Raw genomic sequence first — 42,655 nt, forward strand, 5'->3', positions numbered from 1 at the left:
ATTTAATTATTCCAGTTTATGACCCTCAAGGAACGGGAATTGTTGCGGCAGATCCTTGCCTACCTCGTGTTGTGGGAGAAACAGACCGACAAACTTATTGTTTACCATTTGGTGCTTGTCTTAATCCGGATGGAACCATTAATTCAAATAAAGAAAACCCGAGCGGGTTTCAAACAAAAACTGGTAGTAACTGTCCAGCTGGAGTCTCTGAATGTAATACAAATGTCATTGGTGCAGGTATTCGTAATATCACATTTGTTCCAAAAAGAGATGAACCTCCTGTGACTAATAGTTGTGGCAAATTACAGCTGTCTGGAAACGAGAACGGAACAGGTGAGTGGCAGTGTACAAGTCATTTACTTCCTGTGCGCTGGTATGAGCGCTATCGCTAGAAGGAACAGCTTATGAATAAATACTCTATTCTACGGTTCAATCAGGGGGTTACCTTGATTGAGCTTATGGTCGTGATTGTTATCGTTGCTATTTTTGCTTCAATTGCTATCCCTTCATATCAAAGTTATAGCCGTAGAGCTACTGCATCTGCGGTTAAAAGTGAAATTTTGAAATTAGCTGAACAATTAGAACAGCATAAATCAAGAAATTTTACTTATAGGGGTTTTACCACAACCTCTATAACCCTACCTCGCGGGGGATATACGATTCAGATTACTGATGATACGACCACAGGTAATTTATTAACAAATTCTGCTGCTAATGGTCAAACATGGGTAATTAGAGCAACCACAACAGATTCGAGAAATTTTAATTTTATTGCTAAAAATTCAGGTATACGTTGTCAAAGTTTAACAGTTACAGCCGTTGATAATGATTGTGGTGGAACGACTACTTGTAATACATGTGAAGCGAACAGTGAGGTTTGGCAGTGAAGAATGGTTTTTCTTTAATTGAAATTATGGTCGTGGTAGCAATAGTTGCAATTTTAGCGGCTATAGCCACCCCTTCATATTTACAATATTTGCGTAAAGGACATCGTACTGCTGTTCAATCCGAAATGATGAATATTGCGCAGACATTAGAATCTCAAAAAATAGTAAATAACCGTTATCCTTCGGATGCGACCATACAGTCGATTTATGGTTCTAATGTGAGTCCTATACAAGGTCAGGCTCTATATAAGTTAGCTTTTGCAACTCTAAATGATTCAACTTGGGTACTTACTGCAACACCTATTTCTACTAGCTTACAAGCAGGTGATGGAATTATTTGTTTAAATGACCAAGGGCAAAAATTTTGGGCAAAAGGTGCCACAGTTTGTGCATTATCTGCTTCATCGAGTTGGACCGAGTAATTTAAATTCAAAACTGCGGATAACTCAAAATTTAATCTTTCTTTCAGGGTGAAAATCACGTAGAATATCGCCCTCTATGAAAGGGGTTTGAAGTGTTGCCGATGGTCGGTGCAGGGATAATCCGTAAGAATTATAAGGCTTTTATCATGGTTGTTATTCGTTTAGCACGTGGCGGCGCAAAAAAACGTCCATTCTATCAAATCGTTGTGACTGATAGCCGCAATGCACGTGATGGTCGTTTCATCGAGCGTATCGGTTTCTTTAACCCAACTGCACAAGGTCAAGCAGAAAAACTTCGTTTAGACGCAGACCGTTTTGCTCACTGGGTTTCTCAAGGTGCTCAACCTTCTGAACGTGTTGCTTCTTTGGCTGCTCAAGCTAAAAAAGCTACTGCATAATTATTGTAGTAGGTAGCCCATGACACCAACACAGAATGTTCCCGAAGATCGTATTCAGATTGGACAGTTACGTTCAGCTTATGGATTAAATGGGTGGCTCTGGGTGTATTCCAATACAGAACCCATGAGCAATATGTTTGACTACTTGCCTTGGTACATCGAGACCAAGGCCGGTTGGCAAATCGTTGATGTAAAACGTTGGAAACCACATGGCAAAGGCCTGGTTGTTGCTCTAAAAGGTGTGAGTGATCGCACAGGAGCAGAAAGCTTGGTTGGCGCTAATATCTGGATTGCTAAATCTCAACTGCCGAAAGCAGATGTAGATGAGTACTACTGGTCAGATTTGAAAGGCTTAACAGTGTTAGGTCTTGATGACGACGAACAGGAAGTGAACTTGGGGCAAATTCATGAGTTGTTTGAAACTGGAGCCAATGATGTGATGGTTGTACGCGCTACACCAGACAGCATTGATTCAGAAGAACGCATGATCCCGTGGCATAAAGATGTGGTGCAACGCGTTGATCTTGAAGCTGGTCGCATTTACGTCAATTGGGGCGTAGATTATTAATCCTTTTTATAGGATTAACGCAGCAGGAAAATAGAGGAGTCTGCGGTGTTTTTTGCAGTCATTACGCTTTTTCCTGAAATGTTTGAAGCGATTACAGCCTACGGGATTAGCGGGCGCGCAGCAAAACGTGACATAGTACAAGTCACTTGTATTAATCCACGTGATTTTGCTGAAGGGAATTACCGAAGAGTGGATGAACGTCCATTTGGTGGTGGCCCTGGTATGGTGATGATGGCGGAGCCTTTGGCAAAAGCAATTAACCATGCCAAACAACTTGCTTCGCAAGCAGGATGTGTTCATGTACCTGTGGTGTATATGTCTCCACAAGGCAAAACTTTAAATGAACAGGCAGTACAGCAGTTTGTCGATTATGATGGCTTAATTGTATTGTGTGGGCGTTATGAAGGCGTCGATGAGCGTTTGATCCAGCATTATGTTGATCAGGAATGGTCAATTGGAGATTACGTCTTATCTGGTGGTGAACTACCTGCCATGGTGTTGCTTGATAGTATTATTCGCCGTTTGCCGAATGTAATGTCAGATGAGCAATCAGCGATACAGGATTCTTTTGTAGATGGTCTTTTGGATTGTCCGCAATACACTAAGCCAGACCAGTTTGAAGGGTTAGAGGTTCCTGAAATTTTAAAGTCGGGACATCATGCCAATATTGAGAAATGGCGTTTTTTGCAGCGTTATCAACGAACTTTAGAGCGTCGACCTGAGTTGATTGAACAGGTTACGTTGACTAAGCAGCAAAAAAAATGGCTGTCAGATGAACAAGGGTAAGCACATCCCCTGTGTTTTTCTGAGCAAAAGATGAGAAGCTTTGCTTCGAATTAAAGCATAAGTCTATTTTTTATAGATTTATGTGTACTTAAGGCTCTTTACGGTTGTCGTAAAGGGAAAGTTAAACGGGTTGATATGCGCTTTAGCCTCTATCCCCAGCGGAAACTCAGGCCTCTTCTGACTCCGCACATATTGGAGATTCCCACAATGAGTGGTAAACATCCTTTAGTTCAAGCTATTGAAAATTCACAGTTAAAAACTGACCTTCCTGAATTTGCTCCTGGTGACACAGTAGTTGTTCAAGTTAAAGTAAAAGAAGGTGACCGTGAACGTCTTCAGGCATTTGAAGGTGTTGTAATCGCTAAGAAAAACCGTGGTTTGAACTCTGCGTTCACAGTACGTAAAATTTCTAGCGGTGTTGGTGTTGAGCGTGTATTCCAAACTCACTCACCAGTTGTTGCTAAAATCGAAGTGAAACGTCGTGGTGACGTTCGTCGTGCTAAACTTTACTACCTCCGTGACTTGTCTGGTAAAGCTGCACGTATTCGTGAAAAATTACCAGCTCGTAAAGCGTAAGCTTATAGCGAGTAAAAAATGCGCCTTTTGGCGCATTTTTTTGTTTTAAAGCTTATAATCCTTGAAGTTTTAAACGGTTAGCATGTTGACGGTAAACCGAGACAGGGTCTGCTGCAAAAATAGAACGTATTCCCATGACCTGATTGACTTCATCTAAATGATTCCAGTTATAGTCGTCACGAATAGTTTTACCAAATTTGGCACTGCATCGAGACACAAGCCCATCATTATCCCCAAATGGGTCAATCACTAGACTACTTCCTGTCAATGCCATGTCAAATGGATCTAATGGATTTGTGAGTGCTTTATTACCAGAGAATGAATACATATAGATTCCTTTCTCTTGATAAGCACCTTCACCACAAGACGTGGTAGGAACACCCATTGGAAATTGAGAATTAAAGTGTGCAGAGCCTTGAGTCGATAAACTGTGGGCACCTGCTAAGGAGTCATGCGGATAACTATTTGGGTCTAGACCTCCTGCCCAAGTAATTGCTGCGGAAAACCAGTTTACTAATGTTGCCAGTCCGGATAGAGGAGTACCCTCAACATTCAGGATGACATCTGCCATTGGCGATCCTTTGTGAGGTGCACCAATAGTAGTAAGCGAAGCGACTTTTTCAGGCATGATCCCAGCGACATAGCGAATTGTTGGTCCCCCGTGGCTATGTCCGATCAAGTTGACTTTAGGCTTTCCAGTAATGGCAATAATTTCTTCTACTTGTTGGGCAAGTTGTTCTCCACGAACTTCAGTTGAATTAAACGGAGAAACTCTTGTTGCCCAGACATTTCCTCCGTTACGTGCAAGATCAGGAAGAATCTGATACCAGTAGTCCAGACCAAGCGTATCTGTTCCAACTCGATTAAAACCCGCCATACCATGGTTAAAAACCAATGGATATTTGGTTTGTGCATAAGTTGAATAGACGAATGAGCTTTTGACTTGCTCTGCATTTGTGGCATGGGTTGCTGAAACACTCAGTCCTGAGAGTATTGCAGCACAGAAAAATATTAAGTTCCTTTTCATTTTTTACTCAATATTTTTATTTTGTATGAGAAGCAGCTTCTACTGCTGGATAAGGTTTGGCTCACTTTGAAATAGAAAAGCCTAGTAGTTAAAGGGTAGTTCACCTCCTTGGTCATGGACTGTTTCAAAAGTTCTAAGACGAAGCTGTTCTTGCGATGAGCTAAATTGTTGTTGGCGTAGTTGTTGAATAGCTTGTTTTTTAGCGCTGTCACTCATATTGCTATGTAGGACTTCATCACGTTGATTTAAGTAGCCAGTTACTCGCTGTTGCCACGCATTACGCTGTATATCTAAAGTTTCTAATCGTTGAGTTGCTTCGGCTCCAACAAGTGCTGTACGCATTTGCCGAAGTTCCTCTGCTGAACCATTGCGAGCTTTAATTTGTTTGGTCAGTGTGTGTAAATCATCAAGCTTTGAAAGTTCTTGTAGGTTTTCTTGCCAGTCTTCTGGTAATTGTTCAAAGCGCTCTTTGAGTTTTTTAGCTTTTTCAATTTCGCTTAAAGATGAATCTTCTAAAATCTTCATGCGATCTAATGTGTAGTTCTGATAAATGTCTTCTGTTGAAAATAACCCTTCAATTTCAGAGGCAGAGAAGAAACGTTTTCTTATATCTTGAATTGAACTGAAGATCTTTTGAAAATAATTTTGATCTTGTTGTTTAGATTGAGGCGGTTGAATTTGTGCAAGCTGCTCACGGTATTTTAAATAACGCGTCCACAAATCAATAATCTGTGAGCGGGCTGGTTCTAAATACTGATCTTGTATAAATTTCTCAAAATGAGTTTTAACTTGTTGTAAATTGCTCTCGCCATACTGCGTAATAAAATATTCAAAGCAGTCACGGGTTTGGCTATTCACAACTAAATGCTGTGAACTATTAATTTTTAATTGGCAGTTAACTTGAGTATCTTGCTGACTTTTACTCAAATAAGTATTTTCGTTTAATGGTGAATTTAAAGTAGATTGTGAAGTAGCTACCAACCTAGCTTCATCCTGATTTGGCTGAGGTGAAGTATTTTCCGAGTCTGGGCTTAGCCAATACACACATGCGATGAGGCTCAAAATAAAAAATCCGAGCACACACCACCATATCTTTTTCTGCATCCTTTGCATAAAGATATCTTCCTTAAGTTTTCATTTGTTGTTTTTTTACTCGATCATTAATGTGCCATAAAATAAGTGAAAAGGCACCTAAATATTATGAAAATATCTTGCTGAATTTGCTAACATGTCGGCACTTTTCTCTAGCTTTGTGTTCCAGTAAAAATGACGACAAAAAATCAAAAAATTTCTCGTCGCCATATCAGTGGTGTATTTCTTTTAAATAAACCATTAGGGCTAAGTTCTAACGCTGCTTTGCAAAAAGTGCGTTGGCTTTACCGTGCCCAAAAGGCGGGTCATACTGGTGCATTAGATCCATTAGCAACCGGTTTACTTCCTATTTGTTTAGGAGAGGCCACTAAATTCTCACATTACTTGCTGGACTCGACAAAGCGTTATCAAACTACTGTTCGATTAGGCCAAACTACAACAACAGGCGATGTTGAAGGCGATATTTTACAAGAACGTCCTATCCCGGTTCTTAGCAAAGAGCTTATTGAGCAAACTTTAGAAAAGTTTAGGGGCGATATTCAACAAGTTCCACCGATGTACTCGGCATTAAAAAAAGAAGGTAAGCCACTATATGAGCTGGCCAGAAAGGGTATAGAGATTGAGCGCGAGGCACGCCCGGTTACGATTTATGCCTTAGAACTTATTGAATTTAATGAAAATAGTATCACTTTAGATGTAACTTGTTCTAAAGGAACATATATTCGTGTGTTAGGTGAAGATATTGGTGAGGCACTTGGTTGTGGTGGTCATTTAACGATGCTTCACCGTATTCAAACTGGACATTTTGAACTCATCCCAAGTTATACCATTGAATATTTGGAAAGCTTAACGGAAGAGCAAAGAGAAGCTTTGCTACTGCCCGTATATGCTCCAATTGACCATTTCTTAAAAATTCAGGTTCCCGAAGGACGGGAAAAATATTTTTGTAACGGTCTAGAAAGCAATATTGATCATTCTGCAGAAGCAGAAGTGTTGGTTTTTTCGGGTGAACGCTGTCTAGGTTTAGCTGAAATTACCGATAAAAAACGGTTGGTACCTAAACGTATCTTAAATTTGTAGTAGATGTAGAGTATAAAACATGGGCATGGAATGGGATGTTATCCTTAGTTTGATCTTTTTTGCGTTTACTGCGGGAGCAATTGATGCTGCTGTTGGTGGCGGCGGACTCATCCAGATTCCCGGGATCATGAGCACTTTTCCTAACATGTCGACTGCTACGGTGATTGGTACCAATAAAGTCTCATCCATTTTTGGTACGGCATCGGCGGCTTATACATTTGCTAAAAAAGTAAAGTTGCAATGGAAGCTTTTAGCCGTTATTGCCATTTGTGCCTTGATTAGTTCTTTCGCCGGCGCGGCTTGTTTGTCGCTTATCCCTCAATCGGTATTGCGTCCTTTCGTTTTCGTAATGTTGATTGTGATTGCGATTTATACCCTAGTTAAAAAGAACTTCGGGCAAGTCCATACCGAGCAAAAAATTACCACGAAAATGCTCGTTTTAGCTGGTATTGGTAGTCTGGCGATTGGCTTTTATGATGGTATTTTCGGGCCGGGTACTGGTAGTTTCTTTATCTTTTTCTTCATTCGTTTTTTACAAGTCGATTTTTTACATGCTTCGGCGTTGTCAAAAATCGGTAATTTTATGACTAATTTAGCTGCGCTGAGTTTCCTCATCCCAACTGGTCACGCTATTTTACATATTGGTTTAATGATGGCAGCGGCTAACGTGCTAGGTTCTATTGTTGGGGTGCGTACTGCGCTTAAATACGGTAGTGGTTTTGTACGTATTATCTTTTTAATTTTGGTGAGTATCCTGATTTGCCGTTTGGGATATCAAATGTTTGTTACAGGTTAAATAAGATAAAAAGTATGAACTGTCCTGAGGAGTGGTTCATACTTTTATGTATCTTTTAAAATTAGAAATATAAAAAACATTACAGAAACTTACTAGAAAGAAAACTGTGTAAAAAATAGTCTCATTTTAAGCTACTTAAATAATATAAATTTTGCCGTACGATAAACCTTGAAATAAAAAAGATTTTTTAACTAAAAATGAGGAAGAGAATGAATATTTTCGAAGCATTAAGAGAAAGCCACGAAAATCAACGCAACCTTTCTGAACAATTAATCCAGACACATGGTTTAACCGAAGAACGAAAAGAATTATTTGATGCATTAAAAAACGAACTTTATGCTCACTCAGTTGCCGAAGACCGTTATTTATATATCCCTTTAATGTTTGATGATGTCGGTTTGGATATTACGAGACATGCTTTATCTGAACATCATGAAATGGATGAATTGGTCGAGCAACTCGAAAAAACGGATATGAGTAGCCCAAGTTGGTTGGCAACCGCTAAACAGTTGAGCGAAAAAGTCCATCACCACTTAAAAGAAGAAGAGCATAAGTTTTTTCAGCAAGCCGGTAAAATTCTTAAAGACAGTGAAAAAGAAACGCTAGGCAATAAATATTTAAAGGAATATAAAAAGTATAAAAAACAGCAATAAGCTACACCTATGATGCTGTTTTACTTCTTAAAGTAACCCCAATTGACGCTAGCATTACGCAAGCTAAAGCCACCCATTGCAGCATGCTGATTTCTTCGTGAAGTAATAAGAAACCTGTTAATGCTGCCAATGCTGGCGCTAAACTTGTTAGGGTGCCATAAGTTAATTTATTAAGTTGTTTGAGTGCCATTAGGTCGAGTGCATAGGGAATAGCAGTCGCTAAAACTGCAATAAGTAAGGCTTTACCCCAGTACTGTGTATCAAGTAATGCTGGGCCATTATACCAAATAGCAATTGGTAATAAGGCGAGGGCAGATACGGTAATCCCTATGGTTAAGGCATGCATTCCTATATTTTGAGTTACAACTTTTTGACCAAAATAAATATAGAATGCCCAACAAAGCCCTGCGCCTAAAGCACAGGCTGCACCTACGTAAGAAAAGTGGTGTTGAGTTGGATCTTGCCAAGGTACCATGAGTGCAATACCCAGCATGGCAAAAGCTACCCAGATATATTCGCTCTTTTGTTTGATAGAAACTAGGGCTAGGCCTAATGGACCAATAAATTCTAGACCTACCGCAATCCCTTGGGGCAATTTTCCAAGAGAGGTGTAAAATAAGATATTCATTAACCCTAATGATGCGCAGTACATTAATAAATCACGCCATTTTAAATAAGGTAAGCGAGACCAGATTTTCCAAGAACGGAACATAACGGCAACAATCACTGCTGCAAAACATAGTCTTAAAATAGTAACGGTAAGCGGATCTAAAGCCGCAATAAGTTGCTTGGCAAATGAAGCGCTGATTTGATACGAAACCATCGACAAAATCATATATAGCACAGCAATAATTGGAAGATTTTGCATGGAAGTACCTTAACGCTTCATTTGATATGTAAAAAATAAGGGTGATTAATTATAGCCAATACTGGGTTTCAACTCGCAGGTTTTGCAGAATTAACTTACTGTTTTTTCACGTTGTTGTCGGGCTCTTTGGGTGGTTATGGTACAACCCACAGAAGCAGTAATAATAGTGGCAAGTGCCAACCATTGATTCCATAACAGGTATTCACCTAAGAAGATAAAACCGGAAAGTGCAGCAACAGCTGGCTCTAGGCTCATCAATGTTCCAAAACTTAAAGGTGTTAAATTGCGTAGAGCTAACATTTCTAAAGAGAATGGAAGTGCACTGGCTAAAACGGCGAGACCAATAAAATAAAAAAAGTATGGTGGTTCTATAACTTGCCCAATCGAGCCTGAGAAAAAAGTAATGGGTAAAAGTATACAAGCACCTACAGTCATGCCCAAACAAACTGTATGGTTACCTGAGATACCAGAAGGCTTTTGCCCTGCAATAATATATAGGGCCCAACAAGCACCCGCACTCATCGCAAATAGGACTCCAATCCAGTCCAAGCTATGTGCTTGGTTAAAAGGAAATAATAAAATGAGACCAATAATTGCGAAAGTGACCCAGACAAAATCATATTTTTGCTTAGCATGGTAAAGGGCCACACTGAGTGGACCAATAAATTCAAATGCAACCGCAATACCAATGGGTAAACGTTCAAGCGATAAATAGAAAAGGGCATTCATGCCAGCAAGAGCAAAGCCATAACTTAAAATAGCTTTCCATCGGACCTGACTAAAATTAATTTTCCAGATCTGAAAAAGGAAAGCCAAAATAAATGCCCCGATACATAAACGCATTGCAGAAACAGTCAGTACAGGAAAGTTCTGAAACAGGACTTTAGCTAAGGATGCGCTACTTTGGACACTTAACATGGCAAGAATAAGAAAGCCCAAAGCATGAAGCTGGGATTTCTGGCTTGGACTGGACATTTTATTATTTGATCAATTGGTATACTTTTCACATGATAATGTAAATACCTATAAAAAAGCCACAGACAATGCTGTGGCTTTTAAATTTACAGTCTGTATTAGAACAATACGCGTACGCGAATTGTGCCTTCAACTTCATGCAACATATCTAAAGCTTCTTGAGAAGCAGAAGCATCTACGTCCATTACAAGGTAACCGATGTCGCCTTTAGTCATAAGTGACTGACCAGAAATGTTGATGCCTTGTTCAGCAAACAAGTTGTTGATTTTAGACAATACACCCGGTACGTTTTTGTGGATGTGTAGTAAACGGTGTTGACCCGCTGTCAATGGCAACGCGATTTCTGGGAAGTTTACCGCAGAAAGTGTCATACCCTTATCAGAGTAAGCAACAAATTTCTCTGCTACTTCTAAACCGATATTTGCTTGAGCTTCCATTGTTGAACCACCAACGTGAGGAGTCAAGATCACGTTGTCTAAACCACGAAGTGGAGACTGGAATTCTTCACCATTTGCTTTTGGTTCTTTCGGGAATACGTCAACTGCCGCACCTGCAAGGTGACCAGATTTGATTGCATCAGCTAAATCTTCGATTACTACGCATGTACCACGTGCAGCATTTAAGAAGATCGCGCCTTCTTTCATTTTTGCAAATTGTTCTTTAGTGAAGAAGTTACGTGTAGACGGAACATCCGGTACATGCAAAGTCACAACATCAGCAGTTGCTAAAAGTTCATCTAAAGAACCAACTTGGCGAGCATTACCCATTGGTAATTTAGTTACTGCATCATAATAAATGACATGCATACCCATACTTTCAGCAAGGACTGAAAGTTGAGAACCGATGGAACCGTAACCCACAATACCTAAAGTTTTGCCACGAGTTTCAAAAGAACCCACAGCAGATTTGTCCCAACCACCACGATGACAAGCCGCTGACTTTTCAGGAACACGGCGAAGAAGAAGAATAGTTTCAGCAAGTACGAGCTCTGCAACCGAACGCGTATTTGAATACGGTGCGTTAAATACAGGAATACCACGTGCCATCGCTGCTTTAAGATCTACTTGGTTTGTTCCGATACAGAAACAACCTACTGCGATCAATTTATTTGCAGCTTCGAAAACTTCTTCAGTCAATTGGGTACGCGAACGAATACCAATAAAGTGAGCATCTTTAATTGCTTCTTTAAGCGCTTCGCCTTCAAGAGCAGTTTTGCGATAGTCAATGTTGGTATAACCCGCAGCGTTTAAAGTATCGACTGCGTTTTGGTGAACGCCTTCTAACAAAAGGAAACGGATTTTATCTTTAGGTAGTGAAAGATGTTGGCTCATTACGGCTCCGCTACAAAGGCCAAATTTGGTGGCGGTATAATAACATACTGGGCAGCGCTATAGATATTTCGTTTATACCATCGCCTTATGGCAATTTTATCTATGTCTAATCACTTCCATTTATGGCTTGTCGAGCGTTACAAAATATGCTTGGCCTACGTTGAGGCCCAAATTTTCCTTTAAGGCCTTATAAAAAGTGTTTTATTGGTGTTAAACATGTTTTGTAGTGACAGTATCTCTATTCTGAACTTTATCGCTTGTGCTGTTACATGTAGAATATAGGAGTTCCTTGAACATTATGGCTTTGCTCAGGTGAAAACCTAGAGAAATATGAGGTCATAGTCCCACCACAGTTTACTTCTTGCTAGGTCTGCAAACGATGAATGCTCCAGTCGCTTTAACACCTGAGTTACTCACCCAATTAACAGCAATCGTCGGTGAAAACCGTATTAAAACCGATGCTGATAGTCTCGAAAACTGGGGTAAAGATCATACCAAGCATTTTAATCCGAACCCATCGGTCATCGTTTTTCCATCAACGACTGAACAAGTTCAGGAAGTTGTGAAGCTTGCAAACCAGTTTAATATCGCAATTACACCGTCAGGTGGACGTACAGGACTTTCTGCTGGTGCTGTAGCAACCAATGGTGAAATTGTCATTAGCATGGACAAAATGAACCAGATTCTTGAGTTCTTCCCGGCAGACCGTATGGTTCGTGTACAAGCTGGTGTTGTGACTGAGCAATTGCAAAATTATGCAGAAGAGCAGGGTATGTATTATCCGGTTGACTTTGCGTCAGCGGGTTCTAGTCAGATTGGCGGTAATATCGGTACCAACGCTGGTGGTATTAAAGTCATTAAATATGGCATGACGCGTAACTGGGTACTCGGTTTAACTGTAGTGACGGGTAAGGGCGACATTTTACGTTTAAACAAAGGCATGATTAAAAATGCAACTGGTTATGCATTACAGCATTTGTTTATTGGTGGTGAAGGTACATTAGGTTTAGTGACTGAAGCAGAAATTAAACTTGAGCGTCAACCACAAAACCTACAAGTTTTAGTTTTAGGTGTGCCTGATTTTGATGCAGTAATGCCTGTGTTACATGCTTTCCAAAAAGATATCGACTTAACTGCATTTGAGTTCTTTGGTGAGCTTGCAATGCAAAAAGTACTCGACCGTGGTCATGTTCAACGTCCATTTGAAACTCAATGTCCATTCTATGTATTGCTTGAGTTTGAAGCGCCATACGAACCGATTATCGACAAAGCAATGGAGATTTTCGAGCACTGTATGGAACAAGGTTGGGTACTTGATGGTGTAATGAGCCAGAGCCTTGATCAAGTAGAGAGCTTGTGGCGTTTACGCGAAGATATTTCTGAATCAATCGCGCCGTTTATTCCATATAAAAACGATATTTCAGTATTAATTACTCACGTACCTGCATTTATTCGTGAGATTGATGCGATTGTTCAAGAAAACTATCCTGACTTTGAAATTTGCTGGTTCGGCCATATCGGCGACGGTAACTTACACTTAAATATTTTAAAACCTGAAAACTTGACCAAAGATGAGTTCTTTGCGAAGTGTCAAGTTGTGAATAAATATGTGTTTGATACCGTTAAAAAATACGATGGTTCAATCTCTGCCGAGCATGGCGTAGGTATGACGAAAAAGCCATATTTGGAATATTCGCGCTCAGCTGAAGAAATCGAATATATGAAAGCTTTGAAAAAAGTATTTGACCCGAAAGGTATTATGAATCCGGGTAAATTATTCGATCTTTAATTAGATCTATTTTGTAGAACTACATAGTTTCTACAGAGTAACCGACAAAGGCATAGCATCATAAAGCTATGCCTTTTGTTTTTTGGTGATGAAAATGCAACGTTTATTTTTAATTTCTGCACTCTGTGCTGGACTTATGACGGGTTGTGCAACTACAAGTAAATTAATTCCTTTTGTGGGCTCAGAAACCCCAATGCAACAAGTACTTAAAACGCAACCCGAGATTGTAAAAGAGCATAACAATACTTCAGTTCAGCAGGTATTTAACCGAGTAGAATCCCCAACTGTTTCTCGCATTACTGTTATACAAACCGGTTTAATGGATGACTCTGTCTCAGCAATTCGGACGGAATATTTATTTAAATTGGTTGATGAAAAGTGGCAATTGCAAAATAAGCAAAAGAGCTACCAATGTGCAAGAGGAAAAGGTTCTAAAGGTTTCCAGACGCAGCTTTGTTCTTAAGCATAAAAAAGACGATAAATATATCGTCTTTTTTTATTTCTTAAATTATACGCCACTTTCTAACATTTTAATTTTGACGTCAACTACATCATCTTTGACTGCTTCATGATGCGCTTGCATATGAGGTGTAGCTAAGTGTGCTTCAAGATGAGCCACACTTTCCCATTTTTCTAACATCACAATAATGTCAGGGTCTTTGTTTTGGAAGCTTGCATTTGAAATGTGGTCAACCAAAGGTTCATAACCATGACAACCATCTTCGGCTAAAACAGTTGGAATGATTTTTTGAAATGCATTCAATACGTTTTGGCGGTGTTGTCCACCCGATTGAGTACGAATTTCCGCGATAATAGTAAGCATGGTTTTCTCCGGGTTAGGCTGCTGCAAATAGTGTGTTCAAATGTGCTTTGTATGCTTCCACATAACTATCTACATCAGGCATTTTAATTACATCATTTACAATAAATGTTGGTAGGGTGCTCATACCTAAGAACTGATTTGCTTTATGAAATGGTAAATAAACACCATCTACACCCACGCCATGGAAAAACTGATCCGCATCGTCAAATGCTTCCATTGGCGCATTCCAAGTAAGCGACAACATATATTTTTTGTCATGAATTAAACCACCTGAACCATATTTTTTTGAGGCATCAGAGCGGCTACGACCATCGTTTGCATAAAGAGAACCATGACCTGTCGTAAATACATCGTCAATATATTTTTTTACGGTCCACGGTGCACCCATCCACCAGCCCGGCATTTGATAAATCACGACATCTGCCCATAAATATTTTTCTACTTCGGCTTCAGCATTGTAGTCACTATCTGCACGAGTGACTTGAACTTCGTGGCCGAGTTCAGTGAGGTGATTCGTCGCTAGTGTCGTGAGTGTGTCATTTAATTCACCATTTGAGTGGGCAAATTGTTTGGCACCATTAATGACTAAAATATTGCTCATGGGAGTTACTCTAATTCAATTCTTAAACTTGAGCGATACTTTAGAGAACTTACTCTTAAAGAAAAATGTAGTAATTGGAAAAATATTATTGATTAAAAATCATTAATCTTGGTTTGATACCTTATACTGGTTTCTTCATTTTAATGGCAAATACTTTACAAAGTTGAACGGAAAAAATTATTTGTAGCCTTTAGCATCAAGGTGAAGTTGTGGTGGAGTTGAGTATGAAAAAGATTGGTTTACTCATGATGTGTAATTTGTTGATTCTGAGTGCTTGTACACCAAATACAAATCCACCTACACCTCAAGCGAACAGTCCGATACAAGCTGTTTTACTCGATCAACCTAATCTTTTAAATAATGCCAGTAATTTAAGTATTTCACAGCAAATGAATGCCTTAGAAGATCCTTCTAATGCTCAAGTCACTATTTTGCAGACAGAGCCTAGTGAAGATGCTGTTTCGAAAACACGTACTGAGTATTTATTAAAAAAAGATCAGACTGTTTGGAAAATCGTGAATAAAAAACAAAGTTATCAATGTACAAAAGGCGAGGAAACAGCAGACTTTCAAGTTAATCCTTGTCCTTAAAGCTGAATTTCTATTGAATATGTGGATAACTTTAGGGTTATTCACAATATAAAAATGAGTTCGTCATCATTAAAATATAGAATTTAAAATTGTTGGAATTGTCCGATTGATGATCAATTTGAAAAGTGATATTGTGTCATCCGGCAATTATGCCAGATGGTAAAAATTACCGAATCTCACGTCATACATTTTTTCTCGTTTTAGACACCTTGTGAATACGGTGTTTCACATTCTAAACATGCACTCTCACGGCATATAACAACTTAACTAAAGATTGACTGACCATACTGTCATCGTCATGACTACATTATTTATTTCAATATGTAGTTGCTGAGACATAGTGGCCGCTATTTTGAAGTGTACAAACTCATGAAAAATATTCAAACGACAGCGTTGAACCGTACAACGTTGATGTTTCCTTTAGCTTTAGTGCTATTTGAATTTGCGGTTTATATTGGTAATGACCTGATTCAGCCAGCCATGTTGGCAATTACTGAAGATTTCGGTGTAAGTGCAACTTGGGCGCCGTCTTCAATGTCATTTTATTTATTAGGTGGTGCATCTGTTGCATGGTTACTAGGACCTTTATCAGATCGATTAGGCCGTAAAAAAGTACTTTTGTCTGGTGTTTTATTTTTTGCCTTGTGCTGTTTTTTAATTTTATTAACGCGACAAATTGAACACTTTCTGACATTACGTTTTTTACAAGGTATTGGGTTAAGCGTAATTTCAGCAGTGGGATATGCCGCAATTCAGGAAAATTTTGCCGAGCGTGATGCGATTAAAGTCATGGCACTTATGGCAAATATCTCATTGCTTGCGCCTTTGCTAGGACCTGTACTTGGAGCTTTCTTAATTGATTATGTTTCATGGCACTGGGGTTTCGTGGCAATTGCTTTACTTGCACTGCTGAGTTGGGTTGGCTTAAAGAAACAAATGCCTAGTCATAAGGTGAGTGTAACCAAACAGCCTTTTAGTTATCTTTTTGATGACTTTAAAAAGGTATTTAGCAATCGGCAGTTCCTTGGGTTAACGTTGGCCTTACCGCTTGTGGGTATGCCGCTTATGCTTTGGATTGCATTATCGCCAATTATTTTGGTCGATGAACTGAAGCTAACGAGTGTGCAATATGGCTTAGCACAGTTCCCGGTATTTTTAGGTTTAATTGTTGGTAACATTGTTTTAATTAAAATTATTGACCGTTTAGCTTTAGGTAAAACTGTCTTAATTGGCTTACCGATTATGCTTACTGGTACGCTAATTTTAATATTAGGTGTTGTCTGGCAAGCCTATTTAATTCCTTGCTTGTTAATAGGTATGACACTCATTTGTTTTGGTGAAGGAATTAGCTTCTCAGTGTTGTACCGTTTTGCACTCATGTCATCTGAAGTGTCAAAAGGAACTGTAGCTGCTGCTGTTTCAATGCTATTGATGACGAGCTTCTTTGCAATGATTGAGCTTGTACGTTACCTCTACACCCAATTTCATTTATGGGCTTTTGTCTTATCTGCTTTTGCATTTATTGCCTTGTGGTTTACTCAACCACGTTTAGCTTTAAAACGAGAAATGCAGGAAAGAGTTGCACAAGACTTACATTAAAAAAATACCGGAATTTATATTCCGGTATTTTTTATTCTATTTAATTTCATGCTCTAAAAGTTTGCCTTTTAAGCATAAGAGTTCAGGCAAGGTTTCTAATAATAAACTCATCTGTTTTAAGACAAGTGTGTAGTTCTCTGAAAAATGTTCGTGAGTTATTAAACTTTGAATTTGCTTTAAAGTCTGTTCAAGAAAACTAAAGTTAACCGAAGCTTGTTCAAATAAACTTTGTTTAAGAATTTGCTGACAATCCAGTAAAAGTTGTAATACCTGTTGATCATCAATTTTTTGTCTTTGGCTGCCTAATGCTGCGACATAACTCAACTGGCTGTGGCTATAAACCAAATAACGAAAGGCGTAATGAATCAGCTCTGGATTTGGGTTAGGCTCGGCACTTAAGCTTGAAATCATATTCGACAGTTCAATTTGCGCGTTATGTGCAGCACGGCGAATTCTACGATATTCAATGTCTTGATTTTTCCCATGCTGATATTGCTCAACAATCACATTAAAATAATCGAAGGTTGCTTGGCTACTTTTCTTAATATTGTTTGGAATATTACGGAAGTTCCAGTCTGGCCAAATAAAATTAACAGCAAGCCAAGCAATAAAGCAGCCTAATAAGGTGTCGATTAGGCGAGGTAAAATAATGCTGTAACCTGCACCTTTTAAGTTGAAAATGAGCAATACCATTAAGGTTGCCATCAGTGTTGCCAGCGCATATTTTTTCTGGCGTAAGTAGAAAAAGCTAACTCCACAAATAATGGTAAGAATGAGTTGACCTTCAATACTAGGAACAAAATATAAAATGGGAATACCCAATAAAACGCCGAGTAAAGTCCCAATCGTTCTAAGCTTTAAACGACTTTTGGTTGCAAAGTAAGTAATTTGGCAAACAAATAAACTGGTGAGCAAAATCCAGTAACCATGTTGGGCAAAAGGTAAGAGGGAAATGGCATAACCTGCGGCAAACACAACCGCAATTCGTATTGCATGTCTAAATAGGGCCGATTGTGGCGTCAGTTGCTGCCGAATTTTTAAAACAAGGTCTGAAAATCCTTGAATATCATCATCTAGTAAATTGAGATGTTCTTGCTTGTTCTGACTTAGCGTTTCATTAAACGGTTGAGCATATTGAAGTTGTTCAAATTGTTCATGCATTCCTTTTAAATTATTAAAAATCAGCTTTAAATTTTTAACTTCAAAATTTTGTGGATGCTGTTGTATCCAGTCTTTCAAAGAGCTTTCCAAATGGTTTAGGCCAATTTGGCTTTCTTGAGAAGACTGATATTGTTGATTATGCAAAATGCATTGAGCTAAATCATGGCAAGCTTGAGCTTGTAAGCGTAGGTTTTTCTGAAAACGAAAAATGAGATCACTACGGCTAAAATTTTGTTGGATATGCTCGTAGTGTAAATAATTAGAAGTTGCCTGCTCGTGTATATCTCGCGCAAAAAAGTATAGGTTTAACCAGTAAATACTTTTATTACTGACTCGTGATGCCTTAAGGCGAGTTAGCAAAGAGCTGCGTATTTGGTTAAGACTTTGCGCAACTTGTGTATTTTGTAGTGATAACTCAAATAAAAGCTGTTCAACATTTTCTTTATTATCTGGGTCGAACAACCGTGCTTTAGCTTGAAGTAAGGCTGAAATTTCTTCAAAAATTTGTGAAAGTTTATCTTGTAAAGGAAGTGTTGGTTTAAGAATAAAAAATAAAATAGAAGTTAGGCCGTACCACAACGCACCATAGACAAAATAAGTAGGCTGTTGGTACCAGTGTGCATATTCTCCTAAACCAAACATACTATAAATTGAGAGTAAAATCGTACCAAAAGAAATGGTAGCGTAGCGTTGCCCTAAAGCTCCCAATAAAATGAAACAAGCACTGGAAATTGAAAGATATAAAATAAATAAAAATTTATAAGGTGCTAAAAAACCAAGAATAGTGCTGACAGTAAAAAAGAGTAGACAGACATAGAGCAGGTTGCGTAAACGAAGACTTAAGCGATCATCAAAATCAGTAAGTGCAGCAGCAATCGCACCTAAAGTCACAGGAACGATCAGCTCATTATGACCTAACCAAAGTAAACCTAAAGTTGTGCCTGTGAGTACAATTAAAATTTGCAGGCAATAAATTAAAATTGAATTCGCTTTAAAACGATTGAATAGTTGAGTCAGATTATTCACGGCTTTTTTTCTAAATGAGAGGGTACGTGACAATTGGTATTTAAATTTTTATTACTTGAAAAATATTATGCGTTTTGTCTAAAAAAGTCAGTTTATTTTTTTAGACTTTATAATAATTAATTAGTCTAAGTTGCTTAATAAAATAACAAAATTGTGGATATCTTTTTAGATACCCACAATTTAAAAATAGCATTTATTTGATTACGCCACATGCGATTCGCGCTCCGCCACCACCTAGAGGCAAAGGAGAATCTGAATAGTTATCACCACCAGCATGGATCATGATAGCGCGACCTTGAATGTCAGCAAGTTTTAAACGTGGTGCAATAACAGCAGTTGTAGCTACACCAGTATTGTCAACGACTAATGCTGGTAAATCGCCTAAATGCCCGGTAGTTGGCGTACCATGATGTGGGGCTTGGTTAGGGTTATAGTGGCTACCAGCAGCTAAAGCAGCGCCTGGTTTTCCATCTTTAACAGCAGGGGCACAAGATGGATTTTCATGGATGTGGAAACCGCGAGTACCACTTGGTAAATCTGCTAAAGCAGGGGTAATGATTAAGCCCTTATCACTGTCTTGAAAGCTGATCGTACCAAGTTTTTTACCTATACCATTGGCTGTCACTTCATTAACATCCACCACTTTTTTAGTATGCATTGTGGTAAGTGCATGGGCTGTATCAGATACAGTCTTACTTACCGTGCTACAACCGACCGTTAATAAAGCTGTCAGTGCACATACTGCACCAATTTTATTAAATACTGGCATTATAGATATCCTTATAACTATAAATCTGATTTTTTTATTCAAGCAAAGGTGCGTGAACCCTACAAGTTAATTTAAATAGTCACTTTGTATCTTGAAATATTTTTAAATCATTAGCTTAGTTTTTAGATGGCGGTAAATCATCATCTGAATCATAAATCATGGTTGTTTTTGGCATGGGTTCAGGGTCAATCGTCTCATGAAGCCATTCACGCCAAATTGCTAATAAAACAGCTAAAATAACAGGGCCAATAAATAGACCAACTAAACCAAAACTTGCAATACCACCCAATACACCGAACATAATCAATAAAAACGGAATTTGAGTCGCACCAGAGATTACAAGTGGACGGATCACGTTGTCTGAACTACTTACAATCAACACACCCCATAAGATGACGCCAATAGCTTCCATGGTTTGACCTTGAGAGAACAACCATAGTCCAACGCCTAAGTAGGAAACAGGAGTACCAAACGGAATTAGGGCTAATAAGAACGTTGCAATGGTGAGAACCATTGGGTTAGGTACACCAGCGACGAAATAACTTAATCCAGCAAGTACAGCTTGAGCAATTGCAGTTAAACCCACGCCATACACAACGGCACGTGTGGTTTCTGAAATTGTGTCGAGATAATGATGAATACGTGGCCCGATCACCATTTCCAAGGCTTTACTCACTTGGGTTAAGATCGTGTGGCCATCACGATAAAAGAAGAAAAGACTTAAAATCGCAAAACAAAGTTTGACGATATTTTTACTAATTTCATTTAATAACACACGCCCATAACTTAAATGGCTTTGTACCCAAGCTGCAATATTCTGAATAGTACTATTAGGATCTGTGTTAATTTCGTTGAGTGTACGAGATATTTCTTTACCAATAAACGGAAGATTACGAATAAAATCGGGAACGCTTAAATGACCTGAAAAGACTTGACGCTGTAAATCAAAATAAAGGTTGCGACCTTCATGTTGTAGAATAAAAATAGCACATGTAAATGGTACGCCAACAATTAAAATGACTAAGCTAATCATAACTGTAGCATTTAAATTATTTCGGTTTTCACCAAAAAAATGCTGAATTCTTAAATAAATCGGCCAAGTCATGTAGGCAATAATGGCAGCCCAAAGTACAGGTACAATAAAGTACTTCAGGATGTTAAATCCTAAAAAGATCAGGATAAAAAACAGCCCAAACAATAAAACGCGCTGTAAAGTAGGAGCGTATGGATGCACGAACAAAATTCTCTAATTTTTAAAATAGAATAAGGTCATATTAACTGAAAAATGACCTGAGACAAATTTTAGACAGGCGTGCTCATTTCTGAATCTTGCCCCCCTAAAATAAAGAGATGGTTTTAGAACCACTCAGATTTATCTTCAATCAGTTTATTTAAAAGAGGCTGCCACTGGCTCTGAATTGCAATAAAGTTCTTTTGTGGTTTATCAAATACACTTAAACCTTGCATTGCTAAACTGCCATAAGCACTACGCTCTGCAATCCATGCAATAGGTTCATGTTCGATTTTTTCAAAAAATTGCTGAATATCTTTTGAGCTGGCGCTGTTCGGTTTAACTCGGTTTGCAAGGAGTAAAATTTGTACTTTACCTTTACGAATACGTTTAATATCCTGCAAATGCTTGAGAAAACGTCGTGTACTGTCGATATCGAAAAATGAAGGCTGAAGTGGAGTAATAATCGCATGAGCTTCGCTGACTAATTGTTCAGCATGATCACCTGAAAGTGCACCCGGCGCATCAATAATTAAATAGTCTAAATTTTTAGGCGCATCACCAATTGATTTTTCTTGACGCCAGTCGAGGCTTTGAATGACAGCTACGTTATCTGGACGTTGTTTTAACCATTGTAAGGAAGATTTCTGGTTGTCAGAATCTGCCAATGCTACTTTATATCCTTTTTGTGCCAAAGCTGTTGCCAACGTAATGGCTGTCATGGTTTTTCCGCATCCGCCCTTTTGATTTGCAATAAGTATCGTTTTCATAAATTCAGTTATATTCAGCAGCACACTTGTTCTACTTATACCTTAGCATCTTTTTATGTGAAGTAGATGACTGCCTTTGACAAAAGTTTAAGCTACTCCCTAATTTTAGATATGATTGCTCATCTATCGCGATGATGTGTATTTGTTAAGGAAAATTTATGTCCGTATGGCTGGCCATGCTTATTGGTGCTGGTATTGGTATTATTATCACGACGCTCATTTTATCAAATACCCGTAATGGCCGAATCAAGGCTGAATACGAGCAATATATTGCCGAGTTGGAGCTTGAGCATCAACAAGCCCTTGCCCAAGCACAAAAGAGAAGTGTAAATACGAGCCGCGCCGTATTAAAAGGAAAAATGGCAGAACAATTTGCGCCAGTCTTGCCGGAATTTCAGTATTTGCCAAGTGATGCCAAGTTTATGGGCGACCCGGTTGATTATATTATTTTCGATGGCTATACCGATTTTCGAGATGGAGACGGAACTGCCGATGATATTCAAATTATTTTGCTAGATGTCAAAAGTGGAGGGGCACGTTTAACAAAAGGGCAGCAAGCAATTGCTCAGGCAATTAAGGAAGGGAAAGTTCGCTTTGAAACTTTAAGAATAGATTTTGAAGATTAATAATCTATTTAATTAGGCACAAAAATAGACGAAATTGATCTGTATTGTTACTAAATTCCGATATTTTTTTCATACCTTAGAGCTACCATAAAACGAAGATCTAATGAATTTGATCTAGCAATATTTGAGGTATAAAGCGATGAAAAAACAACGTTTGATGATAGCTTTGCTGGCGACTTTAGGCATGGGTTCAGCATTTGCATCAACCTCGAGTGAATACAATATTGCCAATGGCTTGCTTCCAGTTGAAAAAGATCAATCAATTTCTGTATTACAACCATTTCAGGGAAATTTTAGGATTTTAGGTTCAAAAATTTATCACAATGATGAGCAAGCCAAATTTTCACCGATTGATTATGCGGTAAGTTGGGGTTTATTTGCTCAACCTGAAATCGCACGACATATTTCAGTGAAACAATATGACCGCTATTTAAACTGGAAAATAGCAAAACTACCTGTACCAGCTGAGCAAGCGATGCAGATGGTATCGAATATGCACATTATTCCTGCAAACCCTGAAATCGCCCAACAAATTAAGCAAGTTAAACGTGGTGATTTGGTTTATTTAAAAGGTGATCTGGTTGAAATCAAAGATAAAGATTTAGTTTGGAAGTCATCTTTGACCCCAACTGATACCGGCGATGGTGCATGTGAACTCTTCCGTGTTCAATCCATTCACTGGGTTGAAAAACAAAATATTTAAATTAAAAAAGCCTTCTTTATAAGAAGGCTTTTTATTGCATGCAGTTAAATTAATGCTGCTGTGAGGCTTTCCAGTACTTTAACTGATTTTGTGCTTGTAAATAGTCAGCAAGCTGTTTGACCTGCTCATCTTTACTTGCCTGCTTATCACTAAAGTTCTTTTCTTGGTTTTCCCAATATTGATAGAGTAAGCCCTGAATATAACGACCTTGTTCAGTTTTTAAATCGAGGTCTTTTAGCATGGTCAATGCTGAGCGCACATTATCAAGCGTACGTTTTTGTTCAAATTCTGTGGTGAGCGTACCTGCCTCATGCATTTTTTCTAGCTCAGTTTCCATTTCATCACTCATTTCAGTAAAGCGGTGATCGTAATCTTCTAGTAGTGCAATATCATGAGCGTCATCCGCAGTAGCTGGGAATTTCTTCACTGGTCTTTCATTGAGTTTTTCTAAGACCTGATCGGTAGATGAACTTGTATGAGATTGTTCAGTCTTTGCTGGCTCATCTGCTTTTTTACAAGCCGTCAATAATAGGCTAGAGCTGAGCAAAGACATTAAGATGATATGAGGCGTTTTTTTTAACATAGCTTTCAACCGAACCTATTCTCTATGATTTGACGACGTACTTTTTTGAAAATGATATGCATATGTGACATATGGAAAATCAATCTGATCTTGTGGGCCTAACCCAGTAAAATCATAAACAATTTTTTCAAACTGAGCTTTGAGCTGTAGTTGATCTTTTTCAGTCATTGCTGCAATAAAACTTGTTGAAAGTAACCGCTTACTCACCACTTGTTCGACAGTACCATGCTGCGATTGCGAAAAAGTATTTAAATTGTCAAAAGTAAATAAATCTTGCTCTTCAAAAACCTTTTTCCACCTTTCACTATGGTAACGAGGTGTATCACCTTCGAGTGGTAGTAAAAAATCCGCTAAGGCTTTTACCCAATCTGTACCTTCATCGCGCTGGTTCCAAACAAGTCCTAAATGTCCTTGAGGTTTTAATACTCGATAGATTTCGGTCAATGTTTCTATGTTGTCAAACCAATGAAAAGATTGGGCACAAATGACAGCATCAATTTGTTGGTCATTTACCGGAATATTGTGGCTAAAGGCTTGTATAGTTTTAATATCAGGATAGGCTTGCTGAAGCTGTTGTAACATCTCGCCAATTGGCTCTACCGCAATAATATTGGCATGTGTCTGTTTTAAGTAAGGTAAGAATTTGCCAGTACCCGATCCAAGATCGATAACAGTAGAATTTTCATGGATTTGGAGCCGATCTTGTAGCCAACTTACTATTTCTACGGGATAATTTGGTCTAACTTGCTGATAAAGCTCAGCAGCAGAGCTGAAGCCTTTTTGAGCGGCAGGATGTAAGGATTGTGTCATATTTTGCGCTTTTTAATCTGACTGGCATCTATAAAATAAGATACTCCGCAATCATAAATTGGCAAAACACCTATTTTGTTTCATTTTTGACGATGTATGTGGGAGTAAATTTTCTTTCGGTGTGAGCATGGATAAGCAAATTATTTTTGAAGACGAACACATTAGAGCCATTTTTTTACAAGGCGATTCTAATACATTAGTTCTCTCTTTTGGCGATTTGATTACCCGGGCGAGTGGCTTATCTATCAATGCTGAAAAGTCTCTTATAAAGTACCAATACAATGTTATTGGGGTGATGCCAAAACAAAAATCATGGTTCCCAAAGGCCAGTATGGTTGAGCTGGCAAAAGTCATTTTGCCTATTATTCAGCGTTTTAAAAATATTGTAGGTTATGGCGGCTCAATGGGCGGCTATGCAGCAATTAAATATTCGAATTTATTAAATATGAATCGAATCATTGCATTTGTGCCTCAGTATTCAATTGACCCTGAACAAGTTGAAGACCGACGCTATGCTGAGTTCTTCGATGCTGTCGCGAATAAAGACATGCAAATTCAGCCGCAAGATGTAGATGCAAGTCGTGAATACATTATTGTTTATGATCCTTACTTTTCAATTGATCGCGAACATTACTTAAAAATAAAAGAGATCTTACCAAGTTTACATACAATTCATTTGCCTTTTACAGGACATGAAGCTTTATCTGTATTGGCAAGCTCAAGCCTTTTACATGATTTTATTGAGCATGAATTTGATGAAACGTATTTCTATCAACAAGTTCGTAAAATCAAAAAACAAAGCAAGTTCTATTATCGTAATGTTCTTGCAAATGTGCTGACATACCATGACAGCATGTTATTGAAAATATTGCGTCAAAATGACTTTCAGTTAGATGAACGTTATTTAGACAATCCACTTAAGCAAGCAGTCACTCGTAGTCTTATTAAAACAAAGCAAGCTACAGAGCAAGATTTCCAGAAGCTTGGAATTAAAATTCAGTATAGGCAGCAAGCTGAAAACCATAAAAAGGGTTTGAAAAATCAATTTGAGGCAATATTGGTATTTAATTTGATTAATCTAAAGCTTGAAACCTATGCTGTAGATGTAGTGTTGGCAAACCCATCATATTTGATTCCGATTGTGGCAGAACACACTGGGGTTGTTCAGATTGAGTTAAATAATGAACTTTATTTGTTAGGGATGAATGACCGAAAAATTATTAAATTGTTTAAACAGGGTGATGCACTCACTTCGGATATAAGTCCATTTGTCATTAAACAATATTCTGATTTCTTTGCGTTAAGCTACAAGCAATTAAATTTAAATTGTGATGAACAAGGTGCTTGTGATTACGTTGAAGGTTCCGTTCAGCCATCTCAACAGTTTGTATTGACCAGTTACTAAGTTATTTCCTCGATTAAATAAAGCTCAAATCTTGAGATTTGAGCTTTATTTTTTGCTTAAAAAATATTTTTTTATCACTTTATTTGTATATAAAATTAAAAGTCATTATTTAAATAAATAGTGTGTCTAATTTTTAAATAAAGATAGAGCTAAAAGTAGGTATGGGGAATTAAGTGAAAAATTATTATGTTTTAAAAAGTATAGTTTTTTAATTTATATAAATTAAAGAAATGATGTAAGATTAATTAAAATACAATAATTATCCTAGTAATTATTAATTGTTTGTTTTTAAAATATATTTTATTTGGTTGGTAAAGGGTTGCTTAAAATAACTCCACTATTCAAAGATAATTGCATATTTATTTTTTTATCCTAAAATGATTTTTTACTAAATTGTCGTTACAGTTTTTTATATGCAATCATTAAATTATCGGAATAATGATGCATCGCAACATGGAAGTTCTGCACCTTTGAAACGAGCAATGAGTACTCGACATTTGGTGATGATCTCCCTTGGCGGTGCCATAGGTACAGGTCTTTTTCTTGGGTCTGGCGACGTAATCTCTCAAGCAGGTCCAATTGGCGCAATTATCTCTTATTTCTTGGGCGGTTTAATTGCCTATACCGTTATGCTGTGTCTCGGTGAGCTAGCGGTTCATGTCCCTGAGTCTGGCTCTTTTGGTGAATACGCACGGCGTTATATCGGTCCAGGTACAGGGTATATGATTACTTGGCTGTATTGGCTGACTTGGACTGCAACTTTGGGGACTGAGTTTACCGCTGCGGCCTTGTTGGTTCAGGAGTGGTTTCCATCTACCTCAGTGTGGGCTTGGACTCTTTTCTTTGGCGCCTTGGTTTTCTTTCTTAATGTAAGTTCAACCCGCTTATTTGCAGAGTCTGAATTTTGGTTGGCGCTTGTAAAAGTAATCACCATTATCTGTTTTATTGGTTTGGGATTGCTGGCGATTTTCGGCTTTATTCCTTATCAGGGGCATGAAACAGCACCATTGTTCAGTAATTTGACTGCTCATGGTTGGTTCCCAAATGGTCTTTTCCCAATTTTTGCCACTATGCTTATCGTTAACTTTGCATTTTCTGGCACAGAATTAATTGGGGTGGCGGCTGGCGAAGCTGAGAATCCAGCAAAAACAGTTCCTAAGGCAATTAATGCGGCTATTTGGCGCTTATTGATTTTCTTTGTTGGTACGATTGTAGTGATTAGCTCACTATTGCCATACCACCTAGCAGGTCTTAGTGCAAATGATGTGAGCAGTAGCCCATTTGTGACTGTATTTAATTACATTGGTATTCCGTATGCAGAGGATATTATCCGTTTCGTAATTATTACGGCTTTACTTTCAGCTGCTAATTCGGGTCTATTTGCTGCATCACGTATGATGTGGTCGCTTTCAGCAAAAAATCAATTACCTAAAATTTTCGCGAAACTCACGCCGTCTGGAACACCTATTATTGCCATTATTGTCACCATGTTTGGTGCTATTCCAGGATTGCTTTCAGAACAATTTGCACCAGAAACAATTTTTAAAAATTTGTTGGGTGTTGCTGCTTTTACAATGGTTGTCGTTTGGATTGCAATTTGTATTTCGCAATTTAACTTCCGTAGACAGTGGTATAAGTCAGGAAAAACAGTAAAAGATCTACGTTTCGCTGCACCACTTTTTCCTCTTACTCCAATTGTAGGCGGGCTATTCTGTATAGTTACTTGTATCAGTATGGTATTTGATCCTTCTATGCAAGTGGGCTTTATCTGCTGCATTATTTTTATCTTGCTATGCTATGTCAGCTATTTCATCTTTTATCGTAAAAAAGATATAGCTCAAAACTAAGTCTTTTGCTTACTTGGTTGTGTTGATTGAAGGCTCCTTATGGGGCCTTTTTTCATGGGCGTAACTTGAGCTTTAAAGTGAGTTTTATATATTTTTTTTGAAAATGTTTTTTTTGTTTTGATAATAAAAGCAAATATTGACACATAAATTAACCACTTGTCGGAATATTATTAATAGCTAATTATTATAAGTTTTTAAATAAGTATATGTTTATCATGGTTATTTAATAAAGAGATTGTTTAAATATTTATATATCTTTGTTTTGAATTAGAGAAACTGAATAAATATTATGAAAATTTATAGAAATTTTAAGAATTTTTTGAAATTTTTTGTTAATTAAGTTGTTGTTATTAAATGGTAATTTTTTAGTCATTTTTAATTTTAATATTTTTTTAATTTCCATAAAATAAAATTATTATAGTGTAGTGTTTTTTTAGGTCTGGTTACTTTTTTATTATAAAATAGAGAAAATTGATTATTTTTTCTCTGCTTGTTTATTTTAAAATGTTCTAAATTAACTTGCTCTGTGCTATATTTACTTAAAGATTTTATGTCTATATGAAGGCTTGATTAACTCGCTTGAGTAGTGATGTGAAACTTGCAGTATTACTGAACAATTTTTATTTAAAAAGACTAATGGAGGGATCTATCGATTAGTCAAAAATAATTTTAGGGACTTATGGTTTTTTTGTTTCATGAACCCTAGTTCTTTTTAACTCCCAAACGGTTATGTCACCTCTTTTGTACTTATTTCCAGTCGACTTATTTGAGTTGGTTGCGGTGGAACTTTTGCTTTTATAAAGACTTTTTATAAACGGCAGATGAGGCAAAAGAATATTGTAAAAGATATCGATATATAAAAGTAAATCGTACTTTTGATATCACAAGATGGAATTTAAAAGGTCTAAAGCTTTAGAAGAGCTGAAGATTTTATAAATAAATCAAAACATTGTTATTGCAAGGTTTTGGTTGCTGAATAATAAAGACTGCAGATTTATCACATCTGAGTCTGTGTAGGTAGATAGGAAAAAAGATGTCAGATCTTTCATACGTAAACGAACATAGCGATGCATGGCAAACTTACTTGGCTCAAATTGACCGTGTAGCGCCATACTTAGAACATTTAGCTGATTATATCGATACATTAAAACGTCCTAAGCGTGCGCTTATTGTGGACGTGCCAATTGTAATGGACGACGGTTCAATCCAGCACTTTGAAGGCTACCGTGTACAACACAACTTGTCTCGTGGTCCTGGTAAAGGTGGTGTTCGTTACCATCCAAATGTTGACTTAAATGAAGTGATGGCATTGTCTGCATGGATGACAATTAAAACTGCAGTTTTGAACTTGCCATTTGGTGGTGCAAAAGGTGGTATCCGTGTTGATCCACGTAAATTATCAAATCGTGAATTAGAGCGTTTAACTCGCCGTTATACGACTGAAATTGGTCACATTATCGGACCTCAAAAAGACATTCCTGCTCCAGACGTTGGTACAAATGCCAATATCATGGGTTGGATGATGGATACTTATTCTACTAGCCAAGGTCACACAGTGACTGGTGTTGTAACTGGTAAACCAGTGCACTTAGGCGGTTCTTTAGGTCGTGTGAAAGCAACTGGTCGCGGTGTATTCGTTACTGGTCGTGAAGTTGCTGCAAAAATCAACTTACCAATTGAAGGCGCGAAAGTTGCTGTTCAAGGTTTTGGTAACGTAGGTAGTGAAGCTGCTTTCTTATTTGTTGAATCAAAAGCAAAAATCACTCACGTTCAAGACCACACTGGCACAATTTTCAATGCTGATGGTATTGATCTTGTTGCGCTACGTGATCACGTAAATGCAAACCAAGGTGTTGGTGGTTTTGCTGGTGCACAAGCAATTGCAGATGAAGATTTCTGGACTGCAGAAGTAGACATCATTATTCCTGCTGCATTAGAAGGCCAAATTACAGTTGAGCGTGCTGAAAAACTTAAAGCTAAGTTGATTTTAGAAGGCGCGAACGGCCCGACTTATCCTAAAGCTGAAGATGTATTAGTTGAGCGTGGCATTGTTGTAGTTCCTGACGTTGTATGTAACGCCGGCGGTGTAACTGTAAGTTACTTCGAATGGGTTCAAGACATGGCGAGCTATTTCTGGAGCGAAGAAGAAATCAACGAGCGTTTAGACAAGTTGATGGTTCAAGCAATGGATGACGTTTGGAATACAGCGAACAAGAATGCTTGTACTTTACGTACAGCAGCTTACATCTTGGCATGTGAGCGTATCTTAAAAGCTCGTAAAGAACGCGGTATTTTCCCAGGCTAATCTGAGGAAACTACCTTTTAGGAAAGGTGGGCCGAGCAAATATAAAGGATGTTATAGGGTTATTTGTTCGGTCCCTTTTTCTAAATGAATTAAATTAAAGACAGTAAGACAGATTAAATAAATTAAATAGATACTGAGGTAAGCATGGAACAGCCAATTTCTGTAACTCGAAGCAACTTTAATGACTGGATGGTTCCAGTATTTGCACCGGCAAATTTCATTCCGGTACGTGGTGAAGGTTCACGTATTTGGGATCAAGAAAATAAAGAATATATCGATTTTGCAGGCGGGATTGCAGTAAATGCATTAGGTCATGCGCATCCAGTGGCAGTTAATGCGTTAACAGAACAAGCAAAAAAACTTTGGCACGTCGGTAATGGTTATACTAATGAACCAGTACTACGCCTTGCTAAACAACTCACCGAAAATACATTTGCCGATAAAGTATTCTTTTGTAACTCAGGTGCAGAAGCGAATGAAGCAGCATTAAAACTGGCTCGTAAAGTTGGACTCGACAGCGGTGTTGCAGGTAAAAGTGGCATTGTGGCATTTAATAATGCTTTCCACGGTCGTACTTTATTTACCGTTTCGGCAGGTGGTCAGCCAAAATATTCACAAGACTTTGCACCACTTCCAAACGGCATTAGCCATGTTGCTTATAATGATTTAGAAGCAGCTAAAGCAGTTATTAATGAACAAACTTGTGCAGTAATTGTAGAGCCTGTACAGGGTGAAGGCGGGGTAATTCCAGCTGATATCGAATTTTTAAAAGGTTTACGTGAACTGTGTGATCAGTTTGGTGCCTTACTTATTTTTGATGAAGTACAAACTGGTGTAGGCCGTACAGGTGCACTTTATGCCTACATGAACTACGGTGTGATTCCAGACGTATTAACCACTGCAAAAGCATTGGGCGGTGGTTTCCCGGTCGGTGCAATGTTAACAACTAATAAGTTCGCACCGCATTTTTCTGTAGGTACACATGGTACAACTTACGGTGGTAACCCGTTAGCAAGTGCAGTTGCAGGTGCAGTTTTTGAGTTTATTAATACACCAGAAGTACTTGAAGGCGTAAAACACCGTCATCAATATTTCCTTGATGCCTTAAATACTTTAAATGCTGAATATCAAGTATTTGATGAAATTCGTGGTCAAGGTTTATTGATTGGCTGTGTACTAAAAGCTGAATATGCAGGTAAAGCGAAAGACATTACCACATGGGCAGGCGAAGAAGGACTACTCGCTTTAATCGCAGGACCTAACGTGGTTCGTTTCACTCCTTCTTTAATTATTCCTGAACAAGATATTGATGAAGGGATTGCTCGTTTAAAAAGAGCTTTGGCAAAGTTGGCTAAATAAAAAAAAGGAAAGCTAGCCATGATGATTGTCCGTCATGCCGAGTTTCGAGACCTTGAAGATATTTATAAATTAGCAGGTAAGTCAGGTGTTGGCCTGACTTCCTTGCCACAAAATATGGATACGCTTTCGGCTCGAATTTCACGTACTCGCAATACTTTAAATGGCAATGTTCATAAGAGTGAGCAGGGATATTTGTTTGTTCTGGAAGATACCGAAGCTCAACGTGTTATTGGTGTAAGTGCAATTGAGGTTGCTGTAGGTTTAATTGAACCTTGGTACAACTTTCATGTGGGAACACAAGTACACGCTTCAAAAGCATTAAACGTTTATAAGTCATTACCGACTTTATTTTTAAGTAATGACAGAACAGGAAGTAGTGAGCTCTGTACATTATTTTTAGATCCGGAACGCCGTGAAAATCAAAACGGTAAATTTTTATCGAAAATCCGTTTTATGTTTATCGCAGCATTTAAGCAATATTTTGAGAAAAAATTAATTGCGGAAATGCGTGGCTACTCTGATGAAAATGGATGTTCACCTTTTTGGGATGCGATTGGGCACCATTTTTTCAATATGGATTTCTCAACTGCAGACTATTTAAGTGGTATTGGCCAAAAAGTTTTTATTGCCGAGCTGATGCCACGTTTTCCAGTCTATGTTGACCTTTTGCCAAAAGATGCGCAAGAAGTGATTGGGAAAATGCATCCACATACTTTGCCTGCTTATCATGTGCTTGAATCAGAAGGTTTACGTTATCAAGGATATGTCGATATTTTTGATGCGGGTCCAACTATTGAAGCGAATATTGATGAGTTGCGTGCAGTCAAAGAAAGTCAACTCTTAAACGTCAAAATTACCAATGAAGCAACAGTAGGTAAAACACAATACCTTGTTGCCAATGATAATTACCACGACTATCGGGCCATGTTATTGAAGCTTGATCTCGTAGATAACACTTTAAATTTAACGCATGAACAAGCTGAAAAACTCGGTGTACAAGAAGGTCACGCTGTTCGTGTGTTATCACTAAATCCTATGGAAGTATCCTGATGTCAAACTCTTTATTTATAAACGGTGTCTGGTTACAAGGCAGCGGTACAACATTTGTAAAAACAAACCCGGTTGATAACCAAACTGTATGGTCAGGCGCTGAAGCTACGGCTAGTGATGTTGAGAAAGCTTGCCAAGCTGCTCGTACAGCATTCCCAGCGTGGGCGCGTTTACCTTTTGCTGAGCGTGTGGCGATTGTAGAAAAGTTTGCAGCTTTGCTTGAAGAAAATAAAAAGCATTTAGGGGAAGTGATTAGCCAAGAAACCAGTAAACCTTTTTGGGAAACATTAACTGAAGTTCAGTCAATGATTGGCAAGGTTGCAATTTCGATTCGTGCTTATCACCAACGTACCGGTGAAAGCTCAACTGAAATGGCAGATGGTGTGGCATCTTTACGTCACCGCCCACATGGCGTACTTGCAGTTTTTGGTCCATACAACTTCCCGGGCCACTTGCCGAACGGACATATTGTTCCTGCGTTACTTGCTGGTAACACAGTTGTATTCAAACCAAGTGAATTAACGCCTTGGACTGCTGAAGAAACTGTAAAACTTTGGCAACAAGCCGGTTTGCCAAATGGTGTAATGAATTTGGTGCAAGGTGGTCGTACCACGGGTGAAGCGCTAGCTGCCTCACATGAAATTGATGGCCTCTTGTTTACTGGAAGTGCAAACACAGGTTATCACCTACACAAACAAATGGCGGGTGCTCCTGAGAAAATTCTTGCGCTTGAAATGGGCGGCAATAATGCATTGATTATCGATGAAATCGAAAATATGGATGCTGTTGTTAACCTCACTATTCAATCTGCATTTGTTTCGGCAGGGCAGCGTTGTACATGTGCGCGCCGTATCTTGGTAAAAAATGGTGCGCAAGGCGATGCATTTATTCAACGTTTTGTTGAGGTTGCTAAAAACTTAAAAGTTGGTCGTTGGAATGATGAGCAACAACCATTTATGGGCGGCGTAATTTCATCGGCTGCTGCAACAAACATGATGAATGCCCAGCAAAAGTTGCTTGAGCTGGGTGCAAAAAGCTTGTTGCCAATGACACGTCCTCAAGAAGACAGCTCATTACTTACTCCAGGCATTATTGATGTAACAGGTGTGGCGGGTATTCCAGATGAAGAATATTTCGGTCCGCTTACCACTATTCAGCGTTATGACAGTTTTGATGAAGCATTAAAAATTGCCAATGCAACTCGTTTCGGCTTGTCAGTTGGTTTGGTTTCTCCAAAACGTGAATTGTTTGATGACTTACTCATTGAAGCACGTGCCGGAATTGTGAATTGGAACAAACCATTAACAGGTGCATCGAGTGCAGCACCATTTGGTGGTGTAGGAGCTTCAGGTAATCACCGTGCAAGTGCATTTTATGCTGCTGACTACTGTGCTTGGCCAATGGCTTCACTCGAAAGTGAAAGCTTGACGTTGCCAGAAAAATTATCTCCAGGGATTGTGTTGCCTTAACACTAGGGAAAGAAAAAATGAAAGGATATGAAGTAAATTTTGATGGTTTAGTGGGACCAACACATCACTATGCGGGTTTGTCTTTTGGTAATGAAGCATCGACCAAAAACCGCAATAATTTGTCTAACCCAAAATTGGCGGCGAAACAAGGCTTATTAAAAATGAAAGCTTTGGCTGACATGGGGATGAAACAAGGTGTACTTGCTCCGCATGAGCGTCCACATGTTCCGATGTTACGCCGTTTAGGTTTTACCGGAGATGACATTAGTGTTGTGGCTCAAGCAATGCGTTATTCACCAGAGCTACTGTCATCTTTAAGCTCAGCTTCTCCAATGTGGACTGCAAATGCTGCGACAGTTTCACCTTCGGCTGATAGCCAAGATGAGCGCGTGCATTTTACTGCGGCTAACCTGAACAATAAATTTCACCGTTCAATTGAAGCTGAAACTACAAGCCAAGTTTTACAAGCGATCTTTAAAAATGAACGTCACTTTGTACACCATGAAGCTTTACCGCAAGTGGCTTTATTCGGCGATGAAGGGGCAGCAAATCACAATCGTTTAGGTGGTGATTATGCTAAACGTGGTGTTCAGGTGTTTGTTTATGGTCAACAATATTTAAATAATGGTTTACCGGGACCAAAACGTTATCCTGCACGTCAGACACGTGAAGCGAGCGAGGCCATTGCACGTTTGCACCGTTTAGATGAAGCACATACCGTTTTTGTTCAACAAAACCCGGATGTGATTGATCAGGGTGTTTTCCATAATGATGTAATTGCGGTAAGTAACCAGCAGGTTTTATTCCACCATCAACATGCATTTTTAAATCAAGATCAGGCATTTGCCGAAATTCGTCAGAAAATGGCAAGCATCGGTGAAGACTTTATTTCAATTGAAGTGCCTGAAAACCGTGTGACGGTGAATGATGCTGTTGCAACATATTTATTTAATAGTCAGATTTTGACTCGTCCAGATGGCGGAATGACCATTGTTGTGCCAGAAGAGTCTCGTCAAAATGCTGCGGTATGGAGCTATTTGAATGACATGATTCAAATGGGTACACCAATTGATGCAATTCAGGTTTATGACTTGCGTGAAAGTATGCGTAACGGTGGTGGTCCGGCTTGTTTACGTTTACGTGTAGCATTAAATGAAACTGAATTAAATGCCGTAAATCCAAAAGTTCTCATGAATGATCAATTGTTTATGACGCTTAATCAGTGGGTAGATAAACACTATCGCGATCGTTTAGCACAAGAAGATTTGGCAGATCCGCATTTACTCATGGAAAGCCGTATGGCACTTGATGAACTGACTAAAATTTTAGGTTTAGGTTCGGTTTATCCTTTCCAAAAATAATGAGGAGGTGACATGCAAGATTTTCTAGCATTAACCTTACAAGGTGAGCAACCTGCAACGCGCGAGGGAAAACAAGCAAATTTTTCTTGGCGTTGGTTAGGTGAGGGACTTCTTGAATGTACACCACATGCGCAGTACGACAAAGCTGTCGTACTGTCAGCTGGAGTACATGGAAATGAAACGGCACCAATTGAATTGCTATCTCATCTTTGCACCGATTTATTTGCCGGGCGTTTAAAGCTTGCGGTGAGATTATTGCTTGTATTGGGTAATCCCTATGCGATGCGTCAAGGCAAGCGTTATGTACATGACGATGTAAACCGTATGTTCTGTGGTGGGTATAAAAATCTGCCTGTAACTGAAGAATCTAAGCGTGCTGAGGTTTTAGAGCAAACTGTTGCCACCTTCTTTCAGGAAAGTTCGAGTCAGGCAAAACGTTATCATTATGATTTGCACACAGCAATTCGGGCTTCATTATTGCCAACATTTGCTTTATTTCCATATCAAACGCATGGCTATGATGCTGATTTAACAGCAAGTCTTGAAGCAGCTGATTTGGATGCTTTGGTTTATCATAATGCGGTAGGTAAAACGTTTACCCATTTTACGAGTGAGAATTTTAAGGCGGCGAGTGCAACTTTAGAGTTAGGCAAAGCATTGCCATTTGGACAAAATGACTTGAGTCAATTTGCTTCAATTGATGAAGTCATTCGTAACGTGGTTTCTGAGCAAGCTTTACCAGTGCGTAATAAACCAAAAATTCGTGTGTTTCAGGTATCTGACTCTTTAATAAAAAAAGATGAAGAGTTCCACCTGAATTTATCTGCTGAGGCTCCCAACTTTTCAACTTTTACTAAAGGCGAAATCATTGCGACTCAACCTTCTGGTAACTATGTAGTTGAACAAGATCAGGTCTGGATTTTATTTCCAAACCCGAATGTGAAGATTGGTTTACGTGCAGGCTTGGTTTTAACTGAAACAATCTGAATAGTTAATTTTAGACAAATAAAAAAGGGCGATGAATCGCCCTTTTTTTATTGCTAACTTAATTAGTTAGTACCGAAAAGACCTTTAATAAAAGATTTCTTTTCGCCTTTTTGTGTAGTCGCTTGAGCGCCTGCATTTACGTTTGCATTTGCATTAATACCAGCAACATTAACACCAACGTTTACACCTGTTTGAGCGTTAACTCCATGAGTTGGTTGAGCTGTATTTAATTTTGCTTGAGCATCAGCTTTAGTGTCAGCAACGAATTCTTTTTGCTCAGCTTGATTTTGTGCTACACGAGCTTTAACAGCATCTACACGTGCTTGAGCATCGGCCTGTTTTTCAGCAGTAAATTCTTTTTGGTCAGCTTGTTTTTCTGCTACCTTAGTTTTTACAGCATCAAGATGTGCTTTTGTATCTGCTTTAGCTTCAACTGCTAGGTTTTTAGTGCCAGTTGCAGCCTTAGTCGCTAAATTTTTTGTACCTGTTGCTGCTTCGGTAGCAAAATGTTTAGTACCAGTTACAGCTTCACTTGCTACATGTTTAGTACCAGTAGCAGCTTTAGAAGAAAGTTCAGTTACTTTACCTGTTGTTTTTTTTGTAGCTTTAACGGTTGTGTCAGCAGCTACGTGACCAGCATGTTTTGCTGTGTTCCCTACAGTATGTGCAGTATTTTTGACTGTATTGGCTACGCCACTAACAAGACCACCTGGTTGTACGTTGACTTGAGCAGATGCACCTGCATTAACGCCCGCACTTTGTGCAAAAATAGAGGCAGAAGCAAGTACACTTGCAGTAACGATAGCTGTTTTCATCATTTTCATTGCGATATCCTTCAAAGAATATACCCTTTTAGTGAGGTATTTCATAAACGCAATCGCATCATAGCTAAGGAAATATGAGCTTGGGAACTCACTTCATCAAAACGTTACAACAGTGTTACATTGAGTAAACAGACTAGGGATAAATTGTGAAGATTAATAAAAATTAATAATAAAGTGAAAAAGAACATTTATTTTTTAGTTATTCTTATTAAGCTGGTCCTATTTTCATCTTACAGCTTTTTAACCTTCGTCTCCTAAATTTTTCTATCGTTGTTCATGTGATCCATGCCTATATCTCTAAATGTGATGTGTTTCTCATTATTTATTGGAGGAAACGGCATAATAATTGCTTATTATGAGAATAGAGTGCTTTTTTAGCACTTTTTTGAACCTTATTCTGCCAGAAATATAAACGTAAAGGGCAGAACTGTATTTTTGCTTATTCGAGAAAAGATATTTTAGCTTTTCTCATGTTTATACATTTTACGAAATAGAAATTTCACATGAAATGTAACTCAAGAAATGTCTCTTTATTTCGAATAATCAAAAGTAAATATAGATGTCTATAAACAAAAGAACAGAGATCTTAAATGATGAAAATTATAGCTTCCCTACTTGTAATAGTCGGCTTGATCGCCGTTGTTCTTTATTTCAAACCCACAAGCGGTGCATCTGATGTGTTCAATTCTGCTTTACATGAGACGAATTCACCGCAACCAGATACTTCATCTTCCCTTTCTAAACTTAAGGAGCCTACTCAACTTAAAAACGTATCTTTAAATTCAAACCACTCTCAGTCGGTATCAGCAGATGCCGTTCCTTTCTATGACACAAAAAGTGATCCTTCGATTCAACCGATTGATCCAGAAAAAGATCCAGCAAATGAAATAAAAGCGAAATAAGCAAATTGTTAGTTGAAAAACTACGGAGAAAAATAATGCAAATTAAAACGTTGTTTCTATTAGGTTTATGTGCAATTTTCAGTACAACTGCGTCCGCTCTTCCTTTGGACTCCAAAGGGGCCAAACAGCGGTTAAGTCAGGCAGCAAAACAAAAAGTATTCCAAGGTAAAATAGATTTAGATGCCTTGGTTAGTAATGATTCAAACGATTTAATTGTCGAATACAATATTCCTTTATCGAGCGTACCTTCCGGTTTAGAACGGCGAAGTTATATTGCTACAAATAAAAAGAATCTTCAGACAAGGTTTAATAGGGATCTAGTGTTGCTGTGCTGGATACAGGGGTAAATTATCTACATTCAGATTTCGGATGTACCGCTGTGAATACTCCATCAAGTACTTGCCGTGTGGTTTATTCTTTTGATAGTGCACCAGATGATGGCACTTTGGATGATGATGGGCATGGTAGTAACGTTTCCGCTATTGTGTCGAAAGTCGCTACTAAAACTAAAATTATTGGTATTGATGTATTTAGAAAGGTCAGATCGCAAGGTAAGTGGGTAAGCACCGCTTATGATAGTGATATTCTCGCGGGGATTAACTGGGCTGTAAACAATGCACAAACCTATAATATTAAAGCGGTGAATTTGAGCCTTGGTGTGCCGGGAGTCAAATATACCTCTGAGTGTAGCGATAGCAGTTATGGAACAGCATTTGCCAATGCGCGAGCTGCTGGCGTGGTTCCGGTTGTAGCCTCTGGTAATGATGCCTTCCCTGACGGCATTTCATCTCCTGCTTGTGTGGCAGGGGCAGTAAGGGTAGGCGCTGTTTATGATAGTAATATTGGTGGTGTGTCATGGGGTAACCCCGTGAAATGTTCTGACCCTACTACAGCAGCAGATAAGGTAGCCTGCTTTAGTAATGGGGGAAGCCTTGTGACTTTATTGGCGCCGGGTGCAATGATTACCGCAGGTGGCTATACCATGGGCGGTACCTCTCAAGCGACGCCACACGTGGCAGGCGCGATTGCTCTATTGAGAGCGAATAGCGTGAGTCCAACCGAAAGTATCGATCAAACCATTAGTCGGTTAAAAGCTACGGGTAAACCTATTACTGACTCAAGAACGGGCTTGGTTTTCCCACGGATTGATTTACTGGCGGCAACCAATGGTTTAACCGTTAACTAAATAGCATATTTATAATTTTTTATTAGGTCCAAAAAATTTAAATGGCTATGGCTCGTTGCAAAAGATAACTTCTGCAACGAGTTTTTTTATGAAAAAGCCTTAATCACACTTTGCTAAGTTGTCTTTACTAAAATTACTTTGAAGTTTTTTGAAGTTATTTTGAATTTCGGGATCTTGGATATTAAAAGTGGTAGAGCTTTTGGTTGTCGAATTGGTCGCTTGACTTAATATGCCAGAAGAGTCTGGATATTGCTCTGTAAATGATTGAGCTGAAATCAGGCCTTTATTATTAAAAATCCAATGTTCAGTTACTTGTCCACCACCTAAATAACCCGTAAATTCAATCATACAAGCTTGCTTATCGTGTTTAATGAGTTTGGCTACATTGCCTGTAGTGGTTGGATAAGCTTCGATATTGGTATCTTGTTCTAAAACTTGTGCCTGAGGATAAGAAGAAAGAGGCGCGGTAGTTGCACATGCAGTTAATGCTAAGCAGCACAGGGTAGAAAAGAGAAGTTTTTGACTGTTCATAAGGCAGGTTCCTAGTTCTTTGTAGTGGATGTATGTCTTTTTTAAAGTGTGTTTCTTTGGAAGCGCGATATGATCGCGCTACTCTGATTTAATTTTAATTGGCAGTCGTACTAGATTTACTTAGCTCACCTTGTTCGATTGGAATATTTTCACCGTTTCTACTGCTGGTGATATTTTGCTTCGCTTGTTCTATTTTCTGTTCAGTAAATACTTTGGCCGTATCCGCTTTTTGTTGAACAACTTCTGCTTTTTCGGCGGTAAATTCTTTCGTATCTTTCCATTTTTCACTAATTTTATTTGAAGTTTTTTCAGAAGCGCCTTGAATAGAATCTCCTAAATTTTGTATGCCTTTTCCTGTTTTATATAACAGTACGCGGCCTAAGCTTGGATTATCGCCATAAGGCATTGTCTTAGAAGTTGCTTCATTCACTTGTTGAGGTTGAGGTGTTTCAGCAAAGAGAGATGATGAAACCAAGATAGAGCTTGTAATACATAAAATTTTTATGGCTTTCATTTTGGATTAATCTCCCCAATGACTATCAAAATATGGATAGCTGATCTTACTGTTAAAAATAAATCTTGTGCAGACATGAGATAAAACCGATACGATTTGATTACGAGAAATCATCATTTGAAGGGAATAGCATCATTACCCAAATGCTTTATAAACAAAACTCAGACTTTATCAATTCTATAAACATGTCTCTCGCTTTATGGTTACTCACTTTTTTATGCCAGAAAAAATGATTTTGCATAAAGGCAAGGTATTCGAATTTATAACTTTGAATATGCGCTAAATTTTTATATTGTTCATAAATACTCTTAGGCACTAAAGCCACGCCAGAACCCGCACTGACACACCCAATAATGGTGGCGTAACTGGTAATACTGGTGATAGGGAGAGAGATATTCTTCAGTTTAAGCCATTCTTCAAGAGCTGCACGGTAAGGACAGCCTTCAGTCCACATAAAAATTTCTTTGCCAATCAAATCTTCTTGGCAATGAATTTCTCCCAAAGAATGAGATGCGATTAAGACCATGTCTTCTTGATAAATACTCAGTTTATTTAACATAGGAAACTCAATATTGCCTGCAACAATTGCACCATCAAGTTTGTGCTGAGAAATATCGACTAGTAACTGTTTCCATGTGCCAGTAATAATTTGAATAGAAACCTCTGGATAGCGCTGATGATATTTCGCAAGTAAATTGGGGAGGCGAGTGGTAGCAGAAGATTCAATAGCCCCAATTTTGAGCGGGCCAGAGGGCGGTGCATCTGGATGAATACTTCGTTTCGCTTCATCGCATAGCGCTAAAATTTTATGGCAATAATCGAGAAAGATTTCTCCTGATGGGGTGAGTTTTAAGCTTTTTCCTTCACGATAAAACAGCGGTGCGCCTAGTCCTTCTTCAAGTTGCTTAATGCGTGTAGTGATATTGGAGGGTACGCAATGTAGTTGTAGTGATGCTTTAGCCATGGTTCCGCATTCAACCACGGTTTGAAACATTTTTAACTGGGTAATATCCATATTTAATCATTCACTTTTAATGAATATTTGACTCAATATAAGTTAATTTTATTCAACTATCTATGCGCATATGATGAAAGAGTTCCATTTCATTAGTGCAGATTTAACATGGCAATTTCTCTTGCTGCCGAAACCCAGCCTCCAGCATTTAAGCTCTACTTATGTATTGCTGTAACCGTTTTTTGTTGGGGCTATTCGCCTATTGGTGTACATAGTGCTTTGCATTCATATACACCGCAGCATATAGCCTTGCTTCGCTTTTTAATTGCTTCATTTTTTTTATTACTTCTGGTCATAAAAAAAGGAATTCAGCCTTTAAAGGGCTTTGTTGCACAAACCTGTCTCTAAAGGCTTATTCCACAATATAATTTTGAGATGAATAAGCCTACACCTAAAATCTACCGTACAACCAATTGGCCCACATACAACCGAGCTCTCATTAATCGTGGGAATATTGCCATTTGGTTTGATCCCAAAACACAATGGTATGCTCAACCAAAAAGCCAACATGGTCGAAATCAAACTTATTCCGATACAGCCATCCAATGCTGCTTAATGATTAAATCCATATTTCGTCTTTCTCTACGCATGGTCACTGGCTTTGTACAAAGCCTGATTAAACTTTGCGGATTAGATTGGACAGCGCCAGACTATACGACGCTTTGCAGAAGACAAAAACATATTGATATTGCGATTAGCTACCAAAAAAGTAGCAATGGTCTACATCTACTCGTAGATTCAACTGGTTTAAAGTTTTTGGGCGAAGGTGAATGGAAACGGAAGAAACATCAGCCTGAATATCGTCGACAATGGCGTAAGCTTCACATTGGTATAGATGCTGAAACGCTGCAAATACGTGCAGTTCAGCTCACAACGAACAATATCAGTGATTCACAGGTGCTCGGTGATTTACTTGGTCAAATACCACTTGATGAGCGAGTAGATTCTGTCTATACCGATGGAGCCTATGACACTAAATGCTGCAGACGAGTGATCTCAGATCGTCAAGCATATGCGGTGATTCCGCCAAGAAAAAATGCGAAACCGTGGAAAGATACAAAAGTTCATTCGCAAGAGAGAAATGAATTACTAAAAACAGTTAAGCGTCTAGGAAGAGCCCTTTGGAAAAAGTGGTCTGGTTATCATCGGCGAAGTTTGGTCGAAACCAAGATGCATTGCATCAAATTATTAGGCGATAAACTCTACTCAAGGAATTTTGACAGCCAAGTGAATGAGATCCATGCACGTGTAGCCGTATTAAATAAATTTACAGAATTAGGCAGACCTCATACCCAAGTTGTAACCTAAATTTTAGCAACTTAGGAAAACTTTACCTTCAAAGGCTTTATGCAACAAAGCC

General features: G+C 38.5%; 43 protein-coding genes and 2 pseudogenes (1 of these 45 cut by a window edge). 28 read left to right on the forward strand and 17 right to left on the reverse strand.

Features of this window, described 5'->3' with window-relative positions:
* The 7 genes from MKL62_RS02940 to rplS form a co-directional block, all read left to right on the forward strand.
* On the forward strand, positions 1–392 hold the final stretch of the coding sequence (locus MKL62_RS02940) for a PilC/PilY family type IV pilus protein (RefSeq protein WP_025469982.1). The gene continues 3,454 nt to the left of window position 1, outside the view; only the last 392 of its 3,846 coding nucleotides appear in the window; its start codon lies beyond the left edge, outside the window; it ends in the stop codon at positions 390–392.
* Positions 393–404: 12 nt separating this feature from the next.
* A complete protein-coding gene (locus tag MKL62_RS02945) occupies positions 405–887 on the forward strand; it encodes a type IV pilin protein (protein WP_001046423.1) in 483 nt (160 codons plus the stop codon).
* Positions 884–1,309, forward strand: a complete 426-nt coding sequence (locus MKL62_RS02950; RefSeq protein WP_005127886.1) for a type IV pilin protein — start codon at positions 884–886, stop codon at positions 1,307–1,309. Before MKL62_RS02945 ends, MKL62_RS02950 begins: the two co-directional genes overlap by 4 nt.
* A 146-nt stretch (positions 1,310–1,455) precedes the next feature.
* Positions 1,456–1,707, forward strand: a complete 252-nt coding sequence (rpsP, locus tag MKL62_RS02955; RefSeq protein WP_000260334.1) for a 30S ribosomal protein S16 — start codon at positions 1,456–1,458, stop codon at positions 1,705–1,707.
* Between the two features lie 19 nt (positions 1,708–1,726).
* On the forward strand, positions 1,727–2,275 hold the full coding sequence (gene rimM / locus MKL62_RS02960; protein WP_000189236.1) for a ribosome maturation factor RimM: 549 nt from the start codon (positions 1,727–1,729) through the stop codon (positions 2,273–2,275).
* Between the two features lie 45 nt (positions 2,276–2,320).
* Positions 2,321–3,061, forward strand: a complete 741-nt coding sequence (trmD, locus tag MKL62_RS02965) for a tRNA (guanosine(37)-N1)-methyltransferase TrmD (RefSeq protein WP_000464599.1) — start codon at positions 2,321–2,323, stop codon at positions 3,059–3,061.
* 207 nt (positions 3,062–3,268) lie between these two features.
* The gene (gene rplS, locus MKL62_RS02970) at positions 3,269–3,637 is read left to right on the forward strand and encodes a 50S ribosomal protein L19 (RefSeq protein ID WP_000014562.1); all 369 of its coding nucleotides are present in this window, start codon (positions 3,269–3,271) and stop codon (positions 3,635–3,637) included.
* 52 nt (positions 3,638–3,689) lie between these two features.
* On the opposite strand, the gene MKL62_RS02975 is transcribed toward rplS, so the two are convergent.
* Positions 3,690–4,631 carry a lipase family alpha/beta hydrolase gene (locus tag MKL62_RS02975; protein WP_097355459.1) on the reverse strand — a complete coding sequence of 314 codons (942 nt, stop codon included), beginning with the start codon at positions 4,629–4,631 and terminating at the stop codon, positions 3,690–3,692.
* A 114-nt stretch (positions 4,632–4,745) separates the two neighbouring features.
* The gene (locus tag MKL62_RS02980; RefSeq protein WP_001189457.1) at positions 4,746–5,777 is read right to left on the reverse strand and encodes a lipase secretion chaperone; all 1,032 of its coding nucleotides are present in this window, start codon (positions 5,775–5,777) and stop codon (positions 4,746–4,748) included.
* A gap of 153 nt (positions 5,778–5,930) precedes the next feature.
* Between MKL62_RS02980 and truB the strand changes: the two genes are divergently transcribed.
* The 3 genes from truB to MKL62_RS02995 all read left to right on the forward strand — a co-directional run bounded on the left by truB (position 5,931) and on the right by MKL62_RS02995 (position 8,285).
* A complete protein-coding gene (gene truB, locus MKL62_RS02985) occupies positions 5,931–6,836 on the forward strand; it encodes a tRNA pseudouridine(55) synthase TruB (protein WP_000208689.1) in 906 nt (301 codons plus the stop codon).
* A 19-nt stretch (positions 6,837–6,855) separates the two neighbouring features.
* Positions 6,856–7,632: a sulfite exporter TauE/SafE family protein gene (locus MKL62_RS02990; protein ID WP_000525222.1), complete on the forward strand. Its 777-nt coding sequence runs from the start codon at positions 6,856–6,858 to the stop codon at positions 7,630–7,632.
* Between the two features lie 209 nt (positions 7,633–7,841).
* Positions 7,842–8,285 carry a hemerythrin domain-containing protein gene (locus MKL62_RS02995; RefSeq protein WP_001019905.1) on the forward strand — a complete coding sequence of 148 codons (444 nt, stop codon included), beginning with the start codon at positions 7,842–7,844 and terminating at the stop codon, positions 8,283–8,285.
* Between the two features lie 7 nt (positions 8,286–8,292).
* Here MKL62_RS02995 and MKL62_RS03000 read toward each other — a convergent pair whose 3' ends face one another.
* From MKL62_RS03000 to serA, 3 genes are all read right to left on the reverse strand, one after another.
* A complete protein-coding gene (locus MKL62_RS03000) occupies positions 8,293–9,153 on the reverse strand; it encodes an EamA family transporter (RefSeq protein WP_001180514.1) in 861 nt (286 codons plus the stop codon).
* Positions 9,154–9,243: 90 nt separating this feature from the next.
* Entirely contained in the window at positions 9,244–10,128 is an 885-nt protein-coding gene (locus MKL62_RS03005; RefSeq protein ID WP_000098161.1) for an EamA family transporter, read from the reverse strand.
* 98 nt (positions 10,129–10,226) lie between these two features.
* A complete protein-coding gene (gene serA, locus MKL62_RS03010; protein ID WP_000077814.1) occupies positions 10,227–11,459 on the reverse strand; it encodes a phosphoglycerate dehydrogenase in 1,233 nt (410 codons plus the stop codon).
* A gap of 379 nt (positions 11,460–11,838) precedes the next feature.
* On the opposite strand from serA, the gene MKL62_RS03015 reads away from it, so the two are divergent.
* Complete coding sequence (locus tag MKL62_RS03015) at positions 11,839–13,248, forward strand: D-2-hydroxyglutarate dehydrogenase (protein WP_000993504.1); 1,410 nt, start codon at positions 11,839–11,841, stop codon at positions 13,246–13,248.
* A gap of 94 nt (positions 13,249–13,342) precedes the next feature.
* Positions 13,343–13,711, forward strand: a complete 369-nt coding sequence (locus tag MKL62_RS03020; protein WP_001189305.1) for a hypothetical protein — start codon at positions 13,343–13,345, stop codon at positions 13,709–13,711.
* Between the two features lie 45 nt (positions 13,712–13,756).
* Here the strand turns inward: MKL62_RS03020 and MKL62_RS03025 are convergent, their stop codons facing one another.
* On the reverse strand, positions 13,757–14,071 hold the full coding sequence (locus MKL62_RS03025) for a putative quinol monooxygenase (protein ID WP_030423572.1): 315 nt from the start codon (positions 14,069–14,071) through the stop codon (positions 13,757–13,759).
* A 13-nt stretch (positions 14,072–14,084) separates the two neighbouring features.
* Positions 14,085–14,672 carry an NAD(P)H-dependent oxidoreductase gene (locus tag MKL62_RS03030; protein WP_000065461.1) on the reverse strand — a complete coding sequence of 196 codons (588 nt, stop codon included), beginning with the start codon at positions 14,670–14,672 and terminating at the stop codon, positions 14,085–14,087.
* A gap of 224 nt (positions 14,673–14,896) precedes the next feature.
* On the opposite strand from MKL62_RS03030, the gene MKL62_RS03035 reads away from it, so the two are divergent.
* Positions 14,897–15,262 (forward strand): flagellar basal body L-ring protein FlgH, encoded by a 366-nt coding sequence (locus tag MKL62_RS03035; RefSeq protein WP_000719498.1) that lies wholly within the window; start codon positions 14,897–14,899, stop codon positions 15,260–15,262.
* 369 nt (positions 15,263–15,631) lie between these two features.
* Positions 15,632–16,861, forward strand: a complete 1,230-nt coding sequence (gene craA, locus MKL62_RS03040) for a chloramphenicol efflux MFS transporter CraA (RefSeq protein ID WP_000790118.1) — start codon at positions 15,632–15,634, stop codon at positions 16,859–16,861.
* Between the two features lie 36 nt (positions 16,862–16,897).
* Here craA and yccS read toward each other — a convergent pair whose 3' ends face one another.
* The 4 genes from yccS to MKL62_RS03060 form a co-directional block, all read right to left on the reverse strand.
* Complete coding sequence (yccS, locus tag MKL62_RS03045) at positions 16,898–19,048, reverse strand: YccS family putative transporter (RefSeq protein ID WP_030423571.1); 2,151 nt, start codon at positions 19,046–19,048, stop codon at positions 16,898–16,900.
* A gap of 193 nt (positions 19,049–19,241) precedes the next feature.
* The gene (gene sodC, locus MKL62_RS03050) at positions 19,242–19,817 is read right to left on the reverse strand and encodes a superoxide dismutase family protein (protein WP_001143890.1); all 576 of its coding nucleotides are present in this window, start codon (positions 19,815–19,817) and stop codon (positions 19,242–19,244) included.
* Between the two features lie 115 nt (positions 19,818–19,932).
* Entirely contained in the window at positions 19,933–21,051 is a 1,119-nt protein-coding gene (locus MKL62_RS03055; protein WP_000553809.1) for an AI-2E family transporter, read from the reverse strand.
* A gap of 122 nt (positions 21,052–21,173) precedes the next feature.
* On the reverse strand, positions 21,174–21,818 hold the full coding sequence (locus MKL62_RS03060) for a ParA family protein (protein WP_000849145.1): 645 nt from the start codon (positions 21,816–21,818) through the stop codon (positions 21,174–21,176).
* Positions 21,819–21,976: 158 nt separating this feature from the next.
* Here MKL62_RS03060 and MKL62_RS03065 point away from each other — a divergent pair, with 158 nt between their 5' ends.
* Together MKL62_RS03065 and MKL62_RS03070 are read left to right on the forward strand one after the other, a co-directional pair.
* Complete coding sequence (locus MKL62_RS03065) at positions 21,977–22,444, forward strand: Holliday junction resolvase-like protein (protein WP_000118035.1); 468 nt, start codon at positions 21,977–21,979, stop codon at positions 22,442–22,444.
* Positions 22,445–22,583: 139 nt separating this feature from the next.
* Positions 22,584–23,147 carry a hypothetical protein gene (locus tag MKL62_RS03070; RefSeq protein WP_000744750.1) on the forward strand — a complete coding sequence of 188 codons (564 nt, stop codon included), beginning with the start codon at positions 22,584–22,586 and terminating at the stop codon, positions 23,145–23,147.
* A 49-nt stretch (positions 23,148–23,196) separates the two neighbouring features.
* On the opposite strand, the gene MKL62_RS03075 is transcribed toward MKL62_RS03070, so the two are convergent.
* Entirely contained in the window at positions 23,197–23,730 is a 534-nt protein-coding gene (locus MKL62_RS03075; RefSeq protein WP_000915015.1) for a hypothetical protein, read from the reverse strand.
* 15 nt (positions 23,731–23,745) lie between these two features.
* Entirely contained in the window at positions 23,746–24,540 is a 795-nt protein-coding gene (locus MKL62_RS03080) for a class I SAM-dependent methyltransferase (RefSeq protein ID WP_000194463.1), read from the reverse strand.
* Between the two features lie 127 nt (positions 24,541–24,667).
* Between MKL62_RS03080 and MKL62_RS03085 the strand changes: the two genes are divergently transcribed.
* The 8 genes from MKL62_RS03085 (at position 24,668) to astE (ending at position 36,323) form a co-directional block, all read left to right on the forward strand.
* On the forward strand, positions 24,668–25,945 hold the full coding sequence (locus MKL62_RS03085) for a hypothetical protein (RefSeq protein ID WP_000360740.1): 1,278 nt from the start codon (positions 24,668–24,670) through the stop codon (positions 25,943–25,945).
* Positions 25,946–26,358: 413 nt separating this feature from the next.
* Complete coding sequence (locus tag MKL62_RS03090; RefSeq protein WP_001191140.1) at positions 26,359–27,792, forward strand: amino acid permease; 1,434 nt, start codon at positions 26,359–26,361, stop codon at positions 27,790–27,792.
* Between the two features lie 1,033 nt (positions 27,793–28,825).
* The gene (locus MKL62_RS03095; RefSeq protein ID WP_001281781.1) at positions 28,826–30,097 is read left to right on the forward strand and encodes a Glu/Leu/Phe/Val family dehydrogenase; all 1,272 of its coding nucleotides are present in this window, start codon (positions 28,826–28,828) and stop codon (positions 30,095–30,097) included.
* A 144-nt stretch (positions 30,098–30,241) separates the two neighbouring features.
* Positions 30,242–31,456, forward strand: a complete 1,215-nt coding sequence (locus MKL62_RS03100; protein ID WP_000437498.1) for an aspartate aminotransferase family protein — start codon at positions 30,242–30,244, stop codon at positions 31,454–31,456.
* An 18-nt stretch (positions 31,457–31,474) separates the two neighbouring features.
* A complete protein-coding gene (gene astA / locus MKL62_RS03105; protein WP_000973732.1) occupies positions 31,475–32,506 on the forward strand; it encodes an arginine N-succinyltransferase in 1,032 nt (343 codons plus the stop codon).
* A complete protein-coding gene (gene astD, locus MKL62_RS03110; RefSeq protein ID WP_000071651.1) occupies positions 32,506–33,975 on the forward strand; it encodes a succinylglutamate-semialdehyde dehydrogenase in 1,470 nt (489 codons plus the stop codon). Before astA ends, astD begins: the two co-directional genes overlap by 1 nt.
* A 17-nt stretch (positions 33,976–33,992) precedes the next feature.
* A complete protein-coding gene (astB, locus tag MKL62_RS03115; protein ID WP_188200018.1) occupies positions 33,993–35,336 on the forward strand; it encodes an N-succinylarginine dihydrolase in 1,344 nt (447 codons plus the stop codon).
* A gap of 12 nt (positions 35,337–35,348) precedes the next feature.
* A complete protein-coding gene (astE, locus tag MKL62_RS03120; RefSeq protein WP_001150817.1) occupies positions 35,349–36,323 on the forward strand; it encodes a succinylglutamate desuccinylase in 975 nt (324 codons plus the stop codon).
* 62 nt (positions 36,324–36,385) lie between these two features.
* On the opposite strand, the gene MKL62_RS03125 is transcribed toward astE, so the two are convergent.
* Entirely contained in the window at positions 36,386–37,147 is a 762-nt protein-coding gene (locus MKL62_RS03125) for a hypothetical protein (protein WP_000783290.1), read from the reverse strand.
* Positions 37,148–37,740: 593 nt separating this feature from the next.
* Between MKL62_RS03125 and MKL62_RS03130 the strand changes: the two genes are divergently transcribed.
* Both MKL62_RS03130 and MKL62_RS03135 read left to right on the forward strand, forming a co-directional pair.
* Entirely contained in the window at positions 37,741–38,049 is a 309-nt protein-coding gene (locus MKL62_RS03130; protein WP_002004883.1) for a hypothetical protein, read from the forward strand.
* Positions 38,050–38,084: 35 nt separating this feature from the next.
* Positions 38,085–39,235, forward strand: a pseudogene (locus tag MKL62_RS03135) (S8 family serine peptidase).
* Between the two features lie 99 nt (positions 39,236–39,334).
* On the opposite strand, the gene MKL62_RS03140 reads toward MKL62_RS03135, so the two are convergent.
* From MKL62_RS03140 to MKL62_RS03150, 3 genes are all read right to left on the reverse strand, one after another.
* Entirely contained in the window at positions 39,335–39,766 is a 432-nt protein-coding gene (locus MKL62_RS03140) for a hypothetical protein (RefSeq protein WP_001088069.1), read from the reverse strand.
* A gap of 94 nt (positions 39,767–39,860) precedes the next feature.
* Positions 39,861–40,280 (reverse strand): hypothetical protein, encoded by a 420-nt coding sequence (locus tag MKL62_RS03145; protein ID WP_000644154.1) that lies wholly within the window; start codon positions 40,278–40,280, stop codon positions 39,861–39,863.
* Positions 40,281–40,428: 148 nt separating this feature from the next.
* Positions 40,429–41,295, reverse strand: a complete 867-nt coding sequence (locus MKL62_RS03150; RefSeq protein WP_000355664.1) for a LysR family transcriptional regulator — start codon at positions 41,293–41,295, stop codon at positions 40,429–40,431.
* Between the two features lie 108 nt (positions 41,296–41,403).
* Between MKL62_RS03150 and MKL62_RS03155 the strand changes: the two are divergent.
* Together MKL62_RS03155 and MKL62_RS03160 are read left to right on the forward strand one after the other, a co-directional pair.
* Positions 41,404–41,613, forward strand: a pseudogene (locus MKL62_RS03155) (EamA family transporter); the annotation flags it as partial.
* 57 nt (positions 41,614–41,670) lie between these two features.
* The gene (locus tag MKL62_RS03160) at positions 41,671–42,603 is read left to right on the forward strand and encodes an IS5 family transposase (protein ID WP_001040033.1); all 933 of its coding nucleotides are present in this window, start codon (positions 41,671–41,673) and stop codon (positions 42,601–42,603) included.
* The last annotated feature ends 52 nt before the right edge of the window (positions 42,604–42,655 follow it).

This window comes from Acinetobacter sp. AOR01_HL (assembly GCF_027855455.1).
In the GTDB taxonomy this organism is placed as follows: domain Bacteria; phylum Pseudomonadota; class Gammaproteobacteria; order Pseudomonadales; family Moraxellaceae; genus Acinetobacter; species Acinetobacter baumannii.

Bases quoted from the DNA above. Each gene is read 5' to 3' on its own strand.
- astD (WP_000071651.1), top strand. From the start codon at position 32,506: ATGTCAAACTCTTTATTTATAAACGGTGTCTGGTTACAAGGCAGCGGT.
- MKL62_RS03065 (WP_000118035.1), top strand. From the start codon at position 21,977: ATGTCCGTATGGCTGGCCATGCTTATTGGTGCTGGTATTGGTATTATT.
- MKL62_RS03095 (WP_001281781.1), top strand. From the start codon at position 28,826: ATGTCAGATCTTTCATACGTAAACGAACATAGCGATGCATGGCAAACT.
- MKL62_RS02990 (WP_000525222.1), top strand. From the start codon at position 6,856: ATGGGCATGGAATGGGATGTTATCCTTAGTTTGATCTTTTTTGCGTTT.
- rplS (WP_000014562.1), top strand. From the start codon at position 3,269: ATGAGTGGTAAACATCCTTTAGTTCAAGCTATTGAAAATTCACAGTTA.
- MKL62_RS03080 (WP_000194463.1), bottom strand. From the start codon at position 24,540: ATGACACAATCCTTACATCCTGCCGCTCAAAAAGGCTTCAGCTCTGCT.
- MKL62_RS03140 (WP_001088069.1), bottom strand. From the start codon at position 39,766: ATGAACAGTCAAAAACTTCTCTTTTCTACCCTGTGCTGCTTAGCATTA.
- astA (WP_000973732.1), top strand. From the start codon at position 31,475: ATGATGATTGTCCGTCATGCCGAGTTTCGAGACCTTGAAGATATTTAT.
- MKL62_RS02945 (WP_001046423.1), top strand. From the start codon at position 405: ATGAATAAATACTCTATTCTACGGTTCAATCAGGGGGTTACCTTGATT.
- sodC (WP_001143890.1), bottom strand. From the start codon at position 19,817: ATGCCAGTATTTAATAAAATTGGTGCAGTATGTGCACTGACAGCTTTA.
- serA (WP_000077814.1), bottom strand. From the start codon at position 11,459: ATGAGCCAACATCTTTCACTACCTAAAGATAAAATCCGTTTCCTTTTG.
- MKL62_RS03060 (WP_000849145.1), bottom strand. From the start codon at position 21,818: ATGAAAACGATACTTATTGCAAATCAAAAGGGCGGATGCGGAAAAACC.
- rpsP (WP_000260334.1), top strand. From the start codon at position 1,456: ATGGTTGTTATTCGTTTAGCACGTGGCGGCGCAAAAAAACGTCCATTC.
- MKL62_RS03130 (WP_002004883.1), top strand. From the start codon at position 37,741: ATGAAAATTATAGCTTCCCTACTTGTAATAGTCGGCTTGATCGCCGTT.
- MKL62_RS03035 (WP_000719498.1), top strand. From the start codon at position 14,897: ATGAAAAAGATTGGTTTACTCATGATGTGTAATTTGTTGATTCTGAGT.
- astE (WP_001150817.1), top strand. From the start codon at position 35,349: ATGCAAGATTTTCTAGCATTAACCTTACAAGGTGAGCAACCTGCAACG.
- MKL62_RS03090 (WP_001191140.1), top strand. From the start codon at position 26,359: ATGCAATCATTAAATTATCGGAATAATGATGCATCGCAACATGGAAGT.
- MKL62_RS03070 (WP_000744750.1), top strand. From the start codon at position 22,584: ATGAAAAAACAACGTTTGATGATAGCTTTGCTGGCGACTTTAGGCATG.
- MKL62_RS03150 (WP_000355664.1), bottom strand. From the start codon at position 41,295: ATGGATATTACCCAGTTAAAAATGTTTCAAACCGTGGTTGAATGCGGA.
- MKL62_RS03015 (WP_000993504.1), top strand. From the start codon at position 11,839: ATGAATGCTCCAGTCGCTTTAACACCTGAGTTACTCACCCAATTAACA.
- MKL62_RS03145 (WP_000644154.1), bottom strand. From the start codon at position 40,280: ATGAAAGCCATAAAAATTTTATGTATTACAAGCTCTATCTTGGTTTCA.
- astB (WP_188200018.1), top strand. From the start codon at position 33,993: ATGAAAGGATATGAAGTAAATTTTGATGGTTTAGTGGGACCAACACAT.
- MKL62_RS02980 (WP_001189457.1), bottom strand. From the start codon at position 5,777: ATGCAAAGGATGCAGAAAAAGATATGGTGGTGTGTGCTCGGATTTTTT.
- MKL62_RS03000 (WP_001180514.1), bottom strand. From the start codon at position 9,153: ATGCAAAATCTTCCAATTATTGCTGTGCTATATATGATTTTGTCGATG.
- MKL62_RS03125 (WP_000783290.1), bottom strand. From the start codon at position 37,147: ATGAAAATGATGAAAACAGCTATCGTTACTGCAAGTGTACTTGCTTCT.
- MKL62_RS02995 (WP_001019905.1), top strand. From the start codon at position 7,842: ATGAATATTTTCGAAGCATTAAGAGAAAGCCACGAAAATCAACGCAAC.
- MKL62_RS03100 (WP_000437498.1), top strand. From the start codon at position 30,242: ATGGAACAGCCAATTTCTGTAACTCGAAGCAACTTTAATGACTGGATG.
- MKL62_RS03160 (WP_001040033.1), top strand. From the start codon at position 41,671: ATGAATAAGCCTACACCTAAAATCTACCGTACAACCAATTGGCCCACA.
- truB (WP_000208689.1), top strand. From the start codon at position 5,931: ATGACGACAAAAAATCAAAAAATTTCTCGTCGCCATATCAGTGGTGTA.
- MKL62_RS03085 (WP_000360740.1), top strand. From the start codon at position 24,668: ATGGATAAGCAAATTATTTTTGAAGACGAACACATTAGAGCCATTTTT.
- rimM (WP_000189236.1), top strand. From the start codon at position 1,727: ATGACACCAACACAGAATGTTCCCGAAGATCGTATTCAGATTGGACAG.
- MKL62_RS03030 (WP_000065461.1), bottom strand. From the start codon at position 14,672: ATGAGCAATATTTTAGTCATTAATGGTGCCAAACAATTTGCCCACTCA.
- MKL62_RS03025 (WP_030423572.1), bottom strand. From the start codon at position 14,071: ATGCTTACTATTATCGCGGAAATTCGTACTCAATCGGGTGGACAACAC.
- craA (WP_000790118.1), top strand. From the start codon at position 15,632: ATGAAAAATATTCAAACGACAGCGTTGAACCGTACAACGTTGATGTTT.
- MKL62_RS03075 (WP_000915015.1), bottom strand. From the start codon at position 23,730: ATGTTAAAAAAAACGCCTCATATCATCTTAATGTCTTTGCTCAGCTCT.
- MKL62_RS03005 (WP_000098161.1), bottom strand. From the start codon at position 10,128: ATGTCCAGTCCAAGCCAGAAATCCCAGCTTCATGCTTTGGGCTTTCTT.
- MKL62_RS03020 (WP_001189305.1), top strand. From the start codon at position 13,343: ATGCAACGTTTATTTTTAATTTCTGCACTCTGTGCTGGACTTATGACG.